Origin of the sequence: Nocardiopsis eucommiae (assembly GCF_965344335.1) — a bacterium.
GTDB classification, from domain to species: Bacteria; Actinomycetota; Actinomycetes; order Streptosporangiales; family Streptosporangiaceae; genus Nocardiopsis; species Nocardiopsis eucommiae.
The window spans coordinates 115,344-172,683 of record NZ_CBDRIY010000003.1 but is presented as its reverse complement, the minus strand read 5'-3'; the positions used below and the strand labels follow the sequence as shown (position 1 = coordinate 172,683).

General features: G+C 71.0%; 48 protein-coding genes and 1 riboswitch (2 of these 49 only partly in view). Of the genes, 24 read left to right on the top strand and 24 right to left on the bottom strand.

What is annotated here, in order from left to right:
• Window positions 1-31, top strand: partial view of a pyridoxal phosphate-dependent aminotransferase gene (locus tag ACRWK8_RS03325; protein ID WP_431868242.1) — the end only. Its footprint begins 1,151 nt before the window's first position; only the last 31 of its 1,182 coding nucleotides appear in the window; its start codon lies off the left edge, out of view; it ends in the stop codon at window positions 29-31.
• Window positions 32-104: 73 nt separating this feature from the next.
• On the opposite strand, the gene ACRWK8_RS03320 is transcribed toward ACRWK8_RS03325, so the two are convergent.
• Complete coding sequence (locus tag ACRWK8_RS03320) at window positions 105-1,535, bottom strand: APC family permease (RefSeq protein ID WP_378740794.1); 1,431 nt, start codon at window positions 1,533-1,535, stop codon at window positions 105-107.
• Window positions 1,536-1,788: 253 nt separating this feature from the next.
• Window positions 1,789-3,933, bottom strand: a complete 2,145-nt coding sequence (gene glgB / locus ACRWK8_RS03315; protein ID WP_378741039.1) for a 1,4-alpha-glucan branching protein GlgB — start codon at window positions 3,931-3,933, stop codon at window positions 1,789-1,791.
• A 97-nt stretch (window positions 3,934-4,030) separates the two neighbouring features.
• On the opposite strand from glgB, the gene ACRWK8_RS03310 reads away from it, so the two are divergent.
• Window positions 4,031-4,339 carry a hypothetical protein gene (locus ACRWK8_RS03310; protein ID WP_431868283.1) on the top strand — a complete coding sequence of 103 codons (309 nt, stop codon included), beginning with the start codon at window positions 4,031-4,033 and terminating at the stop codon, window positions 4,337-4,339.
• Window positions 4,340-4,438: 99 nt separating this feature from the next.
• Here ACRWK8_RS03310 and ACRWK8_RS03305 read toward each other — a convergent pair whose 3' ends face one another.
• From ACRWK8_RS03305 to ACRWK8_RS03295, 3 genes are all read right to left on the bottom strand, one after another.
• Complete coding sequence (locus tag ACRWK8_RS03305; RefSeq protein WP_431868239.1) at window positions 4,439-5,818, bottom strand: maltokinase N-terminal cap-like domain-containing protein; 1,380 nt, start codon at window positions 5,816-5,818, stop codon at window positions 4,439-4,441.
• Between the two features lies 1 nt (window position 5,819).
• Complete coding sequence (gene treS, locus ACRWK8_RS03300; protein ID WP_431868237.1) at window positions 5,820-7,736, bottom strand: maltose alpha-D-glucosyltransferase; 1,917 nt, start codon at window positions 7,734-7,736, stop codon at window positions 5,820-5,822.
• 103 nt (window positions 7,737-7,839) lie between these two features.
• On the bottom strand, window positions 7,840-9,807 hold the full coding sequence (locus ACRWK8_RS03295) for an alpha-1,4-glucan--maltose-1-phosphate maltosyltransferase (protein WP_431868235.1): 1,968 nt from the start codon (window positions 9,805-9,807) through the stop codon (window positions 7,840-7,842).
• A 741-nt stretch (window positions 9,808-10,548) separates the two neighbouring features.
• Here ACRWK8_RS03295 and ACRWK8_RS03290 point away from each other — a divergent pair.
• The 9 genes from ACRWK8_RS03290 (at window position 10,549) to ACRWK8_RS03250 (ending at window position 23,117) form a co-directional block, all read left to right on the top strand.
• Window positions 10,549-12,795, top strand: coding sequence for a transglycosylase domain-containing protein (locus ACRWK8_RS03290; protein ID WP_431868233.1), 2,247 nt, complete (start codon window positions 10,549-10,551; stop codon window positions 12,793-12,795).
• A 224-nt stretch (window positions 12,796-13,019) separates the two neighbouring features.
• Entirely contained in the window at window positions 13,020-13,910 is an 891-nt protein-coding gene (locus ACRWK8_RS03285) for a glycoside hydrolase family 19 protein (protein WP_378740782.1), read from the top strand.
• Between the two features lie 134 nt (window positions 13,911-14,044).
• Window positions 14,045-14,152, top strand: a riboswitch (TPP riboswitch).
• Window positions 14,153-14,234: 82 nt separating this feature from the next.
• Window positions 14,235-14,873 carry an ECF transporter S component gene (locus ACRWK8_RS03280; RefSeq protein WP_378740780.1) on the top strand — a complete coding sequence of 213 codons (639 nt, stop codon included), beginning with the start codon at window positions 14,235-14,237 and terminating at the stop codon, window positions 14,871-14,873.
• 3 nt (window positions 14,874-14,876) lie between these two features.
• Entirely contained in the window at window positions 14,877-16,427 is a 1,551-nt protein-coding gene (locus ACRWK8_RS03275) for an ABC transporter ATP-binding protein (RefSeq protein ID WP_431868230.1), read from the top strand.
• Window positions 16,424-17,230: an energy-coupling factor transporter transmembrane component T family protein gene (locus tag ACRWK8_RS03270; protein WP_431868228.1), complete on the top strand. Its 807-nt coding sequence runs from the start codon at window positions 16,424-16,426 to the stop codon at window positions 17,228-17,230. The genes ACRWK8_RS03275 and ACRWK8_RS03270 overlap by 4 nt, the downstream gene beginning before the upstream one ends.
• Window positions 17,231-17,286: 56 nt before the next feature.
• Complete coding sequence (locus tag ACRWK8_RS03265; RefSeq protein ID WP_378740776.1) at window positions 17,287-18,078, top strand: enoyl-CoA hydratase/isomerase family protein; 792 nt, start codon at window positions 17,287-17,289, stop codon at window positions 18,076-18,078.
• 438 nt (window positions 18,079-18,516) lie between these two features.
• Window positions 18,517-20,949, top strand: a complete 2,433-nt coding sequence (locus ACRWK8_RS03260) for a protein kinase domain-containing protein (RefSeq protein WP_378740774.1) — start codon at window positions 18,517-18,519, stop codon at window positions 20,947-20,949.
• 410 nt (window positions 20,950-21,359) lie between these two features.
• Window positions 21,360-22,139, top strand: coding sequence for an electron transfer flavoprotein subunit beta/FixA family protein (locus ACRWK8_RS03255; RefSeq protein ID WP_378740771.1), 780 nt, complete (start codon window positions 21,360-21,362; stop codon window positions 22,137-22,139).
• 33 nt (window positions 22,140-22,172) lie between these two features.
• Window positions 22,173-23,117 carry an electron transfer flavoprotein subunit alpha/FixB family protein gene (locus ACRWK8_RS03250; RefSeq protein WP_431868225.1) on the top strand — a complete coding sequence of 315 codons (945 nt, stop codon included), beginning with the start codon at window positions 22,173-22,175 and terminating at the stop codon, window positions 23,115-23,117.
• Window positions 23,118-23,202: 85 nt separating this feature from the next.
• Here the strand turns inward: ACRWK8_RS03250 and ACRWK8_RS03245 are convergent, their stop codons facing one another.
• From ACRWK8_RS03245 to ACRWK8_RS03230, 4 genes are all read right to left on the bottom strand, one after another.
• Window positions 23,203-23,673, bottom strand: a complete 471-nt coding sequence (locus ACRWK8_RS03245; RefSeq protein WP_431868223.1) for a hypothetical protein — start codon at window positions 23,671-23,673, stop codon at window positions 23,203-23,205.
• 9 nt (window positions 23,674-23,682) lie between these two features.
• A complete protein-coding gene (locus ACRWK8_RS03240; RefSeq protein ID WP_431868221.1) occupies window positions 23,683-25,392 on the bottom strand; it encodes an alpha/beta hydrolase in 1,710 nt (569 codons plus the stop codon).
• Between the two features lie 58 nt (window positions 25,393-25,450).
• Window positions 25,451-25,777: a hypothetical protein gene (locus ACRWK8_RS03235; RefSeq protein WP_431868219.1), complete on the bottom strand. Its 327-nt coding sequence runs from the start codon at window positions 25,775-25,777 to the stop codon at window positions 25,451-25,453.
• Between the two features lie 174 nt (window positions 25,778-25,951).
• Window positions 25,952-27,196: a hypothetical protein gene (locus ACRWK8_RS03230; RefSeq protein WP_431868217.1), complete on the bottom strand. Its 1,245-nt coding sequence runs from the start codon at window positions 27,194-27,196 to the stop codon at window positions 25,952-25,954.
• 333 nt (window positions 27,197-27,529) lie between these two features.
• Between ACRWK8_RS03230 and ligD the strand changes: the two genes are divergently transcribed.
• Together ligD and ACRWK8_RS03220 are read left to right on the top strand one after the other, a co-directional pair.
• The gene (ligD, locus tag ACRWK8_RS03225; protein ID WP_431868215.1) at window positions 27,530-28,447 is read left to right on the top strand and encodes a non-homologous end-joining DNA ligase; all 918 of its coding nucleotides are present in this window, start codon (window positions 27,530-27,532) and stop codon (window positions 28,445-28,447) included.
• A gap of 297 nt (window positions 28,448-28,744) precedes the next feature.
• The gene (locus tag ACRWK8_RS03220; protein ID WP_378740755.1) at window positions 28,745-28,969 is read left to right on the top strand and encodes a DUF397 domain-containing protein; all 225 of its coding nucleotides are present in this window, start codon (window positions 28,745-28,747) and stop codon (window positions 28,967-28,969) included.
• On the opposite strand, the gene ACRWK8_RS03215 is transcribed toward ACRWK8_RS03220, so the two are convergent.
• Entirely contained in the window at window positions 28,932-29,666 is a 735-nt protein-coding gene (locus ACRWK8_RS03215; protein ID WP_431868213.1) for a class I SAM-dependent methyltransferase, read from the bottom strand. The two genes, ACRWK8_RS03220 and ACRWK8_RS03215, sit on opposite strands and share 38 nt — an antisense overlap.
• Window positions 29,663-30,418: a class I SAM-dependent methyltransferase gene (locus ACRWK8_RS03210; RefSeq protein WP_431868211.1), complete on the bottom strand. Its 756-nt coding sequence runs from the start codon at window positions 30,416-30,418 to the stop codon at window positions 29,663-29,665. Before ACRWK8_RS03210 ends, ACRWK8_RS03215 begins: the two co-directional genes overlap by 4 nt.
• 137 nt (window positions 30,419-30,555) lie before the next feature.
• Between ACRWK8_RS03210 and ACRWK8_RS03205 the strand changes: the two genes are divergently transcribed.
• Window positions 30,556-32,562, top strand: a complete 2,007-nt coding sequence (locus ACRWK8_RS03205) for a hypothetical protein (RefSeq protein ID WP_431868209.1) — start codon at window positions 30,556-30,558, stop codon at window positions 32,560-32,562.
• A gap of 6 nt (window positions 32,563-32,568) precedes the next feature.
• Here the strand turns inward: ACRWK8_RS03205 and ACRWK8_RS03200 are convergent, their stop codons facing one another.
• Window positions 32,569-33,876, bottom strand: coding sequence for an acyltransferase family protein (locus tag ACRWK8_RS03200; protein ID WP_431868207.1), 1,308 nt, complete (start codon window positions 33,874-33,876; stop codon window positions 32,569-32,571).
• Between the two features lie 157 nt (window positions 33,877-34,033).
• Between ACRWK8_RS03200 and pgfA the strand changes: the two genes are divergently transcribed.
• The 4 genes from pgfA (at window position 34,034) to dprE2 (ending at window position 38,210) form a co-directional block, all read left to right on the top strand.
• Entirely contained in the window at window positions 34,034-34,954 is a 921-nt protein-coding gene (pgfA, locus tag ACRWK8_RS03195) for a cell envelope lipid trafficking protein PgfA (RefSeq protein ID WP_431868205.1), read from the top strand.
• A gap of 194 nt (window positions 34,955-35,148) precedes the next feature.
• Window positions 35,149-36,057, top strand: coding sequence for a decaprenyl-phosphate phosphoribosyltransferase (locus ACRWK8_RS03190; RefSeq protein ID WP_431868203.1), 909 nt, complete (start codon window positions 35,149-35,151; stop codon window positions 36,055-36,057).
• Window positions 36,054-37,412: an FAD-binding oxidoreductase gene (gene dprE1 / locus ACRWK8_RS03185; protein ID WP_431868201.1), complete on the top strand. Its 1,359-nt coding sequence runs from the start codon at window positions 36,054-36,056 to the stop codon at window positions 37,410-37,412. Before ACRWK8_RS03190 ends, dprE1 begins: the two co-directional genes overlap by 4 nt.
• Window positions 37,413-37,457: 45 nt before the next feature.
• Window positions 37,458-38,210, top strand: a complete 753-nt coding sequence (gene dprE2 / locus ACRWK8_RS03180; protein WP_378740738.1) for a decaprenylphospho-beta-D-erythro-pentofuranosid-2-ulose 2-reductase — start codon at window positions 37,458-37,460, stop codon at window positions 38,208-38,210.
• A gap of 27 nt (window positions 38,211-38,237) precedes the next feature.
• Here dprE2 and ACRWK8_RS03175 read toward each other — a convergent pair whose 3' ends face one another.
• On the bottom strand, window positions 38,238-38,840 hold the full coding sequence (locus ACRWK8_RS03175) for a TetR/AcrR family transcriptional regulator (protein ID WP_431868199.1): 603 nt from the start codon (window positions 38,838-38,840) through the stop codon (window positions 38,238-38,240).
• A gap of 97 nt (window positions 38,841-38,937) precedes the next feature.
• Here ACRWK8_RS03175 and ACRWK8_RS03170 point away from each other — a divergent pair, with 97 nt between their 5' ends.
• Window positions 38,938-40,116, top strand: coding sequence for a DUF418 domain-containing protein (locus ACRWK8_RS03170; RefSeq protein WP_431868197.1), 1,179 nt, complete (start codon window positions 38,938-38,940; stop codon window positions 40,114-40,116).
• Here the strand turns inward: ACRWK8_RS03170 and ACRWK8_RS03165 are convergent.
• Window positions 40,113-41,603, bottom strand: a complete 1,491-nt coding sequence (locus ACRWK8_RS03165; RefSeq protein WP_378740732.1) for a DHA2 family efflux MFS transporter permease subunit — start codon at window positions 41,601-41,603, stop codon at window positions 40,113-40,115. The genes ACRWK8_RS03170 and ACRWK8_RS03165 overlap by 4 nt on opposite strands.
• Before the next feature lie 82 nt (window positions 41,604-41,685).
• On the opposite strand from ACRWK8_RS03165, the gene ACRWK8_RS03160 reads away from it, so the two are divergent.
• Entirely contained in the window at window positions 41,686-42,342 is a 657-nt protein-coding gene (locus ACRWK8_RS03160) for a TetR/AcrR family transcriptional regulator (RefSeq protein ID WP_378740729.1), read from the top strand.
• Between the two features lie 42 nt (window positions 42,343-42,384).
• On the opposite strand, the gene ACRWK8_RS03155 is transcribed toward ACRWK8_RS03160, so the two are convergent.
• The 5 genes from ACRWK8_RS03155 to ACRWK8_RS03135 all read right to left on the bottom strand — a co-directional run bounded on the left by ACRWK8_RS03155 (window position 42,385) and on the right by ACRWK8_RS03135 (window position 47,716).
• Window positions 42,385-43,446 carry an oxygenase MpaB family protein gene (locus ACRWK8_RS03155; RefSeq protein ID WP_378740727.1) on the bottom strand — a complete coding sequence of 354 codons (1,062 nt, stop codon included), beginning with the start codon at window positions 43,444-43,446 and terminating at the stop codon, window positions 42,385-42,387.
• A 233-nt stretch (window positions 43,447-43,679) separates the two neighbouring features.
• Entirely contained in the window at window positions 43,680-44,264 is a 585-nt protein-coding gene (locus ACRWK8_RS03150) for a GTP-binding protein (RefSeq protein WP_431868194.1), read from the bottom strand.
• Entirely contained in the window at window positions 44,245-44,685 is a 441-nt protein-coding gene (locus ACRWK8_RS03145) for a DUF742 domain-containing protein (RefSeq protein WP_431868192.1), read from the bottom strand. Before ACRWK8_RS03145 ends, ACRWK8_RS03150 begins: the two co-directional genes overlap by 20 nt.
• 8 nt (window positions 44,686-44,693) lie before the next feature.
• On the bottom strand, window positions 44,694-45,155 hold the full coding sequence (locus ACRWK8_RS03140) for a roadblock/LC7 domain-containing protein (protein ID WP_378740719.1): 462 nt from the start codon (window positions 45,153-45,155) through the stop codon (window positions 44,694-44,696).
• A 2-nt stretch (window positions 45,156-45,157) separates the two neighbouring features.
• Window positions 45,158-47,716 (bottom strand): sensor histidine kinase, encoded by a 2,559-nt coding sequence (locus ACRWK8_RS03135; protein ID WP_431868189.1) that lies wholly within the window; start codon window positions 47,714-47,716, stop codon window positions 45,158-45,160.
• A gap of 467 nt (window positions 47,717-48,183) precedes the next feature.
• Between ACRWK8_RS03135 and ACRWK8_RS03130 the strand changes: the two genes are divergently transcribed.
• Complete coding sequence (locus tag ACRWK8_RS03130; RefSeq protein ID WP_431868187.1) at window positions 48,184-49,263, top strand: antibiotic resistance protein VanZ; 1,080 nt, start codon at window positions 48,184-48,186, stop codon at window positions 49,261-49,263.
• 3 nt (window positions 49,264-49,266) lie between these two features.
• Here the strand turns inward: ACRWK8_RS03130 and ACRWK8_RS03125 are convergent, their stop codons facing one another.
• The 4 genes from ACRWK8_RS03125 to ACRWK8_RS03110 form a co-directional block, all read right to left on the bottom strand.
• Window positions 49,267-49,668: a DUF3592 domain-containing protein gene (locus ACRWK8_RS03125; protein WP_378740711.1), complete on the bottom strand. Its 402-nt coding sequence runs from the start codon at window positions 49,666-49,668 to the stop codon at window positions 49,267-49,269.
• Window positions 49,669-49,705: 37 nt separating this feature from the next.
• Window positions 49,706-50,335: a TetR/AcrR family transcriptional regulator gene (locus ACRWK8_RS03120; RefSeq protein ID WP_431868185.1), complete on the bottom strand. Its 630-nt coding sequence runs from the start codon at window positions 50,333-50,335 to the stop codon at window positions 49,706-49,708.
• Window positions 50,336-50,719: 384 nt separating this feature from the next.
• Entirely contained in the window at window positions 50,720-52,792 is a 2,073-nt protein-coding gene (locus tag ACRWK8_RS03115) for a YhgE/Pip family protein (protein WP_431868280.1), read from the bottom strand.
• A gap of 43 nt (window positions 52,793-52,835) precedes the next feature.
• Window positions 52,836-53,630: an ATP-binding cassette domain-containing protein gene (locus ACRWK8_RS03110; protein WP_431868183.1), complete on the bottom strand. Its 795-nt coding sequence runs from the start codon at window positions 53,628-53,630 to the stop codon at window positions 52,836-52,838.
• A gap of 215 nt (window positions 53,631-53,845) precedes the next feature.
• On the opposite strand from ACRWK8_RS03110, the gene ACRWK8_RS03105 reads away from it, so the two are divergent.
• Together ACRWK8_RS03105 and ACRWK8_RS03100 are read left to right on the top strand one after the other, a co-directional pair.
• Window positions 53,846-54,649, top strand: a complete 804-nt coding sequence (locus ACRWK8_RS03105) for a M23 family metallopeptidase (protein ID WP_431868181.1) — start codon at window positions 53,846-53,848, stop codon at window positions 54,647-54,649.
• Window positions 54,650-54,690: 41 nt separating this feature from the next.
• Window positions 54,691-55,470, top strand: a complete 780-nt coding sequence (locus ACRWK8_RS03100) for an endonuclease V (RefSeq protein WP_378740702.1) — start codon at window positions 54,691-54,693, stop codon at window positions 55,468-55,470.
• 76 nt (window positions 55,471-55,546) lie between these two features.
• Here ACRWK8_RS03100 and ACRWK8_RS03095 read toward each other — a convergent pair whose 3' ends face one another.
• Complete coding sequence (locus tag ACRWK8_RS03095) at window positions 55,547-56,986, bottom strand: GuaB1 family IMP dehydrogenase-related protein (RefSeq protein ID WP_378741033.1); 1,440 nt, start codon at window positions 56,984-56,986, stop codon at window positions 55,547-55,549.
• 244 nt (window positions 56,987-57,230) lie between these two features.
• Between ACRWK8_RS03095 and ACRWK8_RS03090 the strand changes: the two genes are divergently transcribed.
• On the top strand, window positions 57,231-57,340 hold the 5' portion of the coding sequence (locus ACRWK8_RS03090; protein WP_378740699.1) for a CDP-alcohol phosphatidyltransferase family protein. The gene runs 817 nt beyond the window's last position; 110 of the gene's 927 nt are visible here — the first part of the coding sequence; its start codon is at window positions 57,231-57,233; its stop codon lies beyond the right edge, outside the window.

The following is a 57,340-nucleotide window of genomic DNA, read 5'->3' as shown; positions in this document are numbered from 1 at the left end:
CCTGGCCTCCTGGCACGGCTGGGTGAACTGAGCCCGACGGGCGCCGCCCCTCCGGTCCGCGTCGACTGGGCCGGAGGGCGCGGGGAGGTCCCGGGCCGGGCGGTTCAGAGGGCGGGGGATCTCCTTCCGTCCCGGGCGTCCATGATCTCGATGAGGCGTTCCTCGGCGTCCGGGCCGGGAGCGACTCGGGGGAGGCGCCACATGAGGACGGCGCCGCCGATCCACCAGGCCAGGACCATGACCCACTCGTGGGGCCAGCCCAGGGCGGCGGGCATGCCGGGCAGGTAGAGCAGGAAGAGGCCGAAGGCCAGCACGAAGGCGGTGACGCCCACGGGGGTCCCCGCACGGACCCGGAACGGGCGCTCCATCTCCGGTTCGCGGCGGCGCAGCACCAGGAAGCACAGCACCACCGTCAGGTAGGCGATGACGATGTTCAGCCCGCCGGCGTTGACCAGCCACACGAGCATCGGGCGGCCGAAGAGCGGGGCCAGGACCGAGAGCGCTCCGATGAACAGCACCGCGTTGGCGGGGGTGCGGAAGCGCGGGTGCAGCTCCCCGAACCAGGAGGGGAGCATCCGCGACCGGGCCATGGCGTAGATGAGGCGGCTGCCCCCGATGAGGAAGGCGTTCCAGCTGGTGAGCAGCCCGGCCACGCCGCCCAGGACCAGGAGGTTGCCCATGGCGGCGCTGTTCCACATGGCGGCCATGGAGTCGGCCGAGGCGAGCTCGGAGCCCAGGAGGTCGGCGGCGGGCATCCCGGCGCCGGCGGTCAGCATCACCATCACGTACCAGGCGGTGGCGCAGAAGACCGAGACCACCAGGAGCGAGCCGACCAGGCGGTGGGGCAGCCTGATCTCCGAGGCGGACTGGGGGATGACGTCGAAGCCCACGAACAGGAACGGGACAGCGACCAGCACCACGAACATCCCGGACACCCCGCCGGTGAAGAGGGGTTCCATGTTCGCGGTGGAGCCGCCCACGAAGGCGCCGGTGAGCATCGCCGCGCCCGCCGCGAGCAGGAACAGGACGGTGACGCCCTGGAAGACGCTGGCCGGTCGGATCCCGACGTAGTTGAGGGCCGTCATGGCCACGGCGCTCAGCACCCCGATGGCGACGAGGCTGGCGTGGACGTCGTACCCGGCGATCGTCCACAGGTGGCCGACCTCGATGTCCGGGAAGAGGTAGACGAGGGTCTGGGGGACGGCGACCGCCTCGAAGGCGACCACCGAGACGTATCCCAGGACCATGGCCCAGGAGGCGACGAAGGCGCCCTTGGGACCGATCGCGCGCATGGCGTAGTGGTGCTCACCGCCCGCGTGCGGCATGGCGGAGACCAGCTCGGCGTAGGTGAGGCCGACGAAGGCCATCACCACGCCGCCGATGACGAAGGCCAGGGCGGCGCCGCCGCTGCCCGCCGCGTCGACGAAGTCGCCGGTGAGGACGATCCAGCCGAAGCCGATCATCGCGCCGAAGGCCAGGGCGAGGACGTCGGTCCTGCCCAGAACCCTGACGAAACCCGGACTCGTGTTGGACATGGGGGGCTCCCAACGGTCGTGCCTGTGTCGGGGGACACATGTGTGGGGGACAAGAGAACACGTGGCGGTCCCCACGGGAAGTGCCGTGCTGGCCAGGTGGCTCGGCGGGGTTGTACAGACTGGCTGGTGGTGGGTTGACGGGACCTGTGTCGGGCGGGGCAGGACTTCCAGTAGAACCGGAATCCGGGGCACACGAAAGCCCCGGGGCGCTGCCTGTGGACAACTCCCCGGGGCACGTGGCCCTACGGTCGGGTCAGCGCTGGGGCTCGAACCAGACCGCGCCCAGCGGCGGCAGGGTGATCTCGGCGGAGAAGGGCTGACCGTGCCACTCCTGGGGCTGGGCCTCGACGGACGTGGGCGCCTCGTGGCCCGAACCCCCGAAGCGCGGCTCGTCGGAGTTGAGCACCGACGTCCAGCGGCCCTCGGAGGGCAGGCCCACGCGCCAGTTCGTGCGGGGCACCGGCGAGAAGTTCACCGCGCACGCCAGCACGGAGCCGTCCTCGCCGTGGCGCAGGTAGCTCAGCGTGTTGCCCTCGTGGTCACCGCCGTCCAGCCAGCGGAAGCCCGCCGGGTCCGTGTCCAGGGACCACAGCGCCGGGCGCGGCCGGTAGGCGTGGTTGAGCGCCCTGACCAGCTTCTGCGCCCCCGCGTGGTGCTCGAACTGGAGCAGCCACCACGGCACCCCCTCCTCGTGGGACCACTCGTCTCCCTGGGCGATCTCGCCGCCCATGAACAGCAGCTGCTTGCCCGGGTGGGACCACATGAACGCGAGCAGCGCCCGCAGCGTCGCGGCCCGCTGCCACTCGTCGCCGGGCGGCTTGTTGAACAGCGCCTGCTTGCCGTGCACCACCTCGTCGTGCGACAGCGGGAGCACGTAGTTCTCGCTGTAGGCGTAGACCATCGAGAAGGTGATGTCGTCGTGGTGGTACTTCCGGTGGATCGGCTCCTTCTTCACGTACTCCAGTGAGTCGTGCATCCAGCCCATGTTCCACTTCAGCCCGAACCCGAGCCCGCCCTGGTCCACCGGCCGCGTCACGCCGGTGTAGGCCGTGGACTCCTCCGCGATCATCGCCACGTTCGGGTTGCGCCGGTAGACCGTGCTGTTGAGCTCCTTGAGGAAGTCGATCGCCTCCAGGTTCTCCCGGCCGCCGAACGCGTTCGGCTCCCACTGTCCGGAGTCCCTGGAGTAGTCGAGGTAGATCATCGACGCCACCGCGTCCACCCGGAGGCCGTCGACGTGGAACTCCTCCAGCCAGTACAGGGCGTTGGCGACGAGGAAGTTGCGCACCTCGGTCCGCCCGTAGTTGAAGATCAGCGTCCCCCAGTCGGGGTGCTCGCCGCGCCGGGGGTCCGGGTGCTCGTAGAGGGCCGAGCCGTCGAACCGGGCCAGCGCCCACTCGTCCTTGGGGAAGTGCGCGGGCACCCAGTCCAGGAACACCCCGACCCCGGCCCGGTGCAGCGAGTCCACCAGGTGCCGGAACTCGTCGGGGCTCCCGAAACGCGGCGTCGGCGCGTAGTACGACGTGACCTGGTAGCCCCACGACCCGTCGAAGGGGTGCCCCGCCACCGGCAGGAACTCCACGTGGGTGAAGCCGAGGTCGACGACGTACTCCACCAGCTGCTCGGCCAGCTCCCGGTAGTCCAGCCCCGGCCGCCAGGAGCCCAGGTGTACCTCGTACACGCTCATCGGGGCGCGGTGCGGCTCCACGCCCTTGCGCTCGGCCATCCACTGCTCGTCGGTCCACACGTGCTCGGAGGTGGTGACCACCGACGCCGTCGCCGGGGGCACCTGGGTGCGGCGCGCCATGGGGTCGGCCTTGTCCCGCCAGTGCCCGTCGGCACCCAGGACCTGGAACTTGTACAGGTCGCCGTCGCCCATCCCCGGCACGAACAGCTCCCACACGCCGTTGGCGCCCAGGCTGCGCATGGGGTGCGCGGTCCCGTCCCAGTAGTTGACGTCCCCGATCACCCGCACGCCGCGCGCGTCCGGAGCCCAGACGGCGAAGCGCGTGCCCGGGACCTCGCCCATCGGGCTCTCGACGGTGGTCGTGTGCGCGCCGAGCGCCCGCCACAGCTCCTCGTGGCGGCCCTCACCGATCAGGTGCAGGTCGAGCTCGCCCAGGGTGGGGCCCACCCGGTAGGCGTCGGCCTCCACCCGTTCGGGGCCGCCCTCCTCGTAGCGCACGGCGATCCGGTAGTCGGCGGTGCGGGCGGGGAGCCGGGCGGAGAAGACCCCTCGGTGGCGGTGCGTGAGCCCGACCCTGGAGCCGTCGGGCAGGACGGCGTCCACCTCGACCGCTCCGGGACGCAGGACCCGCAGGTCACGGCCGTGCAGGCCGAGAACGGAGTGCGGGTCGTGGTGCCAGCCGTCCACGACCCGGTCGAGTTCGGCGGCCAGTTCGGCGGAGAGCGCGGCGGGTGTGCGGGTTCGCCCGGCCGCGGGCTTCTTCGCACCCTTCCCCGCCGAGCCCTTCCCTGCCGCACCCTTCGCCGTCGTGCCCTTCCCTGCCGCACCCTTCGCCGTGGTGCCCCTTCCGGCCGCACCCTTCGCGGTGGTCTTCTTCTCGGTGCCCCCCGAGGCCGATCCCTTCCGGGCCGCCGGAACCTTCTTCTCCGCGGGCTTCGCCTTCGTGCTCCGCGCCGCCGTCTCCTTCTTCGCGGCCGACGCCTTCGCCTTCGTGCTCCTGGACGCCGTGCCCTTCGCCCCCGTGCTCGGGGAGGCGGACTTCTCCGGCGTCTCCACCGGCTGCTCGTCGGCTGTCGCGGGTTTCCTGGTCGTACGCGGTGACAATTCGACTCCGTGATGACTCGTGATGGTCGGATGGCGGGAGGCGGTGAAGCGATGGTTCGATCGGGAAAGCGGAAGGGCGGCAGCCGTGCTCGCACGGCCGCCGCCCCGGTGGTCAGCCGGGCACCCGTGGCGCCCCGGCCGCGGCGGCGATGGACTCCAGCGGCACCCGGAGCCAGTTCGGCCGGTTCCGGGCCTCGTACAGGACCTCGTAGACGGCCTTGTCGAACTCGAAGGCCCGCAACACGGTGAGGTGCTTCTCCGGGTCGGCGCCGCCCCCCTCGGCGTAGCCCCGGCAGAAGGCCTCCCTGTTGCGCCGCGCCCAGTCACGCGCGGCCCACGCGAGATCGGGGTCGTCGTCCTGTTCGACCAGCAGGAATCCGGCCGCGTAGTCGAAGGAGCGCAGCATCCCGGCCACGTCCCGCAGAGGACTGGACAGCCGCTGCCGCTCGCGCACCGGCACGGTCGGCTCACCCTCGAAGTCGAGCAGGACCCACCCCGAAGCGGGCCGGATGACCTGCCCCAGGTGATAGTCGCCGTGCACGCGCTGGATCGGCAGCGGTTCGTCCAACCCGGCGAAGTCCGCGTAGGCCTCCATCACCCGGGGAGCGTGCTCCGCCAGCTCGGGGACCTCCGCGCTGGCCATGGCCAGGCGCTCCACCATGGCGTCGGCCAACTCGCCCGCCGCGCTCGGTGACAGCACGTCGGTCGGCAGCGCCGAGGCCAGGGAACTGTGCACCGCCGCCGTCGTCCGTCCCAGCCGGGCGGACTCGTCGCCGAAGTCGGCCTCCGTGCCGTCCAGCAGCGTGCGGACGTTGGCCGTGGCCATCACCCACCCGTCCGTGGCGTCCGGGACGAAGGTCTGGAGCAGGGCGAGCGTGGTCGGGGTCGAGTGGCCGGACAGGTCCGCCTCGATCCACCCGCACGGGCGCGCCACGTACGGCGAGCCGGACAGCGCCATGTTGAGTTCCAGGTCCGGGTTGCGGCCCGGCCAGAGTCTGCGGAAGGTCTTGAGGACGTAGTCCCGCCCGTACACCAGGGAGGTGTTGGACTGTTCCCCGGTGAGCAGCCGCCCCGGGCCGATGGCCTCCACCGTGGTGCCCGGCAGGGTACGGAACCGCACCCGGCCGCGTCGCTCCGCGTCCCCGCCACGGGTGAACCGCTCCAGTAGCAGCGCCGTGAGCTGCGGGTCGTGCGCGGCGTCGTACACCACCCGTGGGCGGCTGCCCGAGACCTGGCACACGCCGATGGCGGCGCGGGCCAGGTCGGGCGGCAGGGACCGGGGCGGGCGCGAGCCGAGCAGCACCTGGTAGCGGGAGCTGAGGCCGCGCTGGCCCGCCTGCACGACGAGGACGTTCAGGTCGGGTCCGCCGGGACCGGCCGAGACCAGGGTGTACCTGCTCTCGATCCGGACCCGCTGGATCGGGATCCCCTTACCGGAGAACCATCGTTGCCGGGGAAGCCACACCGCCAGGAGTTCTTCTAGCTGCGACATCTCAGTAGGGCCCGTGTCCCTTCCCGCCACCGTCCCCGGGCCGCGCGCCGGACGCGGCGTTGGACGCGGCTCGGTGGCCGGTGTCGAAGGCGTCCCGCGCGCTGACCCCCGCCGAGGGCAGCCCGTAGGTGGGGGCGCCCTCGTGGCCACCGGCGTCCGTTTCGGCGGCGTGCTCGGCCGGAAGCTGGAACCAGTAGAAGCCGTGGCCGGGGAGGGTGAGCAGGTACGGCAGCTCGCCGATCTCCGGGAAGCTCACCCCGCCCACGCACTCGACGGGGCTCACCCCGGCGTAGCGGGACAGGTCGAGCTCCACGGGCTGCGGGTGCCGCGACAGGTTGTTCACGCACAGCATGCGGTCGTCGCCGTGCTCCCGGATGAACGCCAGCACGCTGGGGTTGGTGGCGTTCAGTTCCGTGAACTCCCCGGTGCCGAACACGGGGTGGCGCTTGCGGATCTGGATCATCCGGCGCGTCCAGTTCAGCAGCGACCCCGGGTTCACGCGCTGGGACTCCACGTTGACCGCCTGGTAGCCGTAGACCGGGTCCATGATCATCGGGAGGTACAGGCGCGCGGGGTCGCTCCGGGAGAACCCGGCGTTGAGGTCGGAGTTCCACTGCATGGGAGTGCGAACGGCGTCCCGGTCGCCCAGCCAGATGTTGTCGCCCATCCCGATCTCGTCGCCGTAGTACAGGACCGGCGACCCGGGCAGGGAGAGCAGCAGCGCGGTGAAGAGCTGGATCTGGTTGCGGTCGTTGTCGAGCAGGGGCGCGAGCCGCCGACGGATCCCCACGTTCGCGCGCATGCGGGGTTCCTTGGCGTACTCGGAGTACATGTAGTCGCGCTCCTCGTCGGTGACCATCTCCAGGGTCAGCTCGTCGTGGTTGCGCAGGAAGATCGCCCACTGGCAGTTGCGGGGGATCTCCGGGGTCTGGGCGAGGATCTCCGAGATCGGGAACCGCTGCTCCTGACGCACCGCCATGAACATGCGCGGCATCAGCGGGAAGTGGAAGTTCATGTGGCACTCGTCGCCGCCGGACTCGAAGTCACCGAAGTAGTCGACGACCTCCGACGGCCACTGGTTGGCCTCGCTCAACAGCACGCGGTCCGGGTACAGGCGGTCCACCTCGGCGCGCACCCGCTTGAGGAACTCGTGGGTCTCCTTGAGGTTCTCGCAGTTGGTGCCCTCGCGCTCGTACAGGTACGGAACGGCGTCCAGACGGAACCCGTCGATGCCCAGGTCCAGCCAGTAACGCAGGACCTCCAGGATCGCCTCCTGGACCGCCGGGTTCTCGAAGTTGAGGTCGGGCTGGTGCGAGAAGAAGCGGTGCCAGTAGTACTGGCCCCGGACCTCGTCGTAGGTCCAGTTGGAGGTCTCGGTGTCGACGAAGATGATCCGGGCCTCGTCGTAGGGCTCGTCGGTGTCCGACCACACGTAGAAGTCGCCGTAGGGGCCCTCCGGGTCCTCCCGCGACGCCCGGAACCAGGGGTGCTGGTCGCTGGTGTGGTTCATGACCAGGTCGGTGATGACCCGGATGCCGCGACGGTGCGCCTCGTCCAGGAGCTCCACGAAGTCGGCGGTGGTGCCGAACTCGGGGAGGATCTTGAAGTAGTCCGAGATGTCGTATCCGCCGTCCCGCAGCGGGGACTCGTACATCGGCAGCAGCCACATGCAGTCGATGCCCAGCCACTGGAGGTAGTCCAGCTTCCGCACGAGCCCGGAGAGGTCACCGGTGCCGTCTCCGTTGGAGTCGAAGAACCCGCGTGCGAGCACCTCGTAGAAGACGGCGTGCTTGAACCAGTGGGGATCACTGGTGCCGCCCGTGGACATGAGCGGGCCGGTGGCGGCCCCGGTGGCCGGGGCGAGCGGACCGTGTTCGGCGTGCTCGTGGGCGACGGGTCCGGACTCGTCGTTGCTCATCTACTGCTCCCACCAAGAATGTTCGACGTCGGATCAACAGGCGTTTCGCGCGATGGAGGGGGCGGCATCCGGTCCGGGTGCCCGCCCGCCTCGCCAGGGCCCGTCATCTGCCGTGGACGGTGAACACGTGCGCTGGCCCGGTCCCCGGGTCGAGCCGGACGTAGTTGTCCGCTCGCCAGGTGTACGTGCGGCCGGTCAGTTCGTCGGTCACCCTGAGGTCCTCCTCCCACGTGCGGCCGATCGACGGCAGGTCCAGGTGCACCGTCGCCTCACGGGCGTGGTGCGGGTCGAGGTTGACGACGGCGATCACGACGTCGTCGGGCTCACCGGGGGCGCCGGGCCGGTGCTTGGAGAAACACACCAGTTCGGGGCGGTCCACGTGGTGGAAGCGCAGGTTGCGCAGCTCGCGTAGCGCGGGATGGGCGCGGCGCAGCGCGTTCAGCCGGGTGATCAGCGGGGCGATGGTGTCCCCGGAGCTGTCGGCGGCGGCCCAGTCGCGCGGCCGGTACTGGAACTTCTCCGAGTCCAGGTACTCCTCGCTGCCGGGCGCGGCGGGGGTGTTCTCGCACAGCTCGAAGCCCGAGTAGATCCCCCAGGTGGGCGAGAGGAGCGCGGCGAGCACCGCGCGCGCCTCGAAGGCGGGGCGGCCGCCCTCCTGGAGGTAGGCGTTGAGGATGTCCGGGGTGTTGGTGAAGAGGTTGGGGCGCAGGTAGTGCGCCGTCTCCTGGCTGAGCTCGGTGAGGTAGTCGGTGAGCTCGTCCTTGCCGTTGCGCCAGGTGAAGTACGTGTACGACTGGTGGAAGCCGACCTTGGCCAGGGTGCGCATCATCGCGGGGCGGGTGAAGGCCTCCGCGAGGAAGAGCACGTCCGGGTCGCGCCGGGCGACGTCGGCCAGCAGCCGCTCCCAGAAGGCGACCGGCTTGGTGTGCGGGTTGTCGACGCGGAAGATCCGCACGCCGTGGTCGATCCAGTGCCGGACCACCCGCAGGCACTCCTCGTAGAGGCCCTGGAAGTCGTGGTCGAAGCAGAGCGGGTAGATGTCCTGGTACTTCTTCGGCGGGTTCTCGGCGTAGGCGATGGACCCGTCCGCGCGTCGGCTGAACCACTCCGGGTGCTCGGCCACCCAGGGGTGGTCGGGGGAGCACTGGAGGGCCAGGTCGAGGGCGATCTCCAGGTCGTGCTCCCGGGCCTCGGCCACGAAGGCGTCGAAGTCGGCCAGGGTGCCCAGGTCCGGGTGGACGGCGTCGTGGCCGCCGTCGGCGGAGCCGATCGCCCACACCGAGCCGGGGTCGCCCGGTCCGGCCTGGAGGGTGTTGTTGCGGCCCTTGCGGTGGGCGTCCCCGACGGGGTGGATCGGCGGAAGGTAGACGACGTCGAAGCCCATGTCCGCGATGGCGGGCAGGCGCTTGGCGGCGGTGGCGAAGGTGCCGGAGACCTCCTGGCCGGGCGCGGCGTCGACCTGAGCGCCCTCCGAGCGGGGGAAGAACTCGTACCAGGAGCCGAAGAGGGCGCGTTCGCGGTGGACGACGACCTTGGTGCGCCGGGAACGGGTGACCAGTTCGCGCAGGGGGTTGCGCTCCATCTCCGTGAGGACCTCGTCGGTGACGGCGGCGCCGAAACGCTCCATCGGGGTCCGGGCGGGGTCGCGCAGCGTCCTTGCGGCTCGGGTCAGGGCGGGGGTGCGGGGGGTGCGCCGACCGGCCCGGGCCAGGAGGCGGGCGCCCTCCTCCAGGACCAGTGCGGTGTCGGTGTCCAGGGGGAGCTTCACACGCGCGACGTGGAGCCAGGTGGCGAAGGGGTCGCTCCACGACTCGACCGAGAAGGACCAGTCGCCCTCTCCGGGGAGGCTGATCTCGGCCTCGTAGCGGTCGGTGCCGGGGGCCCGCTCGCGCATGGGGACCAGCGCCTCGCGGCGGCCCCGGGGGGAGTGGACGACCACGCCTGCGGAGAGGGAGTCGTGCCCCTCACGGATCACGGTGGCGGACACGGTGAAGCGCTCGCCGGGAACGGCTTTCACCGGCCCCAGGTCGTTGTCTGGAGAGATGTCGAGGATGGGCAGTCGTCCGATCACTGGCTACACCGTAATTGTCGTGGTTCGGGCGTTATGGGATGGCGCGTACAAGGGTCCGCGCAGAAATAACCGGGAGTTAATCCAAGGAAAGACGGAGTTAACGAAGACTCGGTTCGGAAACTGTCCGGATTGCGGCTTCGGTGCCCTCCGCTGTCTATCGTCGGCCCTCTAGTGGGGTTTGGCAGAGTGTCGAGGCCGCAGTATTAATGTGATCCTCGCCACACTAGGCGAGGGCGCCAAGACCTGGTATTTGCCGCGATTCACCTCGGCGAACCTCGCATCGCGGGCATACGGCAACAAGCGATTCAGGCGCCTCTGTGGTTGTTTTCGTATTCCCCGTCATGAAAATTCGGAAAATTCAGGTCACATGTTGGTGGAGGGGTCGTGATGGGTAGGGCTGTTCAAATGCAGGGAAGGGTGGCGGGGCTGCATTCCGGACATTCACTTGTGCCCGACGAGTCTCACGGGAATCATTCGCCCCATATCCGGACGGCCCGTCTCTGAACTCCGGGAGTTCGGCGTCGAATCGTCTTGATGTCGAGTAAAGAGAGTGCTGGTTTCGGATGTTCTATCCGAATCCGTGCGACATGAACGATCTGTCAGCTTTGCCGTGGATTGATGAAGGTTTTCGCTAACACGCCTGATTTGACGGACCTCCCTTTGCGTAGCGCCTGCGAGTGTGGGCGTCGCAGTGTTCGTGTCGCGCGGCGAGCGGACAGCACACGGCCGTAGGGGGGCGACGTGGCGGAGTCGAACCAGGGAGGTCCGTTCCTGGAGGCGATCCGGGGGTTCCTGAAGCATGACCAGCCGCAGGACCGGCGTGAGGCCCTGCTCAGGCTCTCCGGGCTCGGGGCCGTCGCCGGGTTGCTGTCAGCGGCCCTGGTCATGCCCTGGGTCGGCGGGGTCGGCCTGGTCGCGAGGGACGCGGCCGCCGGGTTCATGTCCCTGCCCGCCGACCTGGACGTGCCCAGCCTGTCCTCCACGGTCCTGCTCACCGCCGACGACGGGACGCCCTTCGCGGAGGTCTCCGAGCGCGAACGCCGCGTGGTGGACCTCGACGACATCAGCCCGTGGGTGGGAACGGCCCTCATGGCGATCGAGGACGACCGTTTCTACGAGCACAAGGGCCTGGACCTGCGCGGTGTGATCCGCGCCGCCGCGCGTACGGCCCAGGGCGACACCCAGGGCGGTTCGACCATCACCCAGCAGTACGTCAAGAACCTCCTCATCGAGACCGCCGACACCGAGGAGGAGGTCGACGGCGCCAGCGCACAGAACCTGGGCCGCAAGCTCACCGAACTGCGCTACGCCATCGACGTCGAGGAACGCCTCACCAAGGACGAGATCCTGGAGGGGTACCTGAACCTGTCCTACTTCGGCGCGGGCGCGCACGGGATCGAGGTCGCCGCGCAGCGGTACTTCTCCGTCCCCGCCGCCGACCTCGACGCCGGGCAGGCCGCCATGCTGGCCGGTCTGGTGCGCGCACCCTCCTTCTACGACCCGCTCAACAACCCCGACGAGGCGCTCGAACGCCGCGACCTCGTGCTGGACCGGATGGTGGCCACCGACGTCCTCGGCGCGGACGAGGCCGAGGCCCACAAGAAGAAGGGCCTGGGGATCGACCCCAGTCCGCGCGGCGGCAGCTGCTCGGAGAGCGACTACCCGTTCTTCTGCGACTACACGATGCGCTGGCTGCGTGCCTCCGACCTGATCGGGGACACCGTCGAGAAGCGTGAGCAGCGCATCACCCAGGGCGGGCTGATCGTGCGGACCACACTCGACACCGCCGCTCAGGACGCCGCCCAGGACGCCGTCGACAAGCGGGTCCCGCACGAGGACTCCACGAAGTTCGCCGCCCAGGCCATGGTCGAGCCCGGCTCCGGCCGTGTGCGCGCCCTCGTGCAGAACCTGCGGTACGGCTTCGACGACGAACAGGTCGGGACGACCTCCCTCAACCTCGCCGTGGACCAGGAGGACGGGGGCTCCCTGGGGTACCAGGCCGGGTCCACCTTCAAGACGTACACGCTGGCGGCGGCCCTGGAGAAGGGCCTGGGGTACGGGACCAGCTTCTCCTCGCCCAAGAACCTGTCCCTGAGCGGGATGTCCGACTGTGAGGGCACCAGGATGTCCTCGTGGAGCATCCGCAACGCCGGGGAGAGCGACGACGGCAGCCACAACATGATCAGCGCGACCAAGGGGTCGGTGAACACCTACTTCGCCCAGCTCCAGAAGCGCGTCGGCCTGTGCGAGACCTCGGAGATGGCGGAGAAGGCCGGGGTGCACCGCGCGGACGGCAGCGACCTCGGGGTGTGGAGCTCCTTCACGCTCGGGGACCAGGAGGTGTCCCCGCTGACCGTCGCCTCCTCCTACGCGACCTTCGCCGCGAGGGGCGAGTACTGCGAGCCGCGCCCGGTGCGCATGGTGACCGAGGAGGGCACCGGCGAGGAGCTCAAGACGACCTCGGAGTGCGAGCGCACGGTCAAGCAGGACGCCGCCGACGGCGTCAACCACCTGCTCCAGCAGACCTTCGACGGGGGTACGGCCAACGGGCTGGACCTGGGGCGTCCGGCCGCGGGCAAGACCGGGACCACCGACGGGGCCGCCTACGCCTGGTTCGCCGGGTACACGCCGAACCTCTCCTCGGCCGTGGTCGTGGGCGACGTGCGCGGCGGTGAGGAGAACCCGCTCCAGGGCGTGACGATCGGCGGGCAGCACTTCGAGATCGTCTACGGGGGCACCCTGCCCGGCCCGATCTGGCAGGAGAGCATGCGCGGCGCCACCAAGCACCTGCCCTCGGACGCGTTCGCGGGGTCGCCGGGCGCCTTCGGCGACCCGAAGACCGAGCCTCCCGAGCAGCGGGGCGGTGACGACGACGATGACGACGAGGGCGGGAGCGACACGGACGCCGAGGACGCGGAGGATCTCGCGGACGGCACCGGCGGAGGCGGGACCGGCGAAGGCGGCACGGGAGACGACGGGGGCACCTAGACGCCTTCGGAAGCAGCCCCCCGGTCCGGTGACCACGGGAGACCGTCGCGAGGCGGACCGGCCGCCGGGCCGGGAGGCGGGCCGCCGTTCCGATCCGGACCGTCACCCGGTTCTCACCTTCCGTGGTCTGGACCTTGACAGGTCTAGACCACTCTTGCTTAGGTGACGTCACCCCCCTGCGGCGCGCGGTCGGACGCAGCGCCGCACCCTAGGAGTGTGATCACGTGATCCGACGTCTCCTGAGTCAGCTCGCGGTGCTCGGCGCCATCGCGGCTGTGCTCGTTGCCCTCCCCGCGACCGTCGCGACGGCGGCCACCGCCTGCGCGACGGCCTGGAGTTCCTCCGCCGTCTACACCGGCGGCGGCCAGGTCTCCTTCGAAGGCCGCAACTACACCGCCAAGTGGTGGACGCAGAACGAGCGTCCCGGAACCTCGGACGTCTGGGCCGACCAGGGCCCCTGCGGAAACGACGGGGGCGGCGAACAGCCCGGTCCCAGCGACTTCGTCGTCAGCGAGGCCCAGTTCAACCAGATGTTCCCGAACCGGAACCCCTTCTACACCTACTCCGGCCTCACCGACGCCCTGAGCTCCTACCCGGGCTTCACCAACACCGGAAGCGTCGAGGTGCAGCGGCGCGAGGCCGCCGCCTTCCTGGCCAACGTCAGCCACGAGACCGGCGGGCTGGTGTACATCAAGGAGATCAACGAGGACAACTACCCGCACTACTGCGACCCGAGCCAGCCCTTCGGCTGCCCGGCCGGTCAGGACGCCTACTACGGCAAGGGCCCGATCCAGCTGAGCTGGAACTACAACTACAAGGCCGCCGGGGACGCCCTCGGCATCGACCTGCTGAACAACCCCTACCTCGTCGAGCAGGACGCCGCGATCGCCTGGCGGACCGGACTCTGGTTCTGGAACACCCAGAGCGGTGCCGGGACGATGTCGGGGCACACCGCCATCGTCGACGGCCACGGCTTCGGTGAGTCGATCCGTTCCATCAACGGGTCCATCGAGTGCAACGGCGGCAACCCGGGACAGGTGCAGAGCCGCATCAACACCTTCACGCAGTTCGCCCAGATCCTCGGCACCACCACGGGGTCGAACCTGAGCTGCTGACCCCAGGTGCGTCGACGCACCCGTGGCGGCACCCGAGCGGGGGTGCGACCGGCGAGCACCGCCGGGCGCATCCCCGCTCCTGCGTGTCCCGAGGGAAGGTCTTCACCGCGCATCCTGTTTGCCCCATAATGGAGGCAATCCGACAGGGGAGCGCGTGAGCGCTGAGAGTGCGGCACCCGGCCGCAGACCCTTACACACCTGATCTGGGTCATGCCAGCGAAGGAAGTCGTAGGAAACCGCCGTCGTGCGTGCGCCAGCGCGCGCCCGACCGGCGCTCTTGGCCACATGGGCCCTCGTCACCCCGACGAAGGGACATCAACCAGCATGAGTACCGAGAACCGCGGGACCGGCACCGGAACCACCGCGGAGCCCGTGGGCCGCGTCCAGGAGATCCTTGCCAAGGCCCGGAGCTGGCGCACCGTCGACATCGTCGTGGCCGCCGTGATCGGCGTCGCGGTCGGCGTCGTCTTCTGGCTGTGGAACATCGTCTGGTCGGTCACCACACCGCTGTTCGTGGCGTTCCCGCCCGGGCAGGCCGTCGTCTACGGCATGTGGCTGATCTCCGGCGTGCTCGGCGGGCTCATCATCCGCAAACCCGGCGCGGCCCTGCTCACCTCGATCGCCGCGGCCTCCGTCTCGGCCGTGCTGGGCACCCAGTGGGGGGTCATGGTCGTCGTCGACGGCACCCTCCAGGGGTTGCTGCCCGAACTGGTCTTCCTCGCCTTCGCCTACCGGCGCTGGAACATGGGCGTGGCCGTGCTCGCAGCCGCCGTGGCCGGGCTCTCCCCGGCCATCCGCGACAACATCGCCTACAACGTCACCTGGCCCCTTGAGTACCAGCTCACCTACGGCGTGATCGTGGTCCTCAGCGCGGCCGTCATCGCGGGCGTGGGCGCGCGCCTGCTCACCACGGCGCTGGCCAGGTCCGGCGCGCTGGCCCCCTTCCCCTCGGCCAGGGGCTGACCCGTGACACGACCGAACGCGCGCGGGGCTCGCGTCGAACTCTCCGGCTGGGGATGGAAGCACTCCGGCCGTGACACCCACGCCCTGCGCGGAGTGGACCTGACCGTCGAACCGGGGGAGCGGGTCCTGCTGCTCGGGGCCTCGGGCGCGGGGAAGTCCACCCTGCTGCACTCCCTGGCCGGGCTCACCGGCGAGGACGGCGCCATCAGCGGGGAGCACGAGGGCTCGCTGCTGGTGGACGGCGCCCCCGCCGACCGGGGCCGCGGCGGGGTCGGACTGGTCAGCCAGGACCCCGAGACCCAGCTCGTGATGGCCCGGGCCGGGGACGACGTCGCCTTCGGGTTGGAGAACCTGGGGGTGGACCCCGAGGACATCTGGCCCCGGGTCGAGCGCTCCCTGACGGAGGTCGGCTTCCCCTACGGCCTCCGGCACTCCACGGGCGCCCTCTCCGGAGGTGAGAAGCAGCGCCTGGTCATCGCCGGTGCGCTGGCCATGCGGCCGCGTCTGCTGCTCCTGGACGAACCCACCGCCAACCTCGACCCGGCCGGGGCCGTGCTCGTGCGCGACCTGCTCTCCCGCCTGCTCGCGGAGACCGAGGCCACCCTCGTGCTGGTCGAGCACCGGGTGGCCGACGTCGTCGACCTGGTGGACCGGGTCGTGGTGGTCGAACCCGGCGGGGGAGTGATCGCGGACGGCGCCCCGGCGCGGGTGTTCGCGGAACACGGCCGTTCGCTGGCCGACCAGGGCGTGTGGATCCCCGGGAACGAACCCGTCCCCGAGCTCACGCCCGCTCCCGGCGGCGTGCCCCTGGTGGAGACCGTCGGCGTCAGCGCCCGCACCCCCTTCCAGGTGGGCGTGCGCGCCGCCCCCCGGCGGACGGTGCTCGACGACGTGAACGTCATGCTGTCCGCCGGAACCGCCACCGCACTCACCGGCCCCAACGGCGCGGGCAAGTCCACGCTCCTCACCATGCTGGCCGGGCTCTCGCGTCCGCACCGGGGCGAGGTGCTGCCGCGCGGTCCGATTGCCGGAACCGACCGGCGCCCGCTCGTGCGCTGGCCCGCACGCCGCCTCGCCCGCCACGTGGGCACGGTGTTCCAGCACGCGGAGGACCAGTTCGTCACCGCCACGGTCCGCGACGAACTCCGCTTCGCGCCGCTGCGCGCGGGGATGGGCGCGGCCGAGACCGACGCCTGGGTGGGCGAGCTGATGGAGCGGTTGCGACTGACCCGGCTGGCCGAGGTGCACCCGTACACGCTCTCCGGCGGCGAGAAGCGGCGCCTCTCGGTGGCGACCGCGCTCAGCTCCGGCCCCTCGCACGCCCCGGACCTGCTGGTGCTGGACGAGCCCACCTTCGGCCAGGACACCCGTACCTGGACGGAGCTGGTGGAGCTCCTCGGCGCCCTGCGCTCCGAGGGACGGGCCGTGGTCATGGCCACCCACGACGAACTCCTGCTGCGCCGCCTGACGGACGTGGAAGTACGGGTCGCGGAGGGACGCGCGGCACCCGTCGGGGCGGCCCGGTCCGCGACGTCACGAGAGGGGGAGGCGTGAGTTCCCGGCACACGAACGGCCCGGACGTGCCCCGCGCCAAGGGCGGGGACACCCTCACCCTGGATGTGCCCGAGGGCGGCGGCGCCCGGTACTGGCTGACCGGCCTGAACCCGGCCGCCAAGCTGCTGGCCGCGCTGCTGATCGGCATCGGGCTGATCCCGGCGGTGGACGCCGTCACCGGCGGACTCGTCCTGCTCGCGGTACTGGTCACGGTGCCGTTCAGCGGGGTGGACCGGCGCACCCTGCTGGTCCTGGGCGGGCCCTTCCTGCTCATGGGGCTCAGCAGCGGCGCGGTCAACTACCTGTACGGCGAGCACGGTCTGGAGGGCGCCGTGGGCGCGGCGGTGCGCCTGTTGGCGATCGCGCTGCCCGGGCTGCTCGCCGCGATCAGCAGTGACCCCACGGAGATGTCCGACGGCCTCGTGCAGCGGCTTCGCGTGCCGGAGCGCCCCGCCATGGGCGTGCTCGCGGCGCTGCGGCTCATCCCGCTGCTCGCCGACCAGTGGCGGACCATCACCCTGGCCCGCCGGGCACGGGGGCTGGAGGCCGGGAGCAACCCCCTGCGGATCGTCTCGCTGTTCTTCGGACGGCTGTTCGCACTGCTGGTGCGGTCCATCCGGACCGGGACGCTGCTGGCCACCGCGATGGACGCGCGGGCCTTCGGCACCGGGCCCCGCACCCACGCGCGGTACAGCCGCTGGCGGGCGGCCGACACCCTCCTGCTGGTGGGTACCGCACTGCTGCTGGTGACCGCCTACGCCGTGTCGGCCCGCCTGGGGACCCTGGTGCTGCTCTTCCGCTGACCCGGGTGGTTAGGTAAGCAGCGGACACTGACGTCGAAGCGAAGAAGGTGGAGAACGTGAGCGAGTTCGTGCGCGTCGAGGCCGATCCGGAGAACCCCGGTGTGGCCGTCATCCGGATCGACCGTCCCAAGGCGCTGAACGCGTTGAACGGCACGGTCACCCGGGAGATCGCGGAGGCGGCCGCCACCGTCTCCGCGGACCCCTCCGTGCGCGCGGTGGTGCTCTACGGCGGCGAGCGGGCGTTCGTGGCCGGAGCCGACATCAAGGAGATGGCCGACCTCACCCACGCGGAGATGCTGGAGTACTCGCGTGCCCTCCAGAACGCCCTGACGGCGGTGGCCCGCATTCCCAAGCCCGTGGTCGCGGCGATCAGCGGATACGCGCTGGGCGGCGGCTGCGAGCTGGCGCTGTGCGCCGACTTCCGGGTGGCGGGCGCCAAGGCCAGGCTCGGCCAGCCCGAGATCCAGCTGGGCGTCATCCCGGGCGCGGGCGGCACCCAGCGCCTGCCGCGCCTGATCGGTCCCGCCCGCGCCAAGGACCTGGTGTTCAGCGGTCGTCACGTGCGGGCCGAGGAGGCGCGGGAGATCGGCCTCGTGGACCGGGTCGTGCCCGACGAGGAGGTCTACACGGCCGCGGTCGCACTGGTCGCGAAGTACGTGGACGGTCCCGCCGTGGCGCTGGCCGCCGCGAAGGAGACCATCGACCGGGGGCTGGAGACCGACCTGGACACCGGTCTGGAGATCGAGCGGCTGCACTTCTCGGGTCTGTTCTCCACCGAGGACCAGAAGGCCGGGATGCGGAGCTTCGTCGAGGAGGGGCCCGGCAAGGCCACCTTCGTCGGCCGCTGAGCCCCGGCTGTGACCGGCACCCCAGGCCACCCCGGTGGCCTGGGGGCGTCCGTGCGGTCCGAGGCGGGTAGTGTCGGGGCGTCCGTCCCGGCGTCCCGGCTCGGACACGCGCCCGGTTCGCATCACCTTGTCGTCACTTCGAACCCTCGTCGCGTCGACTGGCGACGCGGGACCCTGGGAAGACGTCCGGAACCGGCCAGCCGGGTGGGGGCGCGGGGAACCGCACGCGTGGTTTTTCCGTCATACTCGTCAATGGTCGTCCGAGGACGGACGGTTCGCCCGGAGTCCGCGGTGGCGCGTGTGGCGCCCACACCCTCCGGCGGGACCGAACAGACCGCAGGGCCCCTCGGAGGGGCCACACAAGCCAATGGTGACCCATCCCCCCGGCCGATATGCTGGACGTGGTGGTATGTGGTCTTTTGAGGGGATGAGTTCTCGATGGCAATGTCGGCAGGTTTCCCCACGGGTGAAGAGCTGCCGGAGCGCATCGGCCACTACGTCATCCGCCGCCGCATCGGCGCCGGCGGGATGGGTGTGGTGTACCAGGCCGAGGACCCCCGGACCGACCAGTTCGTCGCGGTGAAGGTCCTCAAGCCCGAGGTCGCCGGTGACCACATCGCACGCGCCCGGCTCGCCCGCGAGGTCGAGACGATGCGCCGTGTGCAGAGCCCCAACGTGGCCGAGGTCATCGACGCGGACACCCAGGCCGAGCTGCCGTGGGTCGTCACCGAGTACATCCCCGGGCCCACCCTGGACGCCACCGTCACCGACCACGGCCCCCTGCGCGGCCGCGCTCTGACCCGCTTCGTCACCGGCATGGCCCGGGCGATCAAGGACATCCACGCGGTGGACGTGATCCACCGCGACCTCAAGCCCGGCAACGTGATCATCTCCAACGGCGAGCCGATCGTGATCGACTTCGGCATCGCGCACGCCGTGGACGGTGCCAAGCTGACCCAGACCGGCACGTTCGTCGGCACGCCCAGCTACCTGTCCCCGGAGGTCATCGAGGGCACCGACCTGGGCCCCGCCACCGACGTGCACGCCTGGGGCGGCACCGTCGCCTTCGCCTCGACCGGCCGTCCGCCCTACGGTGCCGGTTCGTTCGAGGTCATCTTCTTCCGCATCCTCAACGGCGAGATCGACATGGACGGGATGCACGAGGCGCTGCGCCCGCTCGTCAACCGCGCGGTCTCCCGGGACATGTCGGCGCGTCCCACCGCCGCCGAACTGGTGGCCGAGACGGGGCGCCTCAACCTCGACCTGCCCTGGACCGAGCCGACCGGCGGCATGCCGCACGCCGGACAGACCGGCGGACACACCGTGCACGCCCCCGCTCCCACCCAGAACCCGGCCGCCTCGGGCGGCCACGGCGGCGGGGGGTTCGGCGGAGCGGCGGCGGCCGGTGCCGCGGGCGCGGCGCTCGGCGGTGCCGCCGGGTACGTCGCGGGCCGGGCCACCGACGGCTGGGGGCCCGCGCACACGAGCGGCGGCAACCCCACCAACACCGCCAGCGCCTGGGCCAGCCCCTCGGCGCCGCAGACCAGCCACGCGCGGTCGGGTGGCTGGACCGCCGACGAGGACGCCACGGACGACCTCAGCGGCGGTCGGCCCGCCCCGGGGTCGGGCTGGGGCGCGGACGACGAGGCCACCAACGACCTGAACGGCGCGCGTTCCGCCGGCTGGGGCTCCGACGCGGAGGCCACGGACGACCTCAGCGGCGGCCGCGCCGCGACGGCCTGGGGCGAACCGGACGAGGCCACCGACGACCTCTCGTCCCACCTGGCCGGTACCGAGCGGATCACCCCGGGCTCCTCCGACGACCTCCACGACCCGCAGGGGACGGAGCGCATCCGGCCCGGCCAGAACGACATGCAGGGCACCCAGCGCTTCGACCCGGGTGAACTGGGCCGCAGGGACGACGTGCACGGCACCCAGCGCTTCGAGCCGGGGCAGCTGGCGCGCGGGGACGACCCCGCCGGGACCATGATGATGGGACAGCAGGGGGAGGTCTCCCCCCACGAGGCCCCCCGGCGGGTCGACTCGGACGGGGCCCCGCAGACCCAGTTCTTCAACTCCCCGCTGGACCCGAACGCCTTCCAGGACATCCTGACGCCGGTCGGCCAGCAGGGCCGGGCCAACAGCACGCAGGAGTTCGAGGAGGGGGAGTTCGAGGAGCGCGGCGGCCTGCTCGGGCGCTTCCGTCGCGGTCGCGGCGACCGGTTCGGGGACTACTTCCGGGGCGACGGCCAGGGCGACGAGTACGACGAGCACGAGGACGACGAGTACTACGACGAGTCCTGGAGGATGCACCCGCTGGTGCTCATCCCGGTCATGGTCGCGCTGGCGGGTGTGGCGCTGTGGTTCCCGTGGATCGGCATCATCCTGGGCATCGTGGTCATCGCGGGCCTGGGAGCGCTGGACGTGGTCAAGTCCGAGCACGCCCGACGCCTCCAGACGCGCGGGCCGCGCAGCTCCGACAGCATGGTGGTGGCGCTGAGCTTCCCGTGGGCGTTCGGGCGCATGGCGCTGCGCACGGTCGGGTTCGGCCTGATCTACCTGCTGGGCGGCATCCTCGTCGGGATGGTCTACGCGAGGATCATGGACGTGCCGGGGGAGGGCGCCAACTACACGGGCGCCTTCGCGGTCTTCGTCATGATCCTGCTGAGCTACATCATGCCCAGCGGGCGTGAGGCTCGTCACCAGGCGGTCTGGCTGGTCGAGCGGGCCCGGTTCAGCAACCTGTACGTCTACGTGGGCGTGGTGGTGGCCATCGTGCTCATCACCATGTTCATCCTCTCCGTCGGGCTGAGCTCGGCCCCGATCTGGACCACCGGGCCGCTCACCGGTCCCTCCGACTGGTTCAGCTAGACGAGGAAGCACACCGAGGACGCTCCTTCTCCCCGCCGGGAGGGGGAGCGTCCGTCGTTCGGCGGCGGTGTGCCCGTCAACGGCGCGGAACCGGTCACTAAGGTGGGTGTGGGGGTTCCGCGCCCCGCCGGGGTCGGCACTGGTGACCGCCGTCCGGTGGGCCCGACGGCGGCTGTCGTCCGGGCTCTGGTTAGGGTTTCCTAAGTCGATTGTGGGGGCGCGGGTTGGCCTTCAAGCTACTAGCGAGTAACATCTCTGCTATGAGCACACGCGGGTCGGATGTAGACGTGTACACCGGACCCGCCGTCGGATGACCGAACGGCATTCGGCATTGTTGGCAGTATCGGGGCGCGCCAGCGCCCACCCGCCTGACGGCGGATATGGGAGTGCAGGGAGGTCGGCCACCGGCCATGAATATTGTCGTTTTGGTCAAGCAGGTCCCGGACACGGCGACCGAACGGAAGCTCAACGCCGATGACAGGACGCTGGACCGCGCAGCGTCCGACGGCGTCATCAACGAGCTCGACGAGTACGCCATCGAAGAGGCGCTCCTCCTCAAGGAGAAGCACGGTGGCGAGGTCACCATCCTGACGATGGGCCCGGACCAGGCCACGGACTCGATCCGCAAGGCCCTGTCCATGGGTGCCGACAAGGCCGTCTTCGTCAACGACGAGGCGCTGCACGGCTCCGACGCGATCCAGACCGCCTACGCGCTCGCGCAGGCCCTGGGCACCCTTGAGTTCGACCTCGTCGTCCTCGGCTCGGAGTCCACCGACGCCCGCACCGGTGTCGTCGGTGCCGCGCTCGCCGAGTACCTCGGCCTGCCCCAGCTCACGCTGGCGGGCAAGGTCGACGTCGACGGCGGCGCGATCAGGATCCAGCGTCAGACCGACTACGGCTACGACGTCGTCGAGGCCCAGCTCCCGGCGGTCGTCTCCGTCGTGGAGAAGATCAACGAGCCCCGCTACCCGTCCTTCAAGCTGATCATGCAGGCGAAGAAGAAGCCGGTCGACAAGAAGTCCGCGGCCGACGCGGGCATCGACACCGGCAGGGTCGGTCTGGCCAACGCCACCACCGAGACCGTCGACTTCGCCGCCGCGCCGCCGCGCGCTGCGGGCACGATCGTCAAGGACGAGGGCGACGGCGGTACCAAGGCCGCCGACTTCCTCGCCGAGAAGAAGTTCGTGTAGGTCAGGCGAGAGACTCAGGAAGGTTCAAGGATTATGGCTGAGGTCCTCGTCCTCGTCGACCACGTCGACGGACAGGTCAAGAAGGTCACCACCGAGCTGCTGACCGCTGCGCGCCGCATCGGCGAGCCCGCCGCGGTGTGGGTCGGAGACGGTGTGGAGTCGGGCCGGGCTGCGCTGGCCGAGTTCGGCGCCGAGAAGGTCTACGTGGCTCCGGCCGAGGTGAACGACTACGTCGTCGCGCCCAAGGCCGAGCTGCTCGCCAAGCTCGCGCAGGAGAAGGGCGCCGCCGCCATCCTCGTCTCGGCCACCGCCGAGAACAAGGAGATCGCCGGTCGCACCGCCGTGAAGCTGGGCTCGGGCGTGCTCACCGACGTCGTGGACGTCAACGCGGAGGTCGTCACCGAGCACAGCGTCTTCGGTGGCGCCACCGTCACGCACGCCCGCGTCACCACCGGTGTCCCGGTCGTCGCGGTCCGCCCGAACTCCGTCGTGTCGGAGGCCGCCGCCGGCGCCGCCGCCGAGGAGGCCGTGGCGGTCGAGATCTCCGACGCCGCCAAGACCGCCAGGGTGGTCGAGCGCGTCGCCCAGGAGAAGGGCGCGCGCCCCGAGCTCACCGAGGCCGCCATCGTGGTCTCCGGTGGTCGCGGTGTGGGTTCGGACGACTTCAGTGTCGTGGAGAACCTGGCCGACTCCCTCGGTGCCGCCGTCGGTGCCTCGCGCGCCGTCGTCGACTCCGGCTGGTACCCGAACCAGTTCCAGGTCGGTCAGACCGGTAAGACGGTCAGCCCGAACCTGTACGTCGCCCTGGGCATCTCCGGCGCGATCCAGCACCGGGCGGGCATGCAGACCTCGAAGAACATCGTCGCGGTCAACAAGGACCCCGAGGCGCCGATCTTCGAGCTCGCCGACTTCGGTGTCGTGGGTGACCTGCACACGGTCGCCCCGCAGCTGACCGAGGAGATCAACAAGCGCAAGTAACCGCGCTTCGCTGATTCGAGCCGACGCCCGGCCGGAGGAGACTCCGGCCGGGCGTCGGCCTTCGTCGTGCGTGACCAGGGACTCACTACCAGCGGCTGCCCCCGGGCCAGATGCAGGGGGAGGAGACGCGAAGAGACAGATCCCCCTGGACACTGGTCCTGACCCTCAGTTCGAATCCGTCCTCACTGTGCGAGGCGCCGACACGAAGCTTCTGGGGGCGTTCGTCGGTGGTGATCTCGTAGCCGTTGTCCTCCCAGTGCCGCACCAGTGCGTCAACGTTGGCTTCGTTGTCCTCCACAGGGAGACCGTCCAACCAAAACGACTGGGACACCCAGATCTGGTCCTCGGAGGTGTCACAGGGCGGCGCGTTGATTCTTCGGGTGGTGTCGAGTTCGAGCTCGTCGGGGAGGACGTCAGCGGCGGCGGTGGCGTGTTCCTGGAGACGTTCCTCGGCCTCGTCGCGGGTGATGCTCGTGCTGGGCGTGCAACCGACGGTGACCAGTGTCAGTGCGGCGGCGAGCGCCACCCGCCACCGACTTCGGACACTTCGAATCATGAATGCCACTTATCCCCCGTTCGCTTGGCCAGCGAGGATCTCGCCAATTCGTTCGACCGAATCGGAGTCGCTCTCGAAGTACTCCGAGTGTGCATCGCCGAAAGGGAGCTTTCCCCCCTTGGATCCCGGACTCGAACCGAACGTATTGGCTCCGAACTCCCCAGCTGTGGGGTCGGGGCCATGTGTGAAGCCGGTGGTCCAAGAGATCTTGTCGTTCTCGGCTGTGGAGGTGTGCACGTTCTCTGCGGGCAGGCCCAGGTGATCTGCATGGGTGGTGCCGCTTCCGGGACTTCCTACGAGGACGATCTCGTCCGCGGCCAGTCCTCGCTCGCTCCAGGCCGTGTGACCGACCACAGTGGATCCGTAGCTGTGTCCGATGACGGTGTTGTGCGAAGGGGAGGTGCTCTGGTGGGTGGCGCGTAGACCGTCCTGGAAGGCGCCGAGTTCGTCGACCGCGTTCTCGGCGTGCTCCCTTTCTGCGGCTGCCTTAAAGCCTTGGGGGGCGTCGTAGCCTATCCAGGCGATAACGGAGTGGTTCGCATCCCGGTCCACGTCGTATGCGCTCTCCGCTATTGCGCCCGCGTACTCGAACTGGCCGTTGACACTGCGCCAGTCGGCGTTGGTACCCGGCACAACGGTGCCTACGTTGTCTGCGGTGTCCGGGTTGCCATGGGCGACAATCGCCCGGCCCAGGTTCTCGGTGTCGAGGGACAGCAGGAACCGGTGCTCGTGGTGCGCCTCCGGCTCGCCTTCCAGCTCCTTTCCCTCCACGTTGTTACGCAGTCCTCGAAGGGTGGAGACGCCCTGTGTGAGTTCACTGATGGCCTCGCTGGTCTCCAGCCGGGGGAAGGAATTGCCGGGGCCCGGGTTGCCCCTGTGCTCCTCCCGTACTTCCTCGAGCTCCTCTTCGAGACGTTCGATCTCGTTGTCGAGGTGTTCGCGGTTGAGCTCGTCACGCACCGTAGCGGGGATTCCGTCGAGGTCGCGAAGGAGTTCGGGGTGGTCCTCCATGGCCTCCTGTTGTTCCTCCTCCGTCATGGAGGTCCACCACAGGTTGACGACTGCGGGGGGTTCGTCTCCGGTCAGCTCGTCGGGGACCATGCTCGGGACAGCGTCTCCGAGGTAGGTCAGTTGTGCTCCGGTGAGGAGGCCGGCTTCAACGAGTCGTTCCAGGGTGGCTTCACCAGGGCCGTCTCGAAGGTCCTTCTTGGTCTGGTCGGCTTGCTCCATCAGGGTCTCCCAGCGCCCCGAGTGCTCCGAAAGGAGTTCGGTGCGCAGAGTCTCCAGTTCCTCGATCTTCTCCGCCTTGACGGGGGCGGAGGACAGGGAGCCATGCATGTTGGGTTTGGAACTGATGTTGGACACGGCCGACTCCGCGTCGGCTTTGGCCTCGTCCCAGCGTCGTTGGATGCTGGCGCGTTCGGCGCGGTAGGTCCCGATGTCGCTCGCCCACAGACGCAGGGTCCCTGACCCGTAGGTCAGGGCCCTCGTGGCCTCTTCCCACGCCATCAGTTCGGTGGAGGAAGCTGTGACGATGTTCCAGGCGATGAGGTCGGTGAACTCCCCCGACGCGGTGCGGAACTGGGTGTCGGTGGTCTCGGCGTCGCCGAGCATGGTCTGGCGGAGTTGGTCGAGATCGTCGGCGCCCGATTCGATGTCGCCGATCTCGGCTTCGATGTCGCTGGGTAGTCCGAGGTGCAGGTCGGCGATAGCGGTCATGGCTGTTTCCGTCTCCGGGGCTCAGGTGGGGGCCTGGCGCTCTGCGGGGGATCGCGAGCTAGAAGTTGATCTGGATGTCGAGGGCCTCTAGGCCCTCCTGGAACTCTTCGGCGTTCTCGTGGTCGGTGTCTGCGATCGCGAGGTCGGCGCCTTGGATGTTCTGGGCCAGATTGATGCCGTTCTGGGCGACCTGGCCCAGGTGGAGGACGGTCTCCTCCTCGTAGTCGCCGATGGCCGGGGACACGTGTTCGGACACGGCGGCTCGCAGATCCGAGGTGATGAGTTCCAGGTCCCTTCCGAGGAAGACCATTGCCTCGGCGAGCGCCTCGGCCTGTTCGGCCTCGCTCATCGCCTCGACAGGGTTGACTCCGGCTTCTCCGGACACGACACACTCCATTGCGAAGGGGGAGGGGTACCCCCGCGATGCTACAGAAAGTGCTGGTTCGCGTGCGCGTTGAGCGGCGGCCCCTCGAGTTCTGGCCGGATCCGGCCCCGCGGGGATGACGGTGGGAAGTCCCGGGCCGTCGCGATCAAGTCCTCCGGGCGTCGGCTTTCCCAGTCAGTCCGCGAGACACTGGTCGAGGAGCGCCCCGATGAGGAGCCTCAACTCCGGGTCGCGACCGCCCACCAGGCCCAGGGCACGCCTCAGCGCGGAGGCCGCCTCGGCCGCCTGGTCGCCCATCATCCGGAGGCGGGCCAGCTGGGTCCACTCGTAGGCCTCGGCCACCGGGTCGGCCGCGTCACGGAAGAGGGAGACGGCGTGCTCGCGGGCCGCGACCGCGCCGCCCAGGTCCTCCAGGGCCGAGAGCGCCGTGGCCATCTTGGAACAGGCCACAGGGTCGTTCGGCCAGCCCTGGTCGTCGCTGTCGTCGGAGTGGGCGAACAGGGCTCTGGCCCGCACCGCCCGGCGCACCCCCACCAGGTAGTCGTACAGGTCGAGGGGGAGCAGGATCCTCCCGACGTCGTGGTCGACGGCCTCGGCGGCGCGCGTGGCCTCGACCAGGGCGGGGTGCTCCCGCTCCAGCCACCGCCACGCCTGCGGGCCGGTCCGGAACGGGGGAGTCGCCTCCGCGGGGACCCCGTCCAGGCCCGCCCAGCGTGCGACGGCCGCCTCGACCGTGTCCGCGTAGTGCTCCAGCAGGCGGACCACGGCCGACCGCTGCGTCTCGTCCGCGTACTTGGCCGCCCTGACCTGCGCATAGTCAGCGATGAGGTCGTGCATGACCCACCTCCGCCCGTGCCCCCTCTGGACCAGCTGGACGCTGGCCAACCTGGTGAGCAACCCCCGGGTCTGCTGGGGCTCCAGATCCGTGAGCACTGCGGCCGACTCGGTGGAGAACACCCGCGCGGAGGCCGCGCCCAGGAGGTCGAACAGCCATGCCTCCTCCGGGGTGAGCCGGTCGACGACGAGGTCGAGCATGGTGGAGACCGAGTGGTGCCCGTCGTCCAGCGTCGCCAGCCGTCCCTGGGGCGCGGCGAGCTCGGCGGCCAGCTCTTCGCGGGGGCGCTCGGGGTCGGACCGGAGCAGGGAGACGCAGATCCGCAGGGCCAGGGGGAGGCCTCCGCAGGCCTGCACGATCATCCGTTCCGGTTGGGGGTCCTCGCCCAGGTGGATCCGCTCACCGAGCGCGCTGAGCAGGGAGCTCATCAGCTCCAGTGACTCCCCTTCGGACAGGGTGTCCAGGTCGACGCGCTGGGCCGACAACGCGTCCAGGCGCGACCGGGAGGTCACCAGGAGGCGGTGCCCGCCCGCGCCCGGTCTCAGGTGGTCCACCTGGCCCACGGACGAGGCGTTGCCGGCCACCACCAGGATCGGGCGGCCCCGGGCGTCGGCGGCGTTCCTCAGCTCCTGCCGGTAGAGGGCGGCCAGCTCGTGGGTCCTCGTGGGGAGTTCGACGGACGTCCCCAGGGAGCGGAGCAGTGCCCCCAGGGCCGGTCGAACGTGTCTGACACGGCACTCCTCAGGGGGCAGGGGTTCCAGGGAGCGGGATGGTCCGCACTCGGCGGATTCACCCCGTCACCGTCGGCGCCCCGAGGGGAGAAGTGCCAGGTGGTTTGCGCTATATGAAAGGTTTGGTGTGGTTTTCAGGGGAAGTGTTCGGGTAGATCCCGCGCACGACGACCCTGAGGAGCGTTCATGCGAACGACGGTGCGCGCGGGACGACGCAAGGTGGAGGTCCGCCACTCCGACAAGTCGCTCTTCGGGCCCGGCGGGGCGACCAAGGCCGACCTGGCCGACTACTACGCGCGGATCGCGCCGCTCATGCTTCCGTTGGTCAAGGGCCGTCCCGTGGCGCTGGAGCGGTACGTCGAGGGGATCGAGTCCCCGGGCTTCCTGGTGCAGCACCCGGCCCACCCCAAGTGGATCCGCACCCTGTGGACCGCGTCCGGGCGGATGATGGAGTGCCACGAGGCGGCCACCCTCGTGTGGTGCGCGGACCAGGACGCCATCACCCTGCACTCGTGGTCCTCGCGCACCCCCCGGCTGGGGGTTCCCGACCGGATGGTCATCGACCTCGACCCCCTGGACGGCTCGGAGGAGTCCTTCGACTCCTGCCGCGACGCCGCGTGGAACGTGCGCGAGGTGCTGTCCGAGCTCGGTCTGGCCGCCTACGTCATGACCACCGGTTCCCGGGGGCTGCACGTCCACTCCCCGCTGCGCCCCGAGGTGGACGACATGGAGGTCCGGAAGCTGGCCAAGGCGGTCGCGGACCGGGTGGCGGCCCGGGCGCCCGACGAGTGGACCACCCGGGTGCGCAAGGCGGCCCGGCACGGACGGATGTTCGTGGACTACCTGCGCAACGGGACCGGTCAGCTCGCCGTGGTGCCCTACTCGGTCCGACCCAAGCCGGGAGCCCCGGTCGCGGCCCCGGTGACCTGGGAGGAACTGGACCGGCTCAGTACGTCGCGGGACCTCACCATCGAGATGGAGCGCGAGGAGTGCCCCTTCGCCGGGATACGCAGGCACGCGCGGTCGCCGCGTCGGGCACTGGCACAGCTGGACCGGGGCGAGGGCGGCATGGTGCCCGGCCCCCGGACAGGTCAGAGGGGATGACACCGGTCAGTCGGGTGTGCCCTCGGGCCAGATGCACGGAGAGGCGGCCCGCAGGGTGACGGTGCCCTGGACGCTCTCCCGGAGCGAGAGCACGAAGCCGGTCATTCGGCGAACTTGTCACCCTGGGTGAGGGGTTTCGGGGTGGGGGTTCTGGGGCCTTTTTGGGGTCTGACCTGCTTTGGGGTGTGATGGCCTTGCCTGGTCGGGCACTCAGGACGTTCGCCTCTGATTTCGGAGGGTGATCACGGGCAGGATGCGCCTGAGTCCGCGTACCTTCCCCCAGCGAAAGGCCCGTTCATGCGCCTTGCCGTTGACGATCCCGTCTTCCGTAAGTCCTCGTACAGCACCACCGCGAAGGAGTGCGTCGAGGTCGCGGACCAGCGCACCCGTGCCCTGGTCCGCGACACCCAGAACCGCGGGCTCGGGTCGCTGGCCTTCCCGCACGCGGAGTGGGCGGCCCTGCTGGGCGCCGCGAGAAGACCGATCAGCGCCTGCGCAGGACGATCAGCAGGTTCCAGGTGACGATCTCCCGCAGCAACGGCACGTGGACGATCGGTTTCGTCCACGTGGGCAGGTAGCGCGGACGCAGGTCCACGACGTCCACGTCGGTGCGGCCCCGGACCCAGCGGATCATCTCCTTGGCGTGCGCCGCGTACATGGTGCGCCCGAAGTCGTTCTTGGGCCGTCGCCCGTTCCTGCGCGTGAACCGCTCGGCCGCGTAGGAACCGCCCAGGTAGTGCCAGGGCGAGGTCTCGTGGCCGCCCCAGGGCGACAGCCAGAGCGTGTACGACAGGTACACCAGCCCGCCCGGGCGGGTGACCCGCACCATCTCGTCCGCCATCCGCGTCCGGTCGGGCACGTGCTCCAGCACGTTGGAGGAGAAGCACACGTCCACGGTCCCCGTGCGCAGCGGCAGGTCGAGCGCGCTGCCCTGCACGGCGTTGGCGTCGGCCTCGCGCCCGTGCAGCGTCATCTCGTGCGCGTCCGAGTCCACGCACAGGCAGCGGGCGCCCTCGGCGCGCAGGGCGTCGGCGAAGTAGCCCGGCCCGCCGCCGACGTCGACGACCAGCCTGCCGTCGAGTGGCGTGTACGAGCGCAGCTGGTCGACGGTGTCGCGGGCGAGCATCCCGTAGAAGAACGCCGGATCGGTCTGTTCCCTGCGGAACGCGGAGAACAGCCGGACGGAGCGGGCCAGGGTGGCGCGGAACGGCGCGGTCATGCTCCGACCTCGACGTAGTGGCGCAGGTGGCGCCAGTGGTCCCCGCCCCAGTACTCGTCGGAGGCGGCGATCCGGTGGGGGAGGAGCTGGGAGATCCGCTCGGTGCTCAGGGTGTGCATCCTCATGGGCGCCGGGTAGCGCAGGATCACCCGTTGTGCCAGGGCCACCAGGGGCCAGGGCACGTACCGGAACACCAGGCCCTTGAAGGTGCGCCGCTCGGACTCGGGCACGCCGACCACCAGGGCCCCGCCCGGCCGCACCACGCGGGCGAACTCCCGGAGGTAGCCCTCGGCCAGGTCGGTGGGCAGGTGCTGGAGGACGAGGTCGGTGTAGACCAGGTCGAAGGAGTCGTCCTCGAACCGGGAGAGGTCGGGCCGCTCGTTGAGGACGAACTCGATCCGGCCTCCGGAGCGGTCCAGGCGACGGGCCTCGTCGAGCATGGGCGCCGAGATGTCCACGCCGACGACCTGACCGAAGTGGGCGGCCAGGGCGTTGGAGAGCCGCCCGGCGCCGCAGCCGAAGTCGAGGACCCGGCCGCGTCCGGGCGCCAGCCCGAGTTCGTCGAGGCGGCTGATGGCCGGGTCGATCTCCGCGCGGCCCGAGGCGAGGAACTCGTCGTCGTTCCACCCGCCGTCGCGCTTGTCCGGGTCGACGCAGACCGCCCACAGCGGCTCAGTGGAACCCAGCCGGGTCCAGTCACGGCGGACCTGTTCGAGCCCCACCGGCATCACCTCCACGGCACTGGTGACCACCCAGGAACTGGAGCTTGTTCCTGTTCTGGGCTCGCGGTCCATCAGGACCTGCGACAACGGTCAGGAAAGAAAGTGGAACGTGTTGTATTCTGGCACCCATTTTCCGGGATGGCCAACCTAGGGCGGGGAGAGTACCCATGGCGCCTGATTCCCCCACGGAGCGCGGCGGGGCGGCCACCAGCGTACGCAGGGCGGAGGTGGGGCCCGACGAGGACCCCACCTACGGCGACGTGCTGGGCGAGAGCCTGGCCGCGCTGCGGGGGCTGTGGCGCGACCGGATCCTCCAGGTCGGGCTGGTGGTGGTCCTGTTCTCCCTGGCCCTCAGGGTGTACGTCCTCGGCGAGTCGTACTTCGTGGAGGACGACTTTCTCTTCTTCGCCGCCGCGCACGCGCAGGACCTGTCGCCGGAGTACCTGCTGGAGCTGCACAAGGGCCACTTCATGCCGGGGGCCCTGTTCCTGGTGTACGTGCAGACCGCCTTCGGTCCCTTCCACTGGGCGTCGGCGGCGGGCATCATGCTCCTCCTCCAGGCGGTGGCGGTCCTGGCCTTCCTCCGCCTGTCGTGGGAGCTCTTCGGTCGCCGGTGGGCGCTGCTGGTCCCGCTGACGGTGTACGCGCTGGCCCCGTTGACCGTCCCCGTGCTGGGCTGGTGGTCGGCGGCGCTCAACGCGGTGCCCTTCCAGCTGGCGATCGTGCTGGCGCTGCTGTGGACCGTGCGCTACCTGCGCACCGGCAACCTCCTGTTCTCCTGGTGGGCCGTGGGCGCCGTGGTGTTCGGGATGCTGTTCTCGGTCAAGGCGCTCTTCCTGCCGTCGCTGGTGTTCGTGGTGGCGGTGGCCTTCCTGTACCCCGGCAACCTCGTGGAGGGCGTGCGCCAGGCCTTCCGGCGCCACCGCGGCCACTGGTGCGCGATGGCGGGGATCAGCGCGGCCTACCTCGTCCTGTACCTGGCACGGCAGCGGGCCTCCACGAGCGGCGAGGGAGCGTCGGTGCCCGAGTCCGAGGTGGTGGCGCAGCTGGTGCGGCGGATGCTGGGCGAGGTCTTCCCGACCGGCGCCCTGGGCGGGCCCTTCGAGTGGGGGCCGGTCACCCCGGCGGGCGGCCTGGTGGACCCGCTCGGTCCGGTGCTGGTCGGCGCGTGGGCGGTGTTCGCGGTGATCGTGCTCGTGAGCCTGTGGGTGCGGCGCACGTCCTGGCGGGCCTGGGCGATCCTGGCGGGGTACCTGGTGTTCGTGGACGCCGTCCCCACCGCCATCGCCCGGGGCGGCGTCTACGGGGAGGTGGGATCGGATCCGCGCTACGTGGCGGACGCGGCCCTGGTGTTCGCTCTCGTGCTGGCCCTGGCCTTCCTCGCGACGAAGGAGGAGCGCGCCCGCGAGTGGGTGGGCCGGAGACGGCGCCCGATCCAGCTGACCGGGCCCTCGCGAACCGTCTGGGTGGCGGCGGTCGTGGTCACGCTCGTCTACGCGGGTTCCGCCTCCTACTCCACGTACACCTACGCCGGGACGCTGAGCGGCGACCGCCAGCGCGAGTACCTGGCCAACGTCCGGGCCTCCCTGGAGGACGTGCCCCGGGACGCGGGCCTGTACAGCCGGGCGGTCCCCGACGACATCGTCCTGGAGTGGAACGGACCGCGCAGGCTCAGCTCCTACGTGCTCTCCCCGTTGGCCGACCGTGAGGTGGCCGCCCGGATGTACGCGCCCGAGGAGTCCGACAGCGCCCACGTCTTCGACGACGAGGGGAACCTGGTGGAGGCCGCGCCGACCGCGCGCGCCAACGCCTTCCGCCCTTCGGAGGACGAGGAGTGCATGGCGAGCTGGGACGGCCTCATGTCCTGGAGCGTCTGGGAGGTCGGCGGGATCGAGCAGGTGGCGACCATCGGCTACACCTCCCAGGAGGACGCCGACCTCGTGGTGGTCGTCGGTGAGGAGGAGGTGGAGACCGAGCTTCCCGCCGCCCCCGACGGCGGGTTCTGGTACGTGCCCGTGAGCGAGCGGGACACCACGTTCACGCTGTTCACCGACGCCGGGAGGACCTGCGTCACCTGGGCCTCACTGGGTCAGCTGTTCCCGGCGAGCCAGGTGGCGGAGGAGGACGCGGAGGCCGAGGAGGGCGCCGAGGACGCGGCCGAGGACGCGGGCTGAGCGCCCTCAGCGCCTCGTGGTGAAGAACCGCCGTGACCAGCGGCGACTGGGTTCCTCGACCAAGTGGTAGGTGAGCTTGCCCAACAGCACGCTGCCGATCAGTACCGGGACGATGTCCAGCCAGAACGACCCGGTGAAGACGTCCTGCCCGGTGAAGTCGCGCCACAGGTACAGCACGACGAACTGCCACAGGAACACCCCGTAGCTGATCGGCGCGAAGAACACCATGACGGGGTGACGCATCAACCCGTCGAGCCAGGCCCCGTCGGTCCACGTGGCGAGCGCGCGCAGCCGTCGGCGCGGGCCCTCGGGCGCGGGCGGGGCGAGAGCCACCGGCGCGATGACGAAGAACGCGAAACCGATGCTGGTGGTCGACTCGATGACCGACACCCACAGGTTGCCGGGCTCGAAGAACCGGCCCCCGGCGGCGGGCGTGGCCTCCAGGACGTAGAACGTGGCGGCGACCGCCCAGCACAGCCCGGGTGAGGTGCCGACGGTCCGGCAGAACCGGCGGACCGGGCCGTCCGGGCCGCTCTCCCGCCAGGCCCACTCGGAGAGGGTCGCCAGCGCCATCCCGACCGCGAACATGCCCATGCAGCGCGGCAGCCAGGAGTGCATGAGCTCGCGGGGCTCCGGGAAGTACTGCGGGACCAGCGCCAGGTACGACAGCACCGTGATCACGACCAGTCCGCCGATGATCCTGCGCCCGCGCGCGTCCACGGTCGCCCCGCCCCGGGCCCACAGGCCGAGGAAGACCGCGAAGAGCGGGAGGGTGAGGTAGAAGGCCACCTCGACCGACAGGCTCCACATCTGGCCGAGCCCCTCGGGGCCCGGACCGGCCCAGTGCGGGCTGGTGTTGAAGGGGAAGGTGAGGGTGAGCACCTCGGCCCAGTGCCGGACCGAGGTCAGGTGGTCGCCCGCGTACAGCACGAGGGCCACGGCCGCCACCACCCAGTAGGCGGGGAAGACGCGCATGACGCGTCGCCACAGGTAGGCGCGGGTGTTCGGCCCTCGTGTGCCGTCCAGCGCGGCCCGGGCCCAGGGGCGGTACAGCAGCACGCCGGACAGGGCGAAGAACAGCGGCACCGCCATGGCCGAGGCGCTGAGGAGGGCTCCGACGGGCCCGGGGGCCAGGGCGTCACCGGTCTCCGTCGACACGTGGACCACCAGCACCATGAGGCAGGCCAGCCCGCGGACCCCGTCGAGGGCGTGGTGTCGGCCGCTCACCTGCGGCAGCAGGAGCGCGGGGTCGGCGGTGGTGGTTCGGGCGCTGCCGGAGGTGGGGTCCTCGGGCGCGGAGGAGATGGGCGCCATGGGGCCTTCCAGAACGGGAGGGAGCCGAAACGCGTTCTACTAGAACGTGTTATAAAAATTCAGACACGCCCAGGTGACGTCGTTCACTACTGGGCAGTACTCTACCCGGAACTGAACCTAGTTCCAGCTCTTGACTCTCATCCGCCCAGGAGGGCACATGCGCCGTACCGTTGCGGTTGTTCTCATCGCGCTGGGGGTCTTCTGTCTCGCCTTGGCACCCATGATGCGCACGTGGATGTCCAGTTCCCTGATGAAGACTCCACTGGACTACTACAACCCCACCGTCAACGTCGGAGAGATCACCTACTTCAACATCGAGGACGTCGAGCTCGTCGAGGACGCCGACGTGGAGGCGCACTCGACCATCCGGGCCGACGTGGCCTCCAGCACCGACGACGTGGTGGTGTGGGACCAGTTCACGTGGATCAAGGACGCCGAGACCGACTTCGGCATCAGCTCCACGAACCGCCGCGCCGGGCACGACCGCGTCACCGGTGAGCTCGTCGACTGCTGCGACGCCATGATCAACGACGAGGCCGTCCAGCAGTCCGGGCAGGGGTGGAAGTTCCCCTTCTTCACCGAGCAGCGTGACTACGACTTCTTCGAGACCACCGTCCAGGAAGTCGTTCCCATGGAGTTCGAGGGCGTCGAGGAGGTCGACGGCGTCGAGGCCTACAAGTTCGTCCAGACCGTCGAGCCGACCGTCATCGACGAGCGCGAGCTCCCGCGTTCGGTCGCCGGGCTGGAGGGCGACGGCGACGTGGTCGGCGACGAGACCTTCTCCATCGTCCGGACCTACTGGATCGAGCCGGTCAGCGGTTCCCCCATCGACATGAGCGAGGAGCACCACCGCACCGTCGTCGTCGACGGCGAGGAGGTCCTCACCCTGCTCAGCGGTGAGCTCCGGTTCGACGACGCCACCCGCGCCGCCGCGATCGAGAACTCCGAGCAGGCCCGCACCGTCCTGCCGCTGCTGCACACCACGCTGCCCCTCGGCGCGCTGGTGCTCGGCGCCGGGTTCGTCGGCATCGCGGTCGTCCTGCTGGTCACCGGCCGCCGCACCGAGAACCACGGCTGACACCCCCCACGGGAACGCTCACCCCCGACACCCCCCGGCAAGCCGACCCCGCGCCGCCTGACCCCGGCGCCCACGGTCCCGCACCGTGACGGCCGCGCTCGTGGCCGCACCGCAGGCACCACCGGCCGGACCGCCCCTCCCCCCGCGGGCGGTCCGGCCGCCACACTCTTCGCGATCACCAGGAGGGGGCGCGCATGCACCGCACCGCCGCCCTCGTCCGGGCCTGCCGCCCCCGCCAGTGGCTGAAGAACCTGCTGGTGTTCGCCGCGCCGGCCACCGCCGGAGCGCTCGGTGACCCGCGTACCCTGCTGCTCTGCGGGGTCGCCTTCGCCCTCTTCTGCCTGGCCGCCAGCGGCACCTACCTGCTCAACGACGTCCGGGACGCGGCGCGCGACCGCGAGCACCCCCGCAAGCGGTACCGGCCGGTCGCCTCCGGAGACCTCCCGGCCCCGCTCGCGTTGACCGTCGGCGCGCTGTTCGTGACCGTGGCGCCGCTGGCCTCACTGGCCCTGGGGAACGCGCACCTCACCCTGGTACTCGTCGGATACGTCCTGCTCACCCTGGCCTACACCCTCTGGCTCAAGGACGTCGTCGTCTGCGACCTGGTCGCGGTCGCCTCCTGCCACATGCTGCGCGCCATGGCGGGCGGGATCGTGGTCGGAGTGCCGTTGACCTCGTGGTTCGTCATCGTGGTGGCGCTCGCCGCGCTGCTGGTGGTGGTCGGCAAGCGCGAGGCGGAGCTGCGCGTCACGGCCCGCGAGGGGGACACGCCGATCCCCGGTACCGAGGAGGGGAGCACCGCGCACCCCACGCGCACGGCGCTGCTCGGCTACACGCCCGCCTACCTGTCCCACATGCGCGTCATGGCCTCCGGTGCCATGATCGTCACCTACTGCCTCTGGGCCCTGGAACAGGGCGGCGGACCACAGTCCGTGTTCCACGCGGTCAGTATCGTTCCGTTCATCATGTTCGTGCTGCGCTACAACCTTCTCGTGGACCGGGGCGCGGGCGAGGAACCCGAGGAGATCGCACTGCGGGACCGTCCGCTCCAGCTCGCCCTCGTCACCCTCGCCCTCCTGGTCGGACTGGGGATCTACCTGTGAGCCGCCCGACCCTCCTCACCGGCTGGGGCCGCACCGCCCCCACCGCCGCGCACGTGGTGCGCCCCCGCACCGCCGCACAGGCCGCCCGGATGCTCGCCGGGGCCGGGCCGCGCGGCGCCCTCGCCCGGGGGCTGGGCCGGTCCTACGGGGACGCCGCACAGGCCGCGGGCGGGACCGTGCTGGACTGCTCCGAACTCACCGGACCGCCGCACCTGGACACGGAGCGGCGGGAGCTCACCGCGCCCGCCGGGACCAGCATGGGGCGGATCATCGCGCACCTGCTGGGCCGCGGGTACTTCGTCCCCGTCACACCCGGGACCCGGCACGTCACCCTCGGCGGGGCGATCGCGGCCGACGTGCACGGCAAGAACCACCACGCGGACTCCTCCCTGGGTGCGCACGTGCGCTCCCTGACCCTGCTCACCCCCACAGGGGAGGCGCACCGCCTCGGTCCCGACGGCCCGGACCCGGACCTGTTCTGGGCCACCGTCGGGGGGATGGGCCTGACCGGGGTGATCACCGAGGCGACCCTCGGCGTGCACCCGGTGGAGACCGCCTACGCCCGGGTGGACACCGACCGCACCCCGGACCTCGACTCCACCCTGGACCTCATGGCGCGCTCCGACCACGCCTACCGGTACACGGTGTGCTGGGTGGACCTCCTGGCCCGGGACGGTTCCCTCGGGCGCGGCGTGCTGACCCGCGCCCACCACGCCCTCCGCGCCGACCTGCCCGCGCCGCAGCGCCGCGACCCCCTCCGGCACCGGACCGGGACCCCGCTGGCGGCACCGCCCTGGGCGCCGCCGAGGCTCCTCAACCGGTGGACGGTGGGCGCCTTCAACGCCGCCTACCACCGCGCCGCGCCTCTGCGGGAGCGGGGCCGGGCCCAACCGCTCGGCGGGTTCTTCCACCCCCTGGACGCGGTGGAGGGCTGGAACCGGATGTACGGGCCGCGCGGGTTCGTGCAGTACCAGTTCGTCGTGCCCTTCGGGGAGGAGGACACCCTGCGCGCCGTGGCGGAGGGCCTGTCCCGTGCGGGCGCGCCGTCGTTCCTGGCCGTCCTCAAACGGATGGGCGCACCCACCCCCGGGCCGCTCTCGTTCCCCCGTCCCGGCTGGACCCTGGCCCTGGACCTGCCCGCCGAACTCCCCGGACTCGCGCGCCTGCTGGACGGGTTCGACGAGCGCGTCCTCGCGGCGGGCGGGCGCGTGTACCTGGCCAAGGACAGCCGGGCCCGGCCGGACACCGTGCACGCCATGTATCCCGACCTCCCCGCGTGGCGGGCCACCCGCGCCCGCGTGGATCCGGACGGCGTGCTCGTCTCGGACCTGGCCCGCCGCCTGCGACTCGTCTGACCACTCAGCGCCCGAAGCGCCAACCGTCCCCGGAAGGACCCGCCCATGCGTGACTCGCTGGGAAGCGTACGTACCGTCCTGCTGCTCGGCGGCCGCAGCGAGATCGGCCTCGCCGTCGTGGAACGGCTGGTCCGCGAAGGGGCCAGCGAGGTGGTGCTGGCCGCCCGTGGCGGGGTGGCCGAGCCACCGGAGGTGTTCGGTTCGCTGGGCGCCACCGCGCACTCCCTGGAGTTCGACGCCGAGGCCCCCGACACCCACGTCGGCACGGTGGCCGCCGCCGTGGAGCTGGTGGGGGACCTGGACGTGGTGGTGGACGCCTTCGGGGTGCTGGGCGACCAGTCGGCGTACGAGGCGGACCCGCTCTCCGCCGCCCGTGCGGGCGCGGTGAACTACACCGGGCACGTCAGCGTGGGCCTGGCCGTCGCCGCCCGGCTGCGCGAGCAGGGCCACGGGACCCTCGTGGTGCTCTCGTCGGTGGCCGGGGTCCGGGTGCGTCGGGCCAACTTCGTGTACGGCTCCGCCAAGGCGGGGCTCGACGGTTTCGCCCAGGGGCTGGCCGACGCCCTGCACGGTTCCGGTGCCCGGGTCCTGGTGGTGCGGCCGGGCTACGTGGCCACCCGGATGTCGCGGCACGTGGACCCGGCGCCCTTCCCTGCCACACCGGCCCAGGTGGCGGAGTCGGTGTCGCGGGGCCTGCGCGGAAGCGCCGCCACGGTGTGGGCTCCGCGCGTGCTCCGGCCGCTGTTCACTGGCCTGCGGCTGGTGCCCCGCCCCCTCTGGCGCCGCCTCAGCCGTTAGCGGGCGGCGGAGCGCGGACCGGGGCGGTCAGTCGGTTCCGGCCCGGCGTCCCAGGTAGGCCGCGACGATCCGGCGCAGCTCCGCGCCGTCCTCGGCCGGGTCGAACTCCTCGTCGTCACTGATCAGGTACCCGGCGTCGGTCAGCGCGACGATCCAGCGCGCCGCGCGTCGGGGGTCGACGGCGGACTCGAAGACACCCGACTCCCGTCCCGCCGCGACGATCTCCGCGAGGGTGGCCCGGGTGCTCTCGTCCTTGGCCACGACCGTGGCGCCGAACTCCGCGTCGCGCTGGGCCAGCTGGATCATGGCCGCGGCCAGGCCGGGGGCGATCGGGTCGCCCAGGTCCGCCGTGAGGAGGTCGAGGACCCCGTCCAGCGCCCGCGCGGGGTCGGTGCGGTCGATCCGTTCCAGACCCGTCGTGACCGTGTCGAGGTCGTCCGTGACGATCGCCAGGAACATGGTGCGCTTGTCCGGGAAGTAGTGGAACAGGGTGCCCGAACCCACGCCGGCCCGTGTGCAGACCGCCGCCGTGGTGGCGCCGTCGTACCCCCGTTCGGCGAACACCTCGGCCGCCGCACCGAGGATCGCGGCCCGGCGCGCCGCGTGCTTCTCGGGATTGACCGTCCGCATGAGCGACTTCTCCGTTCGTCGGGGGCGTCTGGTCCCTGGCACAGTTAAGCGCCTTATTGTTGTAGTGCCTACTCTATTAATGCCGTACGCTGACCGCATGGACAGTTCACGAGGGCCGGTGGCGGCCCGGGGGCGGGCGCTCGGACCGGACCTGGCCCGGGGCGTGATGCTGCTGTGCATCGCGCTGGCCAACTCCCACTACTTCCTGCGCGGGGACGCCCACCTCGGCGGGTTCCCGCTCGACGGCGGCTCCGTGGACCGCGCGGTCTCCTGGGCGATCGCGACCTTCGTGGACGGGCGCGCCTTCCCGATGTTCGGCCTGCTCTTCGGGTACGGCGTCGCCCTCCTGGTCGGCCGCGCCACGACCGGCGACCGGCCCGCCGCCCGCAGGCTGCTGTGGCGGCGGGCGGCCGTCCTGGTCGTCGTCGGTGTGGTGGACGGTTTCCTGTTCTACGCGGGGGACATCCTCGCGATGTACGGCGTCCTGCTGCTGGTCGGCTCCGTCGCAGTGTTCTGGCGCGACCGCTGGCTCCTGGCCGTGGCCGCCCTGTTCCTCCTGCTCACGTCACTGCCGGACGCCGGTGTGTTCGGCGCCGAAGGGCCGGACCCAGTGCTCCTGCCGCCCGACCCGGTCGCCATGCTCACCGATCGCGCGGCGGCGGTGGCACTGGTGTCGCTGATCGGGCCGATCGGCTTCGCGGCACCCTTCCTGGTCGGCCTGTGGGCCGGGCGGCGCCGGATGCTGGAGCGGGAGGGGCGGCACCGGTGGCTCCTCGTCGCCACGGCCGTGGTGGGCCCGGTGGTCGCCGTCCTGGGCGCGCAGCCGCTGGCGCTGGCCGTCGCGGGCGTGGTCCCGGTGCCCCCGGAGTCGGACCAGGCGGTTCTGGGAGCCCTCCACGGGGCGAGCGGGGTCGCGGGCGGGTTCGGCTACGCGGCGCTCATCGCGCTGGTGGCGCTGCGGATCGAGCGCCGACCGGACCCGGGCCCGGTGGTGACCGCCCTGGCCTCGGCGGGCCAGCGCTCCATGACCTGCTACCTCGCACAGTCACCGGTGTGGGCCGTGGTGTTCACCCCGTTCCTCCTCGACCTGTCCGGCACCCTCACCGTGACGTCGACCGCCCTGCTGGCCACCGGGGTCTGGCTGGCCACCGTCGTCCTGTCCGACCGGATGCGCCGAGCCGGACGACGGGGGCCGTTCGAGACCCTGGTGCGACGGATGACCTACGGTCCCGCTCCGGGGGCTGCACCGAAGGTCGGCCAGGAACACGGCTCCTAGGCGCCGGAGCGGGGTCCGCCGCTGAGGTCGGGGCGGGTGCTGGGAAGGAACATCGCGGGCACCATCGCGGCGGCGGTCAGGCCGGTCATCCACCCGAAGGTGGCCTGGAAGGCGGTCTCGGGCCGCACGGTGTCGGCGAGCAGGGACGCCAGCAACAGCGCCAGGGCGGCGGTGCCGACGGCGGCGCCCAGCCGCTGGGTGACGTTCAGGGCGCTGCTCGCCCGGGGCACCCGGTCCGAGGGCAGGCCCCGATACGCGGTGGCCAGCATCGGCACCATCGCCGCCCCCAGACCCAGCCCCCGGACGAACATCGCGGCGGCCAACAGGGCGGGGGAGGTGTCCGGCCCGGCGAGGACGAACGGCGCGGTGGCGGCCGCACCCACGAACAGCCCGCCCACCACCAGGTAGCGCGGCCCGACGCTGTCCGTGACCGGTCCCATGAACAGGTTCACCAGGGCCACCCCGGCGGCCATCGGCGCCATGAGCAGACCGGCGGTCATCGCGGAGGTGCCCTGCACCTGCTGGAAGAAGAGCGGCAGCAGGAACATGCCCGCCCACACGCAGATCCCGAACACGAACATGAGCAGCGCGCCCAGCCGGAACAGCAGGTTCCGGAACAGGCGGAGGTCGATCACGGGCGGCGGGCCGCCCGGACGCTCACGCAGGGCGTGCACCACGAAACCGACGATGAGCACCAGCCCCGCGCCGACGAACAACGGGGCCAGCGCCGAGCTCCCCAGCACGGACAGCCCGTACAGCAGGGTCGCGATGCCGGGGGAGAGCAGGAGCAGCCCCACCACGTCCAGCCGTTCGGTGGCGCGGGGGTTCCCCCTGGGCACCCCGCGCACGGCGAGGGCGATCGCGAGCAGGATGAACGGAACGGAGATCACGAAGATCCACCGCCACCCCAGCGTGTCCAGCACGATCCCGCCCAGCACCGGGCCGAGCGCGGGCGCCAGCTGGATGGGCACGCTGATCAGCCCGATCGCGCGGCCGAGGCGCTGGGGCCCGGCGGCCTGCACGAGGATCGTCATGACGAGCGGCAGGACCATGCCGCTGCCCAGACCGGTGAACACCCGGAAGACGATCAGACTCTCGATGGACCAGGCGACGGAGCACAGCAGCGACCCGACCCCGAAGAGCACGAGAGCGGTGATCCACGTGGCCCGTTGGCCGTAGCGGTCGATCGCCCAGCCGGTCACCGGGATCACGGCGGCGGTGGAGAACAGGTAGGCGCTGGCCACCCACTGCGCGGTGGAGACCGGGGCGTCCAGCGCGCGGGAGAGATGGTCCACCGCCACGTTGACGATCGTGGTGTCCAACAGGGCGGCCATCGAACCGACCAACAGGACGGCGGCCAGCTTCACCAGTGGCCGGTCGAGCCGATGCGACACCGGGGCGCCGTCGGAGGGGAGCTCGGGGTGCGAGGGGGACCGTGCGGGGCCGGCGGACACAGCAGAGGAGGAACGAGGGTCGTGCTTCGCCATGGTAGGTAAACTACACGGTGCAGTTTCGCGGGGAAACAGGGTTCTCCCCGGCAGGCGCGGACACGAGGGCAGAGGGCGAGAGATGACCGACACGTGCGGGGACGGGCGGGAGCGCCGGTCGGCGGTCAAACGCGAGGCCATCACGGAGGCCGCGCTGCGCGTCTTCCTCAGGGAGGGCTACGCGCGGGCCAGCGTCGACGCCATCGCCGCCGACGCGGGCGTGTCCAAGCGCACCATCTACAACCACTTCGAGGACAAGCAGCGGCTGTTCCTCACGATCGTCACCCAGAGCAGCGCCACCCTGGCCGCCGACCACGCCGAGGCCACCGCACGCCACCTGGCGTCGGCCACCGACGCACGGACGGCGCTGGTGGGGTTCGAGGACGAGTGGCTGTCACCGCTGGGGCGCAGGGCCGACCACACGGCTCTGGTGCGACTGCTGATCGGGGAGGCCACCCACTTTCCCGAGGCGGCGCGCGCCTGGTCCGACAGCGGCTCGGAGCGGGTGGTGGGGGCCCTGGCCGCGCACCTGCGCGGCCTGGCCGACCGGGGTCTGCTGGAGATCACCGAGGGAGGAGAGGAGGCCGCCGCCGGGCACTACCTGGCCCTGGTGCGCGGCCCCGCCAACAGCCGGTCGTTCTTCGGCGCGTTGCCGCTGACGGACGGGGAACGGATCGCGACGGTCCGCTCCGGGGTGGACGCCTTCCTGCGCATCCACGGTCCCGGCCGGGGCCGGTAGGGATGGGAGCCGAGACCCCGCACCCCACCGGCCCGGCGGGGATCAGCGCTCGGAGGCCTCGGACACCGCGCTCGTGGGCTCGGGTGTCGCGGAGGACGTGGCCTCGGCCGTGACGGAAGCGGAGTCCTCGGGCGTGACGGAACCGGAGTCCTCGGCCGTGCGCGGAGCCGGCGCGACGGACTGGCCTGGGGCGGGGACCTTCGCGCCGGTCGCGGCCACGTCCCGGGTCAGCATGTCGTGGGGGACCGGGCAGCCCTTCGGGAAGGTACCGATGCGGTCCGGCTCGTAGCCGTCGGGGTAGCTGCGGATGTTGGGGCTCATCCGGGCCCAGCGGGGCTCCTGGCGCGGCTTCATCCGCCGCACGACCCTCGCGCGCAGCCGCAGGGCGAGGTCGCCGCCCCTGCGCCAGAACGCCGAGGGCTCCGGGTAGTCGAAGGCCTTGATCAGCGGCGGGTCCAGCAGGGCCTTGGTGAAGGGGCGCACCAGCGGACGCTGCCAGGCCGGGTAGAAGTCCACCATCAGACCGAGCGTGGCGTCCGAGACCGCGCGGCCGCCCTCGGTGAAGGCGAAGTGCTCCTCCTCGTAGGAGTCCATCAGCTCGCGGAACTCGGCGTAGGTCTCGGGGATGTCCTTGATTCCCATGTGCTTGCCGAGCTTGCGGTAGTAGTTCGTGCTCGCCGCGATCTCGTGGTCGCTCAGGCGGCGCCAGCCGTACCCGTAGTCGTTCAGCCAGCGCACCGGCATGACCACGAAGGTGCTCAGCACGTACCGGTAGTCGTCGTTGGTGATGTCGTACGACCGGTGCATCTGGTTCATCCGGCGCAGCGCGTCCCGCCCGCGACCGGGGCCGAAGCCGTGCTCCATGATGTCGTTGAGGATGAGCGCCGTGTCGTCGTAGCGGTGCTGGGTGCGCTCGGTGAACTCGCGGGTGCCTCCGAGCAGCTCACCGATGGACGGGACCGCGTAGGTCCGGTACAGGGCCAGCCCCAGGGCCTGTTCCAGGTCCCAGGGGAACTCCAGGGTCCCCAGGATCCGGACGATCCGCTCGCAGTCGGCCTCCGCGTCCAGGCCGCGGATCTCGTCTCGCCAATGGAAACGCTGCATGGAACTCCACCTTCGTCCTGGACCGCCCGGGACGTGTGTCCCGGTCTCCTCCGAACGCCCGCCGTCGAGGGCGCCGCGCCGCCCCGCACTTTACCTGGAACCTACACGTGTACAAGGGAAGGGGGATTCACCGCGCCGCGCGACACGCGGAGAGGGGCGGCTGGGGGAGGTGTGTCGCACCACCTCCAGCCGCCCCTCGTCGGACCGGCCGTGGCGGCCGTGACCGGGACCGATCAGGCCGCGACCTGCTCCGACACCCGGTTCATGAGTGTCAGCAGCACCTGCTTCGCGGACTCGCGCTCACGCGCGTCGCAGAGCGTCACCGGGATGTCCGGGTTCAGGCTCAGTGCCTCACGCACCTCGTCCGCCTCGTACTGGTGCGCCCCGTCGAAGCAGTTCACGGCGACCACGAACGGGACCCCGCGCTGCTCGAAGAAGTCCACCGCGGCGAAACAGGTCTCCAGACGGCGGGTGTCCGCGATCACGACCGCGCCCAGGGCGCCCTCGGACAGCTCCTCCCACATGAACCAGAAGCGTTCCTGGCCCGGTGTGCCGAACAGGTACAGCACCAGAGAGGGGCTGATGGTGATGCGGCCGAAGTCCAGCGCCACCGTGGTGGTGGTCTTGGACTCCACACCGGAGAGGTCGTCGATGCCGTAACTGGCCTCGGTCATCACCTCCTCGGTGCTCAGGGGAGCGATCTCACTGACCGCGCCGACCAGGGTGGTCTTCCCGGCGCCGAAGCCCCCGGCGACCAGGATCTTGAGTGCCGAGGGGACGGGGGCCTCGGGGCCCGGGTCAGAGTCTCTGGATGCCATCGAGAACCGCCTGGAGTACGTCCCGGCTCACCGGGCTCTTAGCTGTGTAGGGGGCGCGGGCCAGGGCAAGCCCGCGGTTGAGCAGGTCACTGAGCAGGACCTTGACGACGGCCACGGGGATGTCCAGGTGCGCCGACACCTCGGCCACCGACAGGGGACGGCGGCACAGCTCCAGGATGCGGAGCTGCTCCGGTTCGAGGGCCATCTCGTCGACCTCGGCCCTCTTGGCCGCGATCACCACACTGATCATGTCCAGCTGGACGGCGTCGGCGTGGTCGCGTCCCTGCGCGATCACGTACGGCCGGACCAGCGGCCCCGCCTCCTCGCCCTCGGGAGCGTCCGCGTCGAACCCTCCGACGGCGTCGCGTTGCGGCAGACCGTGCGGGGACTCACCAGGATCGAACTCGTCGTGTGCTTGCATACGAACCCCTATCGCGTGGCTTCCCCGGACGCCTCGGCCGCGCCCTCGTGACGGGGAGCGGAGTCGAGGTAGCGGCCCACCTGCTCGACCAGGACGTTCATCTCGTAGGCGATGAGACCGACGTCCGCGCTCTCCTCGGCCAGGACGGCCAGGCAGGCGCCGCGACCCGCGCCGGTGACGAAGAGGTAGGCGCTCTCCATCTCCACGACGGTCTGGAGGACCTCGCCGCCGCCGAAGTGGCGTCCGGTGCCGCGAGCCAGGCTCTGGAACGCGGAGGCGACCGCGGACAGGTGCTCGGCGTCCTCCTTGACCAGTTCCTGCGAGCGGCCGATCAGCAGGCCGTCAGCGGAGAGGACGATCGCGTGGCGCGAACCCACGGCGCGGTCGAGCAACTCGTCCAGGAGCCAGTCGATGTCCTTCTTGCCCGCGGCGCTTCCGCTGCCGCGCTCAGCGCTTTCGGTACTCGTCACGGTTACGCGTCCTTGTCGGTGTCGTTGGTGTTCTGCTTGCTCTCGCGTCGTCCACGGTCGGTTCCCTGCTGGAACGCGGACATGTTGCGACGCAGGCGCGCCAGCCGTTCGGTGCCTTCCCGGGGGGACTCGGCGGAGGCGGACCGGCCGAAGGTTCCGGACTCGGCGGCGTCCGTCGCCAGCTGCGGCGCCAGGTTCTCCTGGGGGCGCCGCTTGGGCAGCGCGGGACGGCCGCCGCCGGCCTCGACGGTCTCGGGCTCCTCTGTGGGCTCGGGGGTCTCGGGAGCGGTGGGCTCCTTCGCGGGGGACGCCTTGGCGGCGTCCGGAACCGCGCTGATTCGGGTCTGGCGGCTGGGCAGGACGGGACGGGACTCGTCCTCCGTGACCGGTGCGCTGAGCAGGTCGCTCTCCGAGGACTCGGGGACGTCGGAGGACGCCTCCGGCTCCCGCGTGTCCGGGGACGTGGAGACCGAGGTCAGCACGGGCTTGCCGGGCCGCGCGGACCGGCTCGCCTCCAGGGCGACCTCCGGCGTGCGGTCGACGATCTCGCGCACCTCCCAGATGTCGCCGGGCTCCTCCGCAGCGGGAAGCGGCGTGCGGTCACCGGAGATCAGGTCCTGTGGGAGCAGCACGATCGCCTGGACGCCACCGTAGGGCGACGGGCGCAGGTGCACCTTGATCCCGTGGCGGTGCGCCAGGTGCGAGACCACGAAGAGGCCGAGGCGCATCTTCTGGTTGAGTCGCATGACGTCGAACTCGGGCGGGTCGGCCAGCAGGGCGTTGGTCGAGGTGAACTCGGCCTCCGTCATGCCCAGACCTCGGTCCTCGATCTCGATCGTCACACCGTTGGGAACGTCGTCACTGCTGAGACGCACCTGGGTGTGCGGAGGCGAGAACATGGCCGCGTTGTCCACCAGCTCCGCGACCAGGTGGATGACGTCCGCGACGGCGGGGCCGTTGAGGTTCACCCGGGCGATGCGCTCACGCTTGACCCGCGTGTAGTCGCCGGACTCGGAGATGGCACCGCGCAGGACGTCGATCAGCGGCATCGGCCGGTGCCAGGTACGGCCCGGGGCCTCGCCGCCGAGGATCAGCAGGTTCTCGGCGTTGCGGCGGGAACGGGTGGCCAGGTGGTCCAGCTTGAACAGCTGGGCGAGCTGGTCCGGGTCCTCCTGCTCGCGCTCCATCTTGTCCAGGAGACGGAGCTGGCGGTGCACCAGCGTCTGGCTGCGGTGGGCGATGTTGAGGAAGACGCGGTTGACGCCGTGGCGCAGCTCCGTCTGCTGGACGGCCTCCTCGACGGCGGCCCGCTGGGCGGAGTTGAACGCCTTGGCCACGTCACCGATCTCGTCCTCCTCGGTCCGCAGCTCGGGCAGGGAGGTCGCGGCGTCCACCCGCTCGCCCCGGTGCAGGCGGTCCATGATCTCGGGCAGCTTGTGCTCGGCCAGGTCCTGGGACTCCTCGCGCAGGGTGAGCAGACGCGAGGTGAGGTTCTGGGAGGACCGGCGGGCCAGGGTGAAGGCGATGAGGAGGACGGCCGCGACGCCGAGGCTGCCGCTGACGGCGAGGATCACGGCGCCGTGCGCGTCGTCGCGGGTCACCTCGGCGGCGTACAGCGACTCCTGCGCGCCCAGGTCGGTGAGCTCGGTGAGGACGTGCTCGTACGCCGCGTCCCACTCGGCCTGGGAGACCGGCATGGAGAGGTCGTCGACCGTCTCCGGGAGCAGGGTGACGGGGTCGGTGACCGTGGTGCTCTCCACCTGCCGGTCCGTGATCCGGTCGGAGAGCTCGGTGAGGGTGGCGTACTCGGGGCTCTCCCGGACCGCCTCGTACCGCTCCAGGAGGCCGTCGCCCTCGAGATAGGGGGCGTTGGCGTCCAGGAGCGCCTCGAAGGCACCCATCATCCTGGTGAACTCGCGCTGGTCCTCGACGGTGAGCTCACCGGTGGCGAAGGCGCGGGCGAGCTGGGCGTCGGCCCGGGCGCCCATGTCCACGGTGCGGAAGAGGTAGATGGCGGTGAAACCGGGGCTGACCGCGTTCCCCTCGTTGCCCTCACGGCCCTGGCTGTCGAAGCTGTCGGCTCCGTGCAGGATGAGCTCGTTGTAGAAGTCCAGGACGTCGGCGCGGGTGGCGTCACCCTCGTCGACCGACGTACGGACGCCGCCGATCTCCTGGAACATGTCGTACAGCATCTCGATGTGCATGCCGCCCTCGCCGGGGGCGAGGTCCGCGAAGCCCATGAGGTCGTCCAGGACGACGCCCAGGGACTCGTCGGTGGCCTGGCGGCTCTGCTCCAGCCGCTGTGCCAGCTCGGCGTCGTCGGGGTCCTCGATGTAGGCGATGGTGGCGGAGCGCTCGGACATGGCGGAGACGAGGCCGACGGCGGCGGGGGTGACGAGGTCGTCGGTGGCCTTCGACCGGATCAGCTGGTAGACGGCGTCGCCGCCGAGGACGATGGTGAGGATCAACCACAGTGCGAACAGCGCGGTGGTGGGGATCATGACCATGGCGCGAATACGGGCGGCGATGGTCCGCCCACGTTTCTTCGGTACTGCCTGCACGGTTCTCCTGTCGATCCGCGTCAAAGTCTTCTCAGGCACTGTCGGAGCCGAGCGGTCGCCTGGCCGCTTCCTGCGGGCCGGCGCGCGCGGACCTCCCGACGTGTGGTCCGCGCTCGTCCCTCCAGGGGGTCGGGGCTCGCCGGAGAGTCACCACATGCGGGGGTTTTCGGCGTTGGGGATCGTATCTCGCCCGAGAAACGGCGGATTATCCGGGTGGTGCAGGCAGTCTGCCATGAAGTAGTGAATTGTTCACACAAGGCCAGGTATGACGTCTGCGAACCACCACGTGGGGAGCCGCGCGCCCGCCGTGGGACCAACGTCACAGGGGGTTTCGGCGGTGACGGGGAGGCGTGAGCCCGGGCCCGGAGAGGGACACCCGCCGAGTGATCTCACGGTTCCCTCCCCACACACGCGCGGCCCGTACTAGCCTGGCGCACCGGGTCACGAGCAAGGGGAACGCACACGCCATGGGCCAACCGTTCGGCGGAGGTCAGGCCGCCATCGATGTGGCGGTCGCCGCCATACCGCTGTTGATGGTCACCGCATCCGCCCTCTACCTGCGTGGACAGCACCAGAGGTACGGGCGCCTGGTGGGCTGGCCCGGACGACTCACCCTCGCCGCCCTCCTCGCCGGGCTGGGTCTGGCCGCCTACGCCGTCTGGCCCCTGCCCGCCTCCGCCGACGGACTGTGCGCCGTCGAACCCGCGCCCGCGCCGTCCCTGACCGTGCGCGACGCCGCCCTGGCCCTGGGCGTCTTCCTCCCGGTCGGCCTGCTGGCCCGCTCCCGGTTCCGCCGGGGGGTGCTCACCACCGTCGCCCTCGGCGCCGCGCTGGCCCTCGCCGTGGTGGTGGTCCGCGCCACCGGGGTGCTCGGCCTGTACCCCTGCGCCTACGACGCGGTCGCGTTCGAGGCCGCGGGGGTCGGCGTCGCCGGGACCCTCCTGGGCTGGCTGCTCGCCCGCTGGGTGCCGACGGTGTGGCCGTACGGGCCGCACCGCTCCTGGCCCTCCGCCGTCCCCGACCGGGTCGCACCCGACCTCGGTCGGCGGATGCTCGGAATCCTCGTCGACCTGGGGCTGTGGTGGTTCGGCTCGGCCACGGTCGTCGCCCTGGCCGCCGCCTACGGGACGTTCGGTCCCGGCACGCGGGAGCAGCTCCTCACCGCGACCCTCCTGGGCCTGGCCGCTCTCCTCGGGCTGGTCCTGCCCCTGCTCCGCCGCGACCGGTGCACCCCGGGCGCGGCCGCGGTCCGGCTGGCCCTCACCGAGTGGCACCGACCCCGCCCGGCTTCACGGCTGCGGGTCCTGGCCCGCACCGGGCTGCTGTACGCGCCGGTCACCGTGCTGATCGCCCTCGGCCTGCCCTGGTTCTCCCTCGCGGTCCTCGCGCTGCACGCCAGCACCGCCGTGGTCCGCCCTGACGGCGCGGGCCTGGCCGACCTCGTCTGCCGCGTGCGGGTCCGCACCCGGTCCAGCCTCAACGGCGACCTGCCGCGACGCCTCGTCCGCTACGCCCCACCACGGGAGGACGCCCCCGTCCCGGTGTGAGGACTACTGCTCCCACCAGTGCAGATAGCCCAGGAAGCCGCCGGTGAGCACCAGCACCAGACCGAGCCCCCCGAACATCGCGCGCACCCAGTGGCTCAACCACGGCGCCGAGACGATCCGGGCCCGCTCGGGGACGTCCGGGTCGTAGGACACGGTCACGATCTCCCCGGCACGGGAGGCCATCCACCCGGTGTTCTCGTGCTCGGCGTGGACCTCCCTGCCGTCCTCGGTCTGGAACTGCACGATCATCCGGGAGGCCACCGACGTCTCGTGGTAGCCGATCACCCTCCCCTTGGCACGCACGCCGTTGCGCACCAGCAGCAGCTCGGTACGGGTGTCGCGGGTGACCATCCACAACAGGACGGCACCGACGATCACGGGCAGCAGAGGATACAGATCGGCCATGGCTGGGGGATTCCTCTCCGGAGTTCTTCTTCGGGTGTCAGCGCGGGGAGGCGGAGGAGCCGATGAGTCCGTCGGCCAGATGCGCCAGGGTGGTGTGGATCTCCTCGACGGGACGCTCCGGCTGGAGCGTACGCCAGTCGAGGGCCACCGTCACCACCATGCCGAACAGCGCCGACCCCGCGAGGGGCGTGTCCAGGTCCGGTCGGGCCAGGCCGCGTTCCACCATGGCGTCCAGCTGCTCGGTGATGACCCCGATCGCCTCGGTGCGGATCTGCCGGACGGTCGCGTACCAGGCCCGGTTCGTACGCCAGGCCTCCGCCATCAGCAGCCGAGCCATCGCCTCGTGGGTGCTGATGAAGACCACGCCCGCACGCAGCACCGTGGCCAGCGCCTCCCGGGGTTCGAGCTGCTCAACCGGGTCGGGGACCGAGCTCCGGAGGGTCTCGGCCAGCCGGGTGACGCCCCACTCCATCAGGGCCGCGTACAGCTCGTCCTTGCCCCCGAAGTTGTAGTAGACGGTGCCCTTCGCGACACCGGCCCGCTCCGCGATCTCGTCCACCGTGGTGGCCCCGTACCCCTGCTCGGAGATCAGCGTGACCGCCGCCTCGAACAGCTTCTGCCGGGTCGCCTCACGGCGCCCGCCGCGGGGCCTGTCTGCGGTGTTCATCGGATTCCTATCTATTGGGGCCTCCGCCTCGCTTCGGCCGGTGTTCCCCTGGTGGTGGGGGTGTGGGGGTGGGGCTCGTGGTTGTGGTTGGGGTTCAGACGTGTTTGTTTGGGGCCTCCGCTTCGCTTCGGCCCGTGTTCGGGCGCCCAAGGAGCCAGGGACTTCTTCATCCTCGTCTGTGCCTGGCTCGTTCCTCGCTGGCGGCTTGACTCGTCTTGCAGAACCCTGGCGGCGCCCGAACGAGCACCCCCCCCTGTGGCGGAGGTGTGCGGGCGGGACTCATGGCTGTGGCTGGCGGCCCGGCTCCTCCCGAGCCCCCGGCGCCCGAACAAGCACCCCCTTGTGGTCAAGCTTCGCAGGTGGCCACTTGGTCGGGCCCGGGCGTCAGATCTTCAGGGCGGGATAGAGCGTGGACATCGTCCACACCCGCTTGCTGTCGACCGCCCTCCAGGTGAGCAGGAGGGGAACCACCAGCCACAGGCCCATCACACCGAACGCCTGGGCGACCAGCATCATGTCGCCGCCGCCGATCAGGTGCCGCATGGCGGTCACCCCCCAGTGCAGGGGCAGGTACGGGCCGATCGCCTGGAAGAACGTCGGGCTCGTCTCGATCGGGTAGGTGCCGCCCGCCGACGTCAGCTGGAGGACCAGCAGCGCGAGGGCCACCACCCGGCCCGCCGCGTTGAACCTCACGTTCAGGTACTGGACCGTCGTGGTGAAGGCGGCCGAGGTGAGCGCCAGGAAGGCGAGCATCAGCGCCCAGTTCTGCGACTGCAACCCCAGCCCCAGGTGCAGGACGGTCATCATGACCGCCACCTGCGCCCAGCCGAGCAGCAGCGGCACGACGCGACCGGACAGCGCCACCCGCCAGGACGGTGCCGAGGAGGCCAGGGCCCGCGTGGACAGCGCGGGCAGCACCATGAACACCACCATGGCGCCCACCCACAGGGACAGGGGCACGAAGAACGGCGCGAACCCGGTGCCGTAGTTGGGTGCCTCGTTGTCCACCTCGCTGTCCAGCCGGACCGGCTCGCTCATCATGTCGGCGGCGCTGACCCGGCCGTCGTCGGAGTAGGTGGGGATCTCGCCCGCGCCGTCGGACAGCCCCTCCGCGAGCTCGTCCGTGCCCGAGGCCAGGTCGCCCAGCCCCTCGTGGAGGTCTCCGGCGCCGCCGCTGAGCTCGCCCAGTCCGCTGTCCAGCTCCCCGGCTCCCGAGGAGGCCTCGGAGAGGCCGTCGCGGAGCGTACGGGACCCCTCGGCCAGGGCCTCCAGACCCTCGGCGAGCTCGTCGGCCCTGGCCCGCGCGTCCTTGGCGTCCTCGACCATGGTGGGCAGGTCCTCGGAGAGGGTCGCGGCCTTCTCACTGAGCGCGGCGGCCTCGGCGGCGGTCGCGTTGATGTCCTCGCGGTTGTCGTTGACGTAACCGGCCACCGACAGGGCGGTGTCCATGGCCCCCTGGAGGTCGGTCAGCAGCGCGTGCAGGTCGGGCTGCTCCTGCTCCAGCTCCGGGTGGTCCCGGAGGTAGGTGGACAGACGTCCGTCGACCTCGTTCAGGGCGGTGACGTCGATCTCCTGAGGCAGGTCCTCCAGGGCCTCGGACACTCCGGCGGAGACCTTGGCGGCCTCACCCGCGCGCTTCTGGATGTCGGGGATGTCCTCCTCAAGCTGCGGCAGCCACTCGTCGGCCAGGTCGTCGAGCTTGTCGACCTGGTCGGAGACCTGTGTGGACGCGGAGTTCGCACCGGAGGCGAGGGACTTGGAGCCCTCGTGGAGTTCCCCGATGCCGCCGCTGAGAGTGCCCGCGCCCTCGTGGGCGCGGTCGATGCCCTCGGAGAGCTCGCCGGACCCGCTCTCGGCGTCCCCGGCTCCGGTGGCGATCTGCCCGGCGCCGTCGGCCGCCTCCTCGGTCTTGCCGTGGATCTCGTTGAAGCCCAGGAAGATCTGGTCGAGGTAGTCGCTGATGGCCGAGGAGGCCGCGGCCGAGCGGATCTCGTTGAAGGCGCTGCCAGCCAGCTGGCGTACGACGTAGCTGTTGGAGTCGTTGTAGTTGGCGATCAACAGCGCGGGGACCGGGTCCTCGCGGTCCCGGGAGGGCGAGGTGAGGGCCTCGCTGAAGTAGGTGGGGATGGTCAGGGTGACGTAGTACGTGCCGTCGTCCAGGCCCTGGGCGGCGTCGTCGGCGTCGACCAGGCGCCAGTCGAGGTCGCCCCGGTCGAGGAGGGTGTCCGCGAGTTCGTCACCCGCGTTGACCTCCTCGTCATCGACCTCGGCGCCCACGTCCTCGTTCACCAGGGCGACCGGGAGGTTCTCCATCCGGTCGAAGGGGTCCCAGAACGACCACAGGTACATGCCGGAGTACAGCAGGGGGATGAGCATGAGCGCGGCGAGCGCGGCGGTCGGGAGCGGCGACCGCAGGAAGGACCGCATGGTGAGCAGCCCCAGCCGGGGGACGGACATGAACCGGTAGACCGGCGCGTCCCCGGCGCTTCCCTTCCTTCGGTCACGCGAGCCCACGGTGTCCGCCTCCCTTCCGGGCGGGCCCGTCCTCGGGCGGCGGTTCCGTCTCGTCTCCCTCGTAGAGCAGTTCGTCGATCCCGATCACTTCCTCGGCCGGTTCCCCTCCGGTGTTCGTGTCGCCCTGCCTGATCCGGAGGGGGCCCTGGGTGTCGGGCCCGGCCACGGAGTCGAACTCCTGGGCGTCGGCGCAGGTCGCGATGACGGTCAGTCCCTCGTCGGTGAGGTTCCGCAGGGTCCGCCACATGTCGGCCTGGTGTTCGCGGCTGAGCCCGCCGTCCACGTTGTCCACCACGAGCAGACGCGGTTCGTAGACCAGCGCGAGGGCGACGCCGAGACGGCGCCGCTCCAGCATGGAGAGTTCCTTGATCATGGTCCGGCGGTCCAGGTCGGCCAGGTCCGCCGCCTCCATCGCCTGGTCGGTCACGGACCGCGCGGCGGGGCGCATACGCAGCAGGCGGGCCTCGGAGAGGTGCTCGCTCACCCGGAGACGGTCGTCGAGGGCGTTGACGTCGTCCATCAGCCCGAGCGAGCTGATCCGGCGTACCCTCCGTGCCTGCTTGGGCAGCGCGTACCCGTCGACGTGCAGGCTGCCCCCGGTGGGCCGCATCCGGCCGGACAGGGTGAGCAGCAGTGCGCTGCGCCCGCCTCCGGAATCGGCCTGGAAGACGGTGAGCGTTCCCGGCCGGGCGGTGAGGTCGACCCCCGTGTAGACGGGGCCCTCTCGGGTGGTGAGTGACACGCCCTCGGCGTGCACTCGAGCTCCGGTGGCCCGACGCATTCTTGCGACCTCCCCATTTTTGAACTGACCAGTCAGTGCAAATTCACGGCTCCACGGTACTGCTCCGGGGCGGTGCTCCCGAGGGTTCGGGTCTGTGGCCTCCGGCACAACGCGACGCTCCACGGGGTGTCCGGAATTGGACGGTTCTTTTCCTGGGGGCGGAGTGGGGTACGTTGATACGTAATTACGTAGAAATATCGAACCAGGGAGACCAGATGCGCGGCGTCCTCACGAACCTCGGCGGGCCCCTGCTGGTGGTGTACTTCGCCTACGTCGCCGTGGCCGTCGCCCTCGACCTTCCGAAGGACCCGCTGCTGCCGTTGCTCCTGCTGGCGGGGGTGTTCCTGGTCGGTCCGCGCCTGTGGACCCGCAAGCTCTCCGACCAGGACAGGGAGGCGGCGACCGTCACGGTGGCTCCACCGGTCGCGGGCGCGTGGGTGGGGCTCAACAGCCCGGCGGACAAGGTGCCCAGCCACGGCACCCACCAGTACGGGCAGACCTACGCGATCGACGTCTATGTGGACGAGGGCCGCCCTCCGGGCCGCAGCTACTGGTGGCCCCTCTCCCGCCGACCCGACGACGGGTACCCCGCCTTCGACCGGCCGCTCCTGGCCGTCGCCGACGCCACCGTCGTGCGTGTGCGCGACGGCCAGCGCGACCACCGCAGCCGCGACACCTGGCCGGGCCTGCTCTACCTCCTCGCCGAGAGCGTCGTCCGCGGCCTCGGCGGCGCCCGCCGCGTGGTCGGCAACCACGTCGTCCTGGACCTGGGCGACGGCGTGTACGCCGCGTACGCCCACCTGCGCAAGGGATCGGCCGAGGTCCGCGAGGGCGACCGGGTCACCGCCGGGCAGCGGATCGGCCGGTGCGGCAACTCCGGCAACTCCAGCGAACCCCACCTGCACTTCCAGCTGATGGACCACCCCGACTTCAGCCGGGCCATGGGTCTTCCCTTCCGGTGGGAGGGGGTCGGTGTCCCCGCAGCCGGGCAGACCTTCACCGCCCTAGACTGCGCCTGAGAGCCCGGACGGGGAGCGGACGAGGGAACCGAGGAACACACGTGAGCGACGTCGCGCGGCGGGCCGCCCAGGCGCTGGACGACCCGGAGAACTGGCCGAGAGACCCCAAGGAGGCGGTGGCCCGACAGCGCCTGCTGGCCGACCGGGTCCGCACCGAGCCCCTCGACCCGGACTCCGTGCGCTACGTGGCCGGTCTCGACGTCAGTTACGGCGTCGGAGACAAGGAGCTGGCGGCGGCCGCCGTGGTCCTGGACGCCCGCACCCTGGAGGTCGTGGACACCTCCCTGGTCGCGGACACCCCGTCCTTCCCCTACATCTCCGGACTGTTCGCGTTCCGGGAGCTGCCCCCGGTCCTCCGCGCCATCGAGGGGCTGTCCGTCACCCCGGACGTGTTCGTGTGCGACGGCTTCGGCCTGGCGCACCCTCGGCGCTTCGGGATCGCCAGCCACCTGGGCGTCCTCATCGACGCGCCGGTGGTCGGCTCCGCCAAGTCCGTGCTCTACGGCCGCAACTCCCCGCCCGGGGAGGAGCGCGGCTCGTGGACCCCCATGGTCGCCGGGCGCTCCGAGGTGGTCGAGGACACCGAGACCCTCGCGGCCGAGGGGGCGGAGGTCATCGGCCGGGTGCTGCGCACCCGCGCCCGTACCAAGCCCGTCTACGTCTCCGTGGGCCACCGCGTGGACCTCGCGGGCTCCGCCGAGCTCGTCCTGCGGGTGTCTCCCAGGTACCGGGTCCCCGAACCCATCCGGCACGCGGACCGGCTCTGCGGTCAGTACCGCAAGGAACACGAGGCCAGGCTCAGGGACGACGGCTCCGCCTAGACACGCCCTAGCCAGGCACACGGAAGGGGAGGGGCCGAGGACCCCTCCCCTTCACCGTGTTCCGACCGGTCGGCGTCTACCAGCCGTTCTCCACGGGGCGGCCCTCGTTGTACCCGGCGGCGCTCTGCACGCCGACCACGGCGCGCTCGTGGAACTCCGCCAGCGAAGTGGCGCCCGCGTAGGTCATGGAGCTGCGCACACCGGCGATGATCTGGTCGATCAGGTCCTCGACGCCGGGACGCTCGGCGTCCAGGTACATCCGGCCGGTCGAGATGCCCTCCTCGAACAGCGCCTTGCGGGCCCGCTCGAACGGGGAGTCCTCCGACGTGCGCAGGCGCACCGCGCGCGCCGAGGCCATCCCGAAGCTCTCCTTGTACTGGCGGCCCTGGGCGTCACGCATGACGTCGCCGGGCGACTCGTAGGTCCCGGCGAACCAGGACCCCACCATCACGTTGGAGGCACCGGCCGCCAGAGCCAGGGCGACGTCGCGCGGGTGGCGGACACCGCCGTCCGCCCACACGTGCCTGCCCAGCTCGCGGGCGGCGGCCGCGCACTCCAGCACGGCGGAGAACTGCGGACGGCCCACGGCGGTCATCATCCGGGTGGTGCACATCGCGCCCGGGCCCACACCGACCTTGACGATGTCGGCCCCGGCCTCGATGAGGTCCCGGGTGCCCTGCGCGGTCACGATGTTGCCCGCGACGATCGGCACGTCCGGCGACAGCGCGCGGACCTTGCGGATCGCGGAGATCATCTTCTCCTGGTGGCCGTGCGCGGTGTCGATCACCAGGGTGTCCACCCCGGCCTCCAGCAGCTCCGCGGCCTTGCCGGCCACGTCGCCGTTGATGCCGACGGCGGCGGCGATACGCAGCCGGTTCCGGTCGTCCACGGCGGGCCGGTACAGGGTCGAGCGCAGCGCGCCGGTGCGGCTGAGGACCCCCACCAGGGCACCGTTCCCGTCGACGACCGGGGCCAGCCGGTGCCGGTTCTCGTGCAGTATCCCGAACGCCGCCTGCGCGTCGGTGCCCTCGGGGATGGTCAGCAGCTCGGCGGACATCACGTCGTGCAGCTGGGCGAACCGGTCGGTGCCCGCGCAGTCCGCCTCGGTGACCACGCCGACGGGACGGCGTGCGTCGTCGACCACGATGACGGCGTTGTGCGCCCGCTTCGGCAGCAGGTTGAGCGCCTCACCGACGGTGCTGGTCGGGTTCAGGGTGATGGCGGTGTCGTAGACCAGGTCGCGTTGCTTGGTCCAGGCGATGACGTCGGAGACCACCTCGAAGGGAATGTCCTGCGGGATGACGGCGATGCCGCCCCGCCGGGCGACCGTCTCGGCCATCCTGCGGCCCGCCACGGCGGTCATGTTCGCGACGACCAGAGGCACGGTGGTGCCGGTGCCGTCCGGGGACGACAGGTCGACGCTGAGCCGGGAGCCCACGGCGGAGCGGCCCGGAACCATGAAGACGTCGCTGTAGGTCAGGTCCTGGCTGGGAACCTGGTCGTTGAGAAAACGCAATGCCTCTACCTCGGTCAAGACCGAAGGGGGTGGACCACTCCGCCCGGCTGCGCGCGGGCGGCACCCTGTTGATCCCCCTCTTACCTGTCAAGTATGCCGTCACCGATTAGGTTGGGGGTACCCCCGTCTGGCATGATGACTCGATTCCCGCCTCAACCCGGCCCTCGCCCCTGCCCACAAACGGTGCCGATTCCCCCGCACCGTAGGCGTTCGCGGGTCACAGGGCCCTCCAGGAGAACCCCGCATGTCGCGTTTCACGCTCGCGCAAGTCAAGGACGAGACCTACAAGGTGAAGGACGCCTGGTGGACCGTCTTCCTGGTTGATCCGCTCGCGGGTCGGATGGTGGTGTGGAC

Excerpts from the sequence above, each read along its gene's own strand:
- ACRWK8_RS03320 (WP_378740794.1), bottom strand. The coding sequence starts at position 1,535 with ATGTCCAACACGAGTCCGGGTTTCGTCAGGGTTCTGGGCAGGACCGAC.
- ACRWK8_RS03305 (WP_431868239.1), bottom strand. The coding sequence starts at position 5,818 with ATGTCGCAGCTAGAAGAACTCCTGGCGGTGTGGCTTCCCCGGCAACGA.
- treS (WP_431868237.1), bottom strand. The coding sequence starts at position 7,736 with ATGAGCAACGACGAGTCCGGACCCGTCGCCCACGAGCACGCCGAACAC.
- ACRWK8_RS03280 (WP_378740780.1), top strand. The coding sequence starts at position 14,235 with ATGAGTACCGAGAACCGCGGGACCGGCACCGGAACCACCGCGGAGCCC.
- ACRWK8_RS03260 (WP_378740774.1), top strand. The coding sequence starts at position 18,517 with ATGGCAATGTCGGCAGGTTTCCCCACGGGTGAAGAGCTGCCGGAGCGC.
- ACRWK8_RS03255 (WP_378740771.1), top strand. The coding sequence starts at position 21,360 with ATGAATATTGTCGTTTTGGTCAAGCAGGTCCCGGACACGGCGACCGAA.
- ACRWK8_RS03250 (WP_431868225.1), top strand. The coding sequence starts at position 22,173 with ATGGCTGAGGTCCTCGTCCTCGTCGACCACGTCGACGGACAGGTCAAG.
- ACRWK8_RS03245 (WP_431868223.1), bottom strand. The coding sequence starts at position 23,673 with ATGATTCGAAGTGTCCGAAGTCGGTGGCGGGTGGCGCTCGCCGCCGCA.
- ACRWK8_RS03240 (WP_431868221.1), bottom strand. The coding sequence starts at position 25,392 with ATGACCGCTATCGCCGACCTGCACCTCGGACTACCCAGCGACATCGAA.
- ligD (WP_431868215.1), top strand. The coding sequence starts at position 27,530 with ATGCGAACGACGGTGCGCGCGGGACGACGCAAGGTGGAGGTCCGCCAC.
- ACRWK8_RS03220 (WP_378740755.1), top strand. The coding sequence starts at position 28,745 with ATGCGCCTTGCCGTTGACGATCCCGTCTTCCGTAAGTCCTCGTACAGC.
- ACRWK8_RS03215 (WP_431868213.1), bottom strand. The coding sequence starts at position 29,666 with ATGACCGCGCCGTTCCGCGCCACCCTGGCCCGCTCCGTCCGGCTGTTC.
- ACRWK8_RS03205 (WP_431868209.1), top strand. The coding sequence starts at position 30,556 with ATGGCGCCTGATTCCCCCACGGAGCGCGGCGGGGCGGCCACCAGCGTA.
- ACRWK8_RS03200 (WP_431868207.1), bottom strand. The coding sequence starts at position 33,876 with ATGGCGCCCATCTCCTCCGCGCCCGAGGACCCCACCTCCGGCAGCGCC.
- pgfA (WP_431868205.1), top strand. The coding sequence starts at position 34,034 with ATGCGCCGTACCGTTGCGGTTGTTCTCATCGCGCTGGGGGTCTTCTGT.
- ACRWK8_RS03190 (WP_431868203.1), top strand. The coding sequence starts at position 35,149 with ATGCACCGCACCGCCGCCCTCGTCCGGGCCTGCCGCCCCCGCCAGTGG.
- dprE2 (WP_378740738.1), top strand. The coding sequence starts at position 37,458 with ATGCGTGACTCGCTGGGAAGCGTACGTACCGTCCTGCTGCTCGGCGGC.
- ACRWK8_RS03175 (WP_431868199.1), bottom strand. The coding sequence starts at position 38,840 with ATGCGGACGGTCAATCCCGAGAAGCACGCGGCGCGCCGGGCCGCGATC.
- ACRWK8_RS03170 (WP_431868197.1), top strand. The coding sequence starts at position 38,938 with ATGGACAGTTCACGAGGGCCGGTGGCGGCCCGGGGGCGGGCGCTCGGA.
- ACRWK8_RS03165 (WP_378740732.1), bottom strand. The coding sequence starts at position 41,603 with ATGGCGAAGCACGACCCTCGTTCCTCCTCTGCTGTGTCCGCCGGCCCC.
- ACRWK8_RS03160 (WP_378740729.1), top strand. The coding sequence starts at position 41,686 with ATGACCGACACGTGCGGGGACGGGCGGGAGCGCCGGTCGGCGGTCAAA.
- ACRWK8_RS03155 (WP_378740727.1), bottom strand. The coding sequence starts at position 43,446 with ATGCAGCGTTTCCATTGGCGAGACGAGATCCGCGGCCTGGACGCGGAG.
- ACRWK8_RS03150 (WP_431868194.1), bottom strand. The coding sequence starts at position 44,264 with ATGGCATCCAGAGACTCTGACCCGGGCCCCGAGGCCCCCGTCCCCTCG.
- ACRWK8_RS03145 (WP_431868192.1), bottom strand. The coding sequence starts at position 44,685 with ATGCAAGCACACGACGAGTTCGATCCTGGTGAGTCCCCGCACGGTCTG.
- ACRWK8_RS03130 (WP_431868187.1), top strand. The coding sequence starts at position 48,184 with ATGGGCCAACCGTTCGGCGGAGGTCAGGCCGCCATCGATGTGGCGGTC.
- ACRWK8_RS03125 (WP_378740711.1), bottom strand. The coding sequence starts at position 49,668 with ATGGCCGATCTGTATCCTCTGCTGCCCGTGATCGTCGGTGCCGTCCTG.
- ACRWK8_RS03120 (WP_431868185.1), bottom strand. The coding sequence starts at position 50,335 with ATGAACACCGCAGACAGGCCCCGCGGCGGGCGCCGTGAGGCGACCCGG.
- ACRWK8_RS03115 (WP_431868280.1), bottom strand. The coding sequence starts at position 52,792 with ATGTCCGTCCCCCGGCTGGGGCTGCTCACCATGCGGTCCTTCCTGCGG.
- ACRWK8_RS03110 (WP_431868183.1), bottom strand. The coding sequence starts at position 53,630 with ATGCGTCGGGCCACCGGAGCTCGAGTGCACGCCGAGGGCGTGTCACTC.
- ACRWK8_RS03105 (WP_431868181.1), top strand. The coding sequence starts at position 53,846 with ATGCGCGGCGTCCTCACGAACCTCGGCGGGCCCCTGCTGGTGGTGTAC.